Annotated in this window: 53 protein-coding genes (2 of these 53 running past the window's edge); 29 read left to right on the plus strand and 24 right to left on the minus strand. The window is 69.8% G+C overall.

What is annotated here, in order from left to right; translation table 11 throughout:
* From ACWDAG_RS28500 to ACWDAG_RS28520, 5 genes are all read left to right on the plus strand, one after another.
* Positions 1-594 carry the 3' portion of an ABC transporter ATP-binding protein gene (locus ACWDAG_RS28500; RefSeq protein WP_450698401.1) on the plus strand. The gene continues 405 nt to the left of window position 1, outside the view, so only the last 594 of its 999 coding nucleotides appear in the window; its start codon lies off the left edge, out of view; the stop codon is at positions 592-594.
* A gap of 41 nt (positions 595-635) precedes the next feature.
* A complete protein-coding gene (locus ACWDAG_RS28505) occupies positions 636-992 on the plus strand; it encodes a hypothetical protein (protein ID WP_450698402.1) in 357 nt (118 codons plus the stop codon).
* A gap of 198 nt (positions 993-1190) precedes the next feature.
* Entirely contained in the window at positions 1191-1709 is a 519-nt protein-coding gene (locus ACWDAG_RS28510) for a SigE family RNA polymerase sigma factor (protein WP_450698403.1), read from the plus strand.
* Positions 1702-2406, plus strand: coding sequence for a hypothetical protein (locus ACWDAG_RS28515; RefSeq protein ID WP_450698404.1), 705 nt, complete (start codon positions 1702-1704; stop codon positions 2404-2406). Before ACWDAG_RS28510 ends, ACWDAG_RS28515 begins: the two co-directional genes overlap by 8 nt.
* A 596-nt stretch (positions 2407-3002) precedes the next feature.
* A complete protein-coding gene (locus ACWDAG_RS28520; RefSeq protein WP_450698405.1) occupies positions 3003-3542 on the plus strand; it encodes a hypothetical protein in 540 nt (179 codons plus the stop codon).
* A gap of 94 nt (positions 3543-3636) precedes the next feature.
* Here ACWDAG_RS28520 and ACWDAG_RS28525 read toward each other — a convergent pair whose 3' ends face one another.
* The 8 genes from ACWDAG_RS28525 to ACWDAG_RS28560 form a co-directional block, all read right to left on the minus strand.
* A complete protein-coding gene (locus ACWDAG_RS28525; RefSeq protein ID WP_450698406.1) occupies positions 3637-4779 on the minus strand; it encodes an ABC transporter ATP-binding protein in 1143 nt (380 codons plus the stop codon).
* Positions 4772-5824 (minus strand): ABC transporter ATP-binding protein, encoded by a 1053-nt coding sequence (locus ACWDAG_RS28530; protein ID WP_450698407.1) that lies wholly within the window; start codon positions 5822-5824, stop codon positions 4772-4774. The genes ACWDAG_RS28525 and ACWDAG_RS28530 overlap by 8 nt, the downstream gene beginning before the upstream one ends.
* Before the next feature lie 14 nt (positions 5825-5838).
* Entirely contained in the window at positions 5839-6774 is a 936-nt protein-coding gene (locus tag ACWDAG_RS28535; protein WP_450698408.1) for an ABC transporter permease, read from the minus strand.
* Positions 6767-7690 carry an ABC transporter permease gene (locus ACWDAG_RS28540; RefSeq protein ID WP_450698409.1) on the minus strand — a complete coding sequence of 308 codons (924 nt, stop codon included), beginning with the start codon at positions 7688-7690 and terminating at the stop codon, positions 6767-6769. The genes ACWDAG_RS28535 and ACWDAG_RS28540 overlap by 8 nt, the downstream gene beginning before the upstream one ends.
* Before the next feature lie 167 nt (positions 7691-7857).
* Positions 7858-9480 (minus strand): peptide ABC transporter substrate-binding protein, encoded by a 1623-nt coding sequence (locus tag ACWDAG_RS28545; RefSeq protein ID WP_450698410.1) that lies wholly within the window; start codon positions 9478-9480, stop codon positions 7858-7860.
* Positions 9481-10063: 583 nt separating this feature from the next.
* The gene (gene typA / locus ACWDAG_RS28550; protein ID WP_450698411.1) at positions 10064-11971 is read right to left on the minus strand and encodes a translational GTPase TypA; all 1908 of its coding nucleotides are present in this window, start codon (positions 11969-11971) and stop codon (positions 10064-10066) included.
* Between the two features lie 134 nt (positions 11972-12105).
* The gene (locus ACWDAG_RS28555; protein ID WP_450698412.1) at positions 12106-12786 is read right to left on the minus strand and encodes a hypothetical protein; all 681 of its coding nucleotides are present in this window, start codon (positions 12784-12786) and stop codon (positions 12106-12108) included.
* A 126-nt stretch (positions 12787-12912) separates the two neighbouring features.
* Entirely contained in the window at positions 12913-15063 is a 2151-nt protein-coding gene (locus ACWDAG_RS28560) for an ABC transporter family substrate-binding protein (RefSeq protein ID WP_450698413.1), read from the minus strand.
* A 332-nt stretch (positions 15064-15395) separates the two neighbouring features.
* On the opposite strand from ACWDAG_RS28560, the gene ACWDAG_RS28565 reads away from it, so the two are divergent.
* Genes ACWDAG_RS28565 through ACWDAG_RS28580 form a run of 4 tightly spaced genes read left to right on the plus strand, consistent with a single transcriptional unit; the run spans position 15396 to position 19254 of the window.
* Positions 15396-15686, plus strand: a complete 291-nt coding sequence (locus tag ACWDAG_RS28565; protein ID WP_099931100.1) for a hypothetical protein — start codon at positions 15396-15398, stop codon at positions 15684-15686.
* A gap of 19 nt (positions 15687-15705) precedes the next feature.
* Positions 15706-16527 (plus strand): hypothetical protein, encoded by an 822-nt coding sequence (locus ACWDAG_RS28570; protein WP_450698414.1) that lies wholly within the window; start codon positions 15706-15708, stop codon positions 16525-16527.
* Between the two features lie 16 nt (positions 16528-16543).
* Positions 16544-18487 carry a fumarate reductase/succinate dehydrogenase flavoprotein subunit gene (locus ACWDAG_RS28575; protein WP_450698415.1) on the plus strand — a complete coding sequence of 648 codons (1944 nt, stop codon included), beginning with the start codon at positions 16544-16546 and terminating at the stop codon, positions 18485-18487.
* A complete protein-coding gene (locus tag ACWDAG_RS28580) occupies positions 18484-19254 on the plus strand; it encodes a succinate dehydrogenase/fumarate reductase iron-sulfur subunit (RefSeq protein ID WP_450698416.1) in 771 nt (256 codons plus the stop codon). Before ACWDAG_RS28575 ends, ACWDAG_RS28580 begins: the two co-directional genes overlap by 4 nt.
* Positions 19255-19275: 21 nt before the next feature.
* Here the strand turns inward: ACWDAG_RS28580 and ACWDAG_RS28585 are convergent, their stop codons facing one another.
* Positions 19276-20433, minus strand: coding sequence for a hypothetical protein (locus ACWDAG_RS28585; protein ID WP_450698417.1), 1158 nt, complete (start codon positions 20431-20433; stop codon positions 19276-19278).
* 218 nt (positions 20434-20651) lie between these two features.
* Between ACWDAG_RS28585 and ACWDAG_RS28590 the strand changes: the two genes are divergently transcribed.
* Positions 20652-22106, plus strand: a complete 1455-nt coding sequence (locus ACWDAG_RS28590; protein ID WP_450698496.1) for a hypothetical protein — start codon at positions 20652-20654, stop codon at positions 22104-22106.
* A gap of 152 nt (positions 22107-22258) precedes the next feature.
* Here the strand turns inward: ACWDAG_RS28590 and ACWDAG_RS28595 are convergent, their stop codons facing one another.
* From ACWDAG_RS28595 to ACWDAG_RS28625, 7 genes are all read right to left on the minus strand, one after another.
* Positions 22259-24952 carry a SpoIIE family protein phosphatase gene (locus ACWDAG_RS28595; RefSeq protein ID WP_450698418.1) on the minus strand — a complete coding sequence of 898 codons (2694 nt, stop codon included), beginning with the start codon at positions 24950-24952 and terminating at the stop codon, positions 22259-22261.
* Positions 24953-25225: 273 nt separating this feature from the next.
* Complete coding sequence (locus ACWDAG_RS28600) at positions 25226-25657, minus strand: ATP-binding protein (RefSeq protein WP_450698419.1); 432 nt, start codon at positions 25655-25657, stop codon at positions 25226-25228.
* A gap of 226 nt (positions 25658-25883) precedes the next feature.
* A complete protein-coding gene (locus ACWDAG_RS28605; RefSeq protein WP_450698420.1) occupies positions 25884-26282 on the minus strand; it encodes a (deoxy)nucleoside triphosphate pyrophosphohydrolase in 399 nt (132 codons plus the stop codon).
* Between the two features lie 19 nt (positions 26283-26301).
* Positions 26302-26502: an SPOR domain-containing protein gene (locus tag ACWDAG_RS28610; protein WP_450698421.1), complete on the minus strand. Its 201-nt coding sequence runs from the start codon at positions 26500-26502 to the stop codon at positions 26302-26304.
* 352 nt (positions 26503-26854) lie between these two features.
* Complete coding sequence (locus tag ACWDAG_RS28615) at positions 26855-27607, minus strand: GntR family transcriptional regulator (protein WP_351462160.1); 753 nt, start codon at positions 27605-27607, stop codon at positions 26855-26857.
* 147 nt (positions 27608-27754) lie between these two features.
* A complete protein-coding gene (locus ACWDAG_RS28620; RefSeq protein ID WP_450698422.1) occupies positions 27755-28942 on the minus strand; it encodes a DUF4190 domain-containing protein in 1188 nt (395 codons plus the stop codon).
* Positions 28943-29068: 126 nt separating this feature from the next.
* Positions 29069-29515 carry a MarR family winged helix-turn-helix transcriptional regulator gene (locus ACWDAG_RS28625; RefSeq protein ID WP_450698423.1) on the minus strand — a complete coding sequence of 149 codons (447 nt, stop codon included), beginning with the start codon at positions 29513-29515 and terminating at the stop codon, positions 29069-29071.
* A 137-nt stretch (positions 29516-29652) separates the two neighbouring features.
* Between ACWDAG_RS28625 and ACWDAG_RS28630 the strand changes: the two genes are divergently transcribed.
* The gene (locus ACWDAG_RS28630) at positions 29653-30633 is read left to right on the plus strand and encodes an SMP-30/gluconolactonase/LRE family protein (RefSeq protein ID WP_450698424.1); all 981 of its coding nucleotides are present in this window, start codon (positions 29653-29655) and stop codon (positions 30631-30633) included.
* A gap of 15 nt (positions 30634-30648) precedes the next feature.
* On the opposite strand, the gene ACWDAG_RS28635 is transcribed toward ACWDAG_RS28630, so the two are convergent.
* Positions 30649-31473 (minus strand): SDR family NAD(P)-dependent oxidoreductase, encoded by an 825-nt coding sequence (locus ACWDAG_RS28635; protein WP_450698425.1) that lies wholly within the window; start codon positions 31471-31473, stop codon positions 30649-30651.
* A gap of 111 nt (positions 31474-31584) precedes the next feature.
* Between ACWDAG_RS28635 and ACWDAG_RS28640 the strand changes: the two genes are divergently transcribed.
* Positions 31585-32505: a LysR family transcriptional regulator gene (locus ACWDAG_RS28640; protein WP_450698497.1), complete on the plus strand. Its 921-nt coding sequence runs from the start codon at positions 31585-31587 to the stop codon at positions 32503-32505.
* 111 nt (positions 32506-32616) lie between these two features.
* Positions 32617-33198 (plus strand): Uma2 family endonuclease, encoded by a 582-nt coding sequence (locus ACWDAG_RS28645; protein ID WP_450698426.1) that lies wholly within the window; start codon positions 32617-32619, stop codon positions 33196-33198.
* 70 nt (positions 33199-33268) lie between these two features.
* On the opposite strand, the gene ychF is transcribed toward ACWDAG_RS28645, so the two are convergent.
* Positions 33269-34357 (minus strand): redox-regulated ATPase YchF, encoded by a 1089-nt coding sequence (gene ychF / locus ACWDAG_RS28650; RefSeq protein ID WP_450698427.1) that lies wholly within the window; start codon positions 34355-34357, stop codon positions 33269-33271.
* Positions 34358-34557: 200 nt separating this feature from the next.
* Here ychF and ACWDAG_RS28655 point away from each other — a divergent pair, with 200 nt between their 5' ends.
* Positions 34558-35148: a DUF6542 domain-containing protein gene (locus ACWDAG_RS28655; RefSeq protein WP_450698428.1), complete on the plus strand. Its 591-nt coding sequence runs from the start codon at positions 34558-34560 to the stop codon at positions 35146-35148.
* A 166-nt stretch (positions 35149-35314) separates the two neighbouring features.
* Here ACWDAG_RS28655 and ppgK read toward each other — a convergent pair whose 3' ends face one another.
* Positions 35315-36058, minus strand: a complete 744-nt coding sequence (ppgK, locus tag ACWDAG_RS28660; protein ID WP_450698429.1) for a polyphosphate--glucose phosphotransferase — start codon at positions 36056-36058, stop codon at positions 35315-35317.
* Between the two features lie 29 nt (positions 36059-36087).
* Complete coding sequence (locus tag ACWDAG_RS28665; RefSeq protein ID WP_450698430.1) at positions 36088-37098, minus strand: 4-hydroxy-3-methylbut-2-enyl diphosphate reductase; 1011 nt, start codon at positions 37096-37098, stop codon at positions 36088-36090.
* Between the two features lie 183 nt (positions 37099-37281).
* Here ACWDAG_RS28665 and xseA point away from each other — a divergent pair, with 183 nt between their 5' ends.
* The 3 genes from xseA to ACWDAG_RS28680 all read left to right on the plus strand — a co-directional run bounded on the left by xseA (position 37282) and on the right by ACWDAG_RS28680 (position 39548).
* On the plus strand, positions 37282-38490 hold the full coding sequence (gene xseA, locus ACWDAG_RS28670) for an exodeoxyribonuclease VII large subunit (protein WP_450698431.1): 1209 nt from the start codon (positions 37282-37284) through the stop codon (positions 38488-38490).
* Between the two features lie 76 nt (positions 38491-38566).
* Positions 38567-38797: an exodeoxyribonuclease VII small subunit gene (locus tag ACWDAG_RS28675; RefSeq protein ID WP_266959600.1), complete on the plus strand. Its 231-nt coding sequence runs from the start codon at positions 38567-38569 to the stop codon at positions 38795-38797.
* A 160-nt stretch (positions 38798-38957) separates the two neighbouring features.
* Positions 38958-39548 (plus strand): malonic semialdehyde reductase, encoded by a 591-nt coding sequence (locus tag ACWDAG_RS28680; protein WP_450698432.1) that lies wholly within the window; start codon positions 38958-38960, stop codon positions 39546-39548.
* A 96-nt stretch (positions 39549-39644) separates the two neighbouring features.
* Here ACWDAG_RS28680 and ACWDAG_RS28685 read toward each other — a convergent pair whose 3' ends face one another.
* Positions 39645-40166 (minus strand): DUF4245 domain-containing protein, encoded by a 522-nt coding sequence (locus tag ACWDAG_RS28685; protein WP_450698433.1) that lies wholly within the window; start codon positions 40164-40166, stop codon positions 39645-39647.
* Positions 40167-40293: 127 nt separating this feature from the next.
* Here ACWDAG_RS28685 and glpX point away from each other — a divergent pair, with 127 nt between their 5' ends.
* Positions 40294-41328: a class II fructose-bisphosphatase gene (gene glpX, locus ACWDAG_RS28690; RefSeq protein ID WP_450698434.1), complete on the plus strand. Its 1035-nt coding sequence runs from the start codon at positions 40294-40296 to the stop codon at positions 41326-41328.
* A 211-nt stretch (positions 41329-41539) separates the two neighbouring features.
* Here the strand turns inward: glpX and ACWDAG_RS28695 are convergent, their stop codons facing one another.
* Both ACWDAG_RS28695 and ACWDAG_RS28700 read right to left on the minus strand, forming a co-directional pair.
* A complete protein-coding gene (locus ACWDAG_RS28695) occupies positions 41540-41917 on the minus strand; it encodes a WhiB family transcriptional regulator (RefSeq protein WP_450698435.1) in 378 nt (125 codons plus the stop codon).
* Positions 41918-42091: 174 nt separating this feature from the next.
* Positions 42092-42793, minus strand: coding sequence for a DUF1707 SHOCT-like domain-containing protein (locus ACWDAG_RS28700; RefSeq protein ID WP_450698436.1), 702 nt, complete (start codon positions 42791-42793; stop codon positions 42092-42094).
* A 178-nt stretch (positions 42794-42971) separates the two neighbouring features.
* On the opposite strand from ACWDAG_RS28700, the gene ACWDAG_RS28705 reads away from it, so the two are divergent.
* From ACWDAG_RS28705 to ACWDAG_RS28730, 6 genes are all read left to right on the plus strand, one after another.
* Positions 42972-44639 carry a fumarate hydratase gene (locus tag ACWDAG_RS28705; protein ID WP_450698437.1) on the plus strand — a complete coding sequence of 556 codons (1668 nt, stop codon included), beginning with the start codon at positions 42972-42974 and terminating at the stop codon, positions 44637-44639.
* A gap of 584 nt (positions 44640-45223) precedes the next feature.
* The gene (locus tag ACWDAG_RS28710) at positions 45224-45742 is read left to right on the plus strand and encodes an SH3 domain-containing protein (protein ID WP_450698438.1); all 519 of its coding nucleotides are present in this window, start codon (positions 45224-45226) and stop codon (positions 45740-45742) included.
* A 233-nt stretch (positions 45743-45975) separates the two neighbouring features.
* Complete coding sequence (locus ACWDAG_RS28715; protein WP_450698439.1) at positions 45976-46776, plus strand: DUF2690 domain-containing protein; 801 nt, start codon at positions 45976-45978, stop codon at positions 46774-46776.
* A gap of 81 nt (positions 46777-46857) precedes the next feature.
* Complete coding sequence (locus ACWDAG_RS28720) at positions 46858-48243, plus strand: class II fumarate hydratase (protein WP_450698440.1); 1386 nt, start codon at positions 46858-46860, stop codon at positions 48241-48243.
* Between the two features lie 72 nt (positions 48244-48315).
* Positions 48316-49017 (plus strand): cytidylyl-2-hydroxypropylphosphonate hydrolase, encoded by a 702-nt coding sequence (gene fomD / locus ACWDAG_RS28725; protein ID WP_450698441.1) that lies wholly within the window; start codon positions 48316-48318, stop codon positions 49015-49017.
* Between the two features lie 310 nt (positions 49018-49327).
* The gene (locus ACWDAG_RS28730) at positions 49328-51424 is read left to right on the plus strand and encodes a SpoIIE family protein phosphatase (protein ID WP_450698442.1); all 2097 of its coding nucleotides are present in this window, start codon (positions 49328-49330) and stop codon (positions 51422-51424) included.
* Between the two features lie 57 nt (positions 51425-51481).
* On the opposite strand, the gene ACWDAG_RS28735 is transcribed toward ACWDAG_RS28730, so the two are convergent.
* Complete coding sequence (locus ACWDAG_RS28735) at positions 51482-53860, minus strand: transglycosylase domain-containing protein (RefSeq protein ID WP_450698443.1); 2379 nt, start codon at positions 53858-53860, stop codon at positions 51482-51484.
* A 273-nt stretch (positions 53861-54133) separates the two neighbouring features.
* Between ACWDAG_RS28735 and ACWDAG_RS28740 the strand changes: the two genes are divergently transcribed.
* From ACWDAG_RS28740 to ACWDAG_RS28760, 5 genes are all read left to right on the plus strand, one after another.
* Positions 54134-55051: an SPFH domain-containing protein gene (locus tag ACWDAG_RS28740; protein ID WP_450698444.1), complete on the plus strand. Its 918-nt coding sequence runs from the start codon at positions 54134-54136 to the stop codon at positions 55049-55051.
* Entirely contained in the window at positions 55048-55305 is a 258-nt protein-coding gene (locus tag ACWDAG_RS28745; protein WP_450698445.1) for a hypothetical protein, read from the plus strand. Before ACWDAG_RS28740 ends, ACWDAG_RS28745 begins: the two co-directional genes overlap by 4 nt.
* Before the next feature lie 230 nt (positions 55306-55535).
* The gene (locus ACWDAG_RS28750) at positions 55536-56060 is read left to right on the plus strand and encodes a PadR family transcriptional regulator (RefSeq protein WP_450698446.1); all 525 of its coding nucleotides are present in this window, start codon (positions 55536-55538) and stop codon (positions 56058-56060) included.
* Positions 56057-56743: an ABC transporter ATP-binding protein gene (locus ACWDAG_RS28755; RefSeq protein ID WP_450698447.1), complete on the plus strand. Its 687-nt coding sequence runs from the start codon at positions 56057-56059 to the stop codon at positions 56741-56743. Before ACWDAG_RS28750 ends, ACWDAG_RS28755 begins: the two co-directional genes overlap by 4 nt.
* Positions 56740-56961, plus strand: partial view of an ABC transporter permease gene (locus ACWDAG_RS28760; RefSeq protein WP_450698448.1) — the 5' end (the start) only. It continues 2112 nt past the right edge of the window; 222 of the gene's 2334 nt are visible here — the first part of the coding sequence; it begins with the start codon at positions 56740-56742; its stop codon lies beyond the right edge, outside the window. The genes ACWDAG_RS28755 and ACWDAG_RS28760 overlap by 4 nt, the downstream gene beginning before the upstream one ends.

Genomic DNA, 56961 nt, shown 5'->3' on the forward strand with positions numbered 1-56961 from the left:
CTCGCCCACGCGGGGCTACGACCGCCCGAGCGCTTCTTCCTCCGCTACCCGCACGAACTGTCCGGCGGCCAGCGCCAGCGCGTCGTCATCGCGGGCGCACTTGTCCTCGAACCCGAACTCATCGTCGCCGACGAGCCGGTCGCCTCCCTCGACGCCTCCGTACGCGGCGAGATCCTCGCCCTCCTGCTGCGCCTGCGCACCGAACTGGGCCTGTCCGCCCTGGTGGTCACCCACGACCTGGGCCTGGCCTGGAACATCGCCGACCGGGTCGCGGTGATGTACCTGGGCCGGATCGTGGAGACGGGCGAGGTGGAGCAGGTCCTGACGGCTCCTCGCCACCCGTACACCCAGGCGCTGCTGTCGGTGCTGCCGGAGGCCGGGGGCGACCCGGTGGTACTGACCGGCGAGCCGCCGGATCCGTCCCGCATTCCGTCCGGGTGCCGGTTCCATGCTCGCTGTCAGGTGCTGGCGAGCGGGGAGGCGGAACGGGCGGGGGTGGCGGACGCCTGCCGGAACCAGGATCTGGAGGTGCTGGGCGGGGGTGGCGGGGGCCAGGTGGCTTGTCATTGGGCGCGGGCGCGGACTGCTGTCTGACCACGGCCGGCTCGCTACGCTCGGGTAGGGACTACGCGAAGATGCGCGCGATCGCCGAGGAGCTCACCGCATACGCCGAGCGCCTTGAAGGGGCGTGGAATGTCGAGATCGGCCCTTCCGGACCGTTCCTCGCGATGATGAGTCCCTCGAAACGCCATGCGGGCACAGTCCGCCGCATCCGGAACCAGCTCAACGCCCAGCTTCCCGCCACCCACCCCGGCTACATCTGCGAGAACGGCCCCGAGATCGAGCACCCGGCAATCGGACGCATGCGGCGACCCGACGCCGTGGTGATCCCCGAGGACGTACTCGACGAAGAGGGCCTTGCGGTCGATGCCACCCAGGTCCTGGCGGTCATCGACGGCTGGACCGTTCCGTTCCCAGATCACCTCCCATAGGCCGGCGGCCTTGACCACTACTCCGCATACCCGGAGCAAAAGGATGGGTTCGAGGCGGAGCTGGTCGCAGCGCCCCCGTGAGTCGAACTCGGACTCAGATACGTGCGGATTCCGCGTAACATCCCACCGGCCCCGAGCGTGTTCAAGACAGAAGCAGGCAGGCAGCACGGGTACGTGCTCGACAGACGGGGGACGGGGATGCCGGCGCAGCCGGAGGAATTCGACGCCTTCTACTCCGCCACCGCCAAACGCATGGTCGCCGTGGTCTATGCGATCACCGGCGACCTGGCTGAGGCTGAGGACGCGGTGCAGGAGGCATACGTACGCGCATGGCAACGCTGGGCGAAGCTCACGCGTGAGGGTGATCCACTGCCGTGGGTGCGCACGGTGGCGATGAGACTCGCGATCAGCACCTGGCGGCGGACCAAGGGGCGGCTGCTGGCTCACTTCCGGCATGGCCCGCAGCCGGATGTGCCCGAACTCTCCGGCGACCGTGTGGCGTTGGTGGCCGCAATGCGCGAACTGACCCCCGACCAGCGGCAGGCAGTCGTCCTGCACCATCTCCTGGACCTGCCGGTGGAGCAGGTCGCGCGGGAGACCGGCGCCTCCAACGGTGCCGTACGCACCCGGCTCAGCCGGGCCCGCAAGATCCTCGGCGAGCGGCTCGCCGAGAGCGATTCCACTTTCATCGCCGAGGGGGTGGCCAGTCATGGCTGAGGTCGAGGAACTGCTGGACGAGGTCGCGTTGCACATGCCCTCCGCGGCTGAGCTGCGCGCTAGGGGTGACCGGCGGCTCGCCCGCCGGCGGTCCGGCGCCGTGGCCGCAGCCGTTGTCGCGGTGGCGGGGGCGGTGACCTTGGCCGTCCTGCCGGGAAGCGGTACGCACGAGACGCGCCCGGCGAAGGCACCGACCGCCTCGCAGTCGGCCCCCTCTCAGTCGACCCCGGGGGGAAGCACGACGTATCAGAAGGACGGGATGGTGTGGCTGAAGGCGCCCAAGGCGCTGCCGTTGTACGGGCAGTGGCACTGGCGGGCGACCGAGGAGGGCAGCGATGGCTTGACCCTCGGATCGGTGGGAGAGTGCTTGGCGGTGGAACAGGTCCTGCAGAAGTCGAGCGGCCAATGGATCTACCGCAGGTCCTACCTGGGAGACCGGGGGGCCAAGGCGCGTCACAGCTACACCGAATACACCGACAACGACGCCCAGCGTGAACTCAACACCGCCCTGTCCGGGCTGCACGAGGCGCTCTCCGGCTGTGGCCTGACGTCACAGGGTGCGGCCACGGGCCCCGAGGGCCAAACCGTCGACACGTACACGGGCACCATCGACCACCGCCAGGCGCGGATCGTCGTCGAGCACGGCACCCGATGGCTCTCGGTACTGCGGGAATCCGGTGGGACGCAGGGGAACTGACCTGGCCTGAGCGGTTCCGGTGAAGCTGAATGTCCGTGCTCATCGTCTTCCGGACTACGCGTTGATCGATGCACTGGTCACCATGAGGGCCGACCGCACGCGAGTCCGGTGGGCCGAGAGGCGGGGCGGGCGAGGATGGCGGAGGTGCGCCGGAGGGAGGACCTGCCGACTCCGGGGCCGGGGGCGGAGGCAGAGATGGCATGCCATTGCGCCCGGGCAGAGGTCGGCGCCTGACTCCGCGGCCTCCCTGCCCCCGTGACGGGCCCTCGCCCAAGTCCCGCAGCCCGTGAAACGCCCCCAGCAGGCCGTCGTCCACGATGACACGCCCCGAAAGCGCTTGCGGTGGACGCGACTTGCACGGCTCACGATGATTCAGCCGATTCGGCACCCGGAGTCCGGCCAGGCCTCATCCGACCCGAAGCGTGAACCCTCACTGACGATCCACCTTTCTCTATCGCGCTTTCGCCTATCGCGCTTTCGCCTATCGCAGCGGAATCCTCCGCACGGAACGTCACCTACCAAAGACAACTTGATGCCTGAAAGGCATTCAAGTGGCAAGTGCACCTAAGAAAACCTACTCGAAGGAAATAGTTCACATGAACCACGCAATCGCCGCCGGACTCACATCCGCCCTTCTGGTCGGCGGCCTGGCAGCCGGGACCTCTTCCGCGTCCGCCGCTCCCATGGGGTGCTCGGACGCGGGCCACAAGGGCTACACGATCAGCAACAAGTCCACGGTGTACCCGGGGACCAACCTCGCCAGCGACTGGGTCCCCGACACCCGCGCCGACATCAGCTACGACCAGCACGCAACGGGAACCTGGACTGCCAGTGGCACCGCGGGCGTCGAGGCCGAGGCCGGGGCGATCTTCGCAAAGGCCAGTACGTCGTTCAGCGTGACCGTGGGCAAGAGTTGGTCGCACTCCGAGGGCTGGACCTACACGCTGCACCCCAAGGACAAGGCGGGCAAGACCCTGGTCCGCATGCGTCTGTTCCACGAGGCCAAGAAGTTCAAGGCCCAGAAGTGGATAGTCGTCAACCAGAGCGGGGCCTGCAAGACCCAGACGGTGTGGACCAAGTGGTTCACGGCCCCGGTGACGAAGAACAGCAACGTCTGGGGCCTCGAATACAAGTAGGGCCCTGCAAATAGGCCTACGCGTGAGGGCCTACGAAAAGGCCGCTTCCCGCGCCCAGTAAGGGCGCGGGAGGCGGCCGAGTCGTGAAAAGGCGTCAGACAGCGCCCACGACGTCCTTCTCCTCCGCGAAGTGGCAGGCCGACTCGTGGGCCGCCGGGGAGTCCGAGGCCTTGAAGCGCTCGGGAACCGCGAGCAGCGGGACCTCCTCGGCGCACTTGTCCTCGGCCTTCCAGCAGCGGGTGCGGAAGCGGCAGCCCGAGGGCGGGTTGGCCGGAGAGGGCACGTCGCCGGTGAGGATGATCCGCTCGCGGTGCTCGCGGGCCTCCGGGTCCGGCACCGGAACCGCCGACAGCAGCGCCTGGGTGTAGGGGTGCGTCGGGTGCTCGTAGATCTGCTCGTCGGTGCCGATCTCGGCCATCTTGCCGAGGTACATCACACCGACCCGGTCCGAGATGTGCCGCACGATGGACAGGTCGTGCGCGATGAAGATGTAGGAGAGGTTGAACTCGTCCTGCAGCCCCTCCATCAGGTTGATGACCTGCGCCTGGACGGACACGTCCAGTGCCGACACCGGCTCGTCGCAGATGATGATCTCCGGGTTGAGCGCGAGGCCGCGGGCGATGCCGATGCGCTGGCGCTGACCGCCGGAGAACTGGTGCGGATAGCGGTTGATGTGCTCCGGGTTGAGACCGACGACCTCCAGCAGCTCCTGCACCTTGCGGCGCCGGTCGCCCTTCGGGGCCACGTCGGGGTGGATCTCGAAGGGTTCGCCGATGATGTCGCCGACCGTCATGCGCGGGTTGAGCGAGGTGTACGGGTCCTGGAACACCATCTGGATGTTCCGGCGCACCGCCTTCAGGGCGCGGCCGGACAGTTTGGTGATGTCCTGGCCCTTGTAGAACACCTCACCGGCGGTGACCCGTTCGAGGTTCATCAGCAGCTTGGCGACGGTGGACTTGCCACAGCCGGACTCGCCGACGATGCCCAGGGTCTCGCCCTGGTAGAGGTCGAAGGAGACACCGTCGACCGCTTTGACCGCGCCGATCTGACGCTTGAACAGGATGCCCTGGGTGAGCGGGAAGTGCTTCACCAGGTTGCGCACCTGAAGGATCGGCTCACCGCGCTCCACCGGGGCCTCGATGGCGGCGATGGCGGCCTCCTCGGTGGCTGCCTCGACCTTGTCCACCGGGGCGGTGTTCGGGGTCTTGGCCGCGTCCGGAGCCGTGGGCTCAGCCATTGAGGGTCTCCTTCCAGAAGTGGCACGCGCTGCCGCGGCCGACCAGTTCCCGGCCCTCGTCACCGGTGAGCTGGGCGAGCTTCGGGATGTCCGTGCGGCACACGTCCTGCGCCTTGGGGCAGCGCGGGTTGAAGGCGCAGCCGTCCGGGATCCGCAGCAGGTTGGGCGGCAGGCCCTTGATCGCGTACAGCTCCTGGCCCTTCTGGTCCAGGCGCGGGATGGAGTCGAGCAGACCCCGGGTGTAGGGGTGGGCGGGCTTCTTGTAGAGCTCGTGCACCGGGGCGGTCTCGACGATCCGGCCCGCGTACATCACCGCGATCTTGTCCGCGACGTCGGCGACCACGCCGAGGTCGTGGGTGATCAGGATCAGGCCCATGTTGAACTCGGCCTTGAGCTCCGCGAGCAGGTCCATGACCTGGGCCTGGACCGTCACGTCGAGCGCGGTGGTCGGCTCGTCGGCGATGATCAGGTCGGGCTCCAGGGCGAGCGCCATGGCGATCATGATGCGCTGGCGCATACCGCCCGAGAACTGGTGCGGGTAGTCGTTCACCCGCGCCGCCGCGGCCGGGATCTTCACCCGGTCCATCAGCTCGATCGCCTTGGCCTTGGCCTCCTTGCGGGACATGCCCCGGTGCACCCGGAACATCTCGCCGAGCTGGTAGCCCACGGTCAGCACCGGGTTGAGCGAGGAGAGCGCGTCCTGGAAGATCATGGCGATCTCGGCGCCGCGGATCTTCCTCCGCTCCTCACCGGACATCTTCAGCATGTCCTTGCCGCGGAAGAGGATCTCGCCCTGCGGGATGCGGGCAGGCGGCATGTCCAGGATGCCCATGATCGCCTGTGCGGTGACCGACTTGCCGGATCCGGACTCGCCGAGCACGGCGAGCGTCTCGCCCGGCCGGACGGTGTAGTTGACGCCGTTGACCGCCTTGGCCACACCCTCCCGGGTGTGGAACTCGACGTGCAGGTCGCGCACTTCGAGCAGGGGCGTCTGGTCGTCGCCGGCGCCGCGGGCAGCGGGGACGGCGTCCTCGATGATGGTCATGAGTTACGCCCTCCTCAGCGCAGCTTGGGGTCGAAGGCGTCGCGGACCACGTCGCCGAGCATGATGAACGCGAGCACACACAGGCTCAGCGCGCCGGCCGGGAACAGCAGGGCGTGCGGCGAGGTGAGCCAGCGGTCCTGGGCGTCATTGATCATCAGGCCCCAGGAGATGCTCGGGGACTGCACGCCGATGCCCAGGTAGGACAGCGCCGCCTCGGTGGCGATGTAGACACCCAGGTTCATCGTGGAGATGACCACGATCGGGGCGAGCGTGTTGGGCAGGATGTGCCGGAAGGCGATCCGCAGGGGGCCCGCGCCGAGCGCCCGGGCGGCGGCGACGTAGTCGTTGTACTTGTTGCCGATGACCTCGCCGCGCATGATCCGGAAGACCTGCGGCCAGCCGAGGACCGACAGCACCAGGGAGACGGTCCACACGTTGCTGCTGCCGACCATCGACATGATCAGCAGACCGCCGATGAGGATCGGCAGCGCGTAGAAGACCTCCGCGAAGCGGGAGACCAGCGAGTCGATCCAGCCGCCCGTCAGGCCGGCCAGGATGCCGATGACGCCGCCGAGCAGCGTTGTCAGAATGGTGGAGACCACGCCGACGATGATCGAGTTGCGGGTGCCCCACACCGTACGGGTGTAGATGTCGCAGCCCTGGACGTCGTAGCCGAACCAGTGGCCGCTGCCCGGACCGGTCATCGAGTTCGTGAGGTCGCAGAAGCCGTCGCTGAACGGCGAGCGTGCGGTGAACAGGCCGGGCACGACGGCCAGCACCAGCAGGCCCACGATGATGAAGGCCGAGATGAGGAACATCGGCCGCTTGCGCAGGTCCATCCAGCCGTCGCGCCACAGGCTGGCGACGCGCTCCGGCTTGCCGTCCGGATCCGGCGCCTTGGCCGTGGGGCCGTCGGCGGGCACGGGCCGTTCGATGATCTGTTCACTCATAGCGGATCCTCGGGTCGAGCACGGCGTAGAGGACGTCGACGACGAGGTTGGCCACCAGGTAGATCAGGATGAGCATGGTGACCAGACCCACGACGACGGGCCCCTCGCGCAGGGAGACGGACTGGGCCAACTGACCGCCGATGCCGGGGAGGTTGAAGACCCGCTCCGTGATGATGGCACCACCCATCAGCGAACCGAGGTCCATGCCGAGGAAGGTGACAACGGGGATGAGGGAGTTGCGCAGCGCGTGGACGCCGATGACACGGCGGCGCGGCAGGCCCTTGGCGATGGCCGTACGGACGTAGTCCGAGCGGACCGACTCGATCATGCTGGTCCGGGTCAGCCGGGCGATGTACGCCATCGACGTGGCCGCCAGCACCAGGCCGGGCAGCACATAGCTGGCGGGCCAGCCGTCCTCGATGCCCGCGACCGGCGTCAGCTTGAACTTGACGCCCAGTTCGAGCTGGAGGACGTTGCCGAGCACGAACACCGGGATCGAGATCAGGAACAGCGTGGCGATGAAGACCACGTTGTCCAGGAACTTCCCACGCTTCAGCGCCGAGAGGATACCGGCCAGGATGCCGATGACCGCCTCGAAGCCGAACGCCGTCAGCGACAGCTTCAGCGTGATCGGGAAGCGCTGGGCGACGATGTCGCTGATCGACCGGCCGGTGTAGGTGGTGCCCAGGTCGCCTTGGAAGACGCCGCTGATGTAGTGCCAGTACTGCAGCACCAGCGGGTCGTCGAGGTGGTACCGCGCGCGCAGCACCAAAGCCAGGTGGGGGTCCTGCTTCTCGCCCATCAGGGCCCGGATCGGATCGCCCGGCAGCAGGAAGACCAGGCAGTAGATGAGGAACGTGACGCCTATCAGTACAGGGATCGCCTGCAGCACACGGCGCACGACGAATCGGCCCATTGGTTCTCCAAGGAATGCTGGCCCGCTCCGGCGCCCTGGGGGAGGGCACTCGCCGGGCGGACCCAACGGCGAAGAGGGTGGGTGGGGAAGCCGTCTTGCTCCGGCGGCTCCCCCTGCCCACCCCGTGGTCCGCTACTTCACGTCGCGGACGCGGTTCTCTGCCTCGCTCAGGCGAGCTTGACGCTCGTCCAGTCGATCTGGTGAGCGATGAGGTTCATCGAGCTGATCTTGTTGCTGAAGCCCGAGTTCAGTCGGTAGAAGTACACCGGGATGTACGGCAGGTCCTTCAGCAGGACGTCGTCCGCGGCCTGGTACTTCTTGATGGCGTCGGCCTGGCTGGTCGCCTGGTCGCCCGCGCTCAGCAGCTTCTCGAACTCCGGGTTGGTGTAGCCCGCGTAGTTCGAGCCGTTCTCGATGGCGTCCTTGGAGAAGATCGGACGGAGGAAGTCCTCCATGTTCGGGTAGTCCATCTGCCAGCCCATACGGAAGGCGCCCTGGTACTTCTTGGCGTCCAGGTCGTTCAGGATGGACTGGAACTGCTCGAACGGCTTGGCCGTCACCTTGACGCCCAGGGCCTTCTGGATCTGGTTGGCCACGGCCTCGACCCAGACCTTGTGGTCGCCGTCCGCGTTGTAGCCGATCTCAAGGGAGTTGCCGGGCAGACCGCCGGCCTGCTTGAAGAGCTGCTTCGCCTTGGTCGGGTTGTAGGTGCAGGCCTCGCCACAGGCGCCCTTGCGGTAGCCGTCGATCAGCGGCGGGTAGTAGTCGTCGGCCGCGGTGCGGGCACCGAGGAACACCTTCGAGGAGATGATGTCCCGGTCGATGGACATGGAGATGGCCTTGCGGATCTCCGGCTTCGCGAAGGCCTTGTTGTACTTGAGCGGGAAGCCGATGTAACCGGTCGCGCCCTCGGGGACGTCGATGGTGTGGCCCGGCAGGTCCTTCTTGTACGTGGCCAGACCCGAGGTGGGGATCACCGGCAGGACGTCGAGGTTGCCCGCGACCAGGTCCTTGTAGGCGGTGTCCTGGTTCGAGTAGACCTTGAAGTTGATGCCCTTGACCTTGTACGCGGAAGCGTCGGGGAACTTGGCGTACTTGGTCAGGCTGATGCCCTCGTTGTCGACGAAGGACGTCTTCGCCTCGTAGGGACCGTTACCGATCGGCTTCTTGCCGAAGCCCTTCGGGTCCTTGAAGAACGCCTTCGGCAGCGGCACGAAGCCGGTGAACGACAGCTGGGTCGGGAAGGCCGAGAACGGGGCCGTCAGCGTGACCTGCAGCGTGTTGGCGTCGACCGCCTTCAGGCCGGACATCGTGTGGACCTTGACGGTCTTCTTCGCGCCCGGGTTGAGGTCCGAGTAGCCCTGGATGTGGCTGAACAGAGCGTTGGTCTGCTGGGCGTTGGTCTGGTCGGCGCCGTAGTTCCAGGCGTCGACGTAGGACTGCGCGGTGACCTGCTCGCCGTTGTGGAAGGTGTACCCCGGCTTCAGCTTGATCGTCCAGACCTTGTTGTCCTTCGTGGTGATGGACTGGGCCTCGTCGTTGACGATCTTGTTGCTCGGGTCGATCTTCGTCAGACCGGCGAACAGGGCGTGGATGACCTGGCCACCCTCGGTCTCGTACGTGTTCGACGGGACCAGCGTGTTCTGGGGCTGTCCGATCTCGACCGAGACGACACCGTCGCCCTTGCCCTTGCCCGAGTTGCCGGTGTCCCCGCCACCGCCACAGGCCGTCGCACCCAGCGCCACAACGGCGGCTATTGCAACCCACTTGGCGCTCTTGGCACCACGCATGGGGCTCCTCCTCATGAGTCCATTGGTTCACCACATGGAGGGGCACATGACACGTCACCGTCACCGGTGCCTGAAACGGTCAGATGCCCCCGCGCTCGTGAGTCGACGCCGCCTGCAGCGTGTTGACCCGTTGATTCGAGCTCTACGCGCCTAACTATCTGCCATGTCCCATGGCCGAACCACACTCAAAAGGTCTCGGTTCGATCACACCTAGCGCGTACATCTTCCAAAATCCGGACAAAGGGTTTGCCGAAAGATCCCTGCGAAACGGACTTGTTACACATCTATCGGACCCGCATGTCCGTATACCGAACGCCCGGGGCATGAAAAATCGTTTGCGGATCCGCTGCCACTGTGCATGGGGCGTCTTTCGGCCAACGGGCCAGCGCCTCAAGGCCGTTCGCCGGCTCGCACAGGAGTCGGAAAGGAGTCGGAAAGGACTCACGCTGGCGGAAGCCTAGTGGGGCCCGAGCGGCCTTTGCCGATCCGGAACGAGAACTAGGGTTTTCCCTACCCTCGTCTCAACACGGACCCGGGCACCCCGCATTGCGGGGTGCCCGGGTCATTCGGGGAACGGCGTGGGTCAGCCGTGCTTGGCCCGGCTGGCCGCACGCGCGCGCTCGCGGGCGTCCAGGTTCACCTTGCGGATGCGGACCGCCTCCGGGGTCACCTCCACGCACTCGTCGTCGCGGCAGAACTCCAGCGACTGCTCCAGGGAGAGCTTGCGCGGCGGGACGATCGCCTCGAACGTGTCGGCCGAGGACGACCGCATGTTGGTGAGCTTCTTCTCCTTGGTGATGTTCACGTCCATGTCGTCGGAGCGCGAGTTCTCGCCGACGATCATGCCCTCGTACACCTCGGTGCCCGGCTCGACGAAGAGCACGCCGCGCTCCTGAAGGTTCGTCATCGCGAAGGCGGTGACGGCACCGGCGCGGTCGGCGACGAGGGAGCCGTTGTTGCGGGTCGTCAGCGTGCCGAACCACGGCTCGTGGCCCTCGTGGATGGAGTGGCCGATGCCCGTGCCGCGGGTCTGGGTCAGGAACTCGGTACGGAAGCCGATGAGACCGCGGGACGGGACCACGAACTCCATGCGGACCCAGCCCGAGCCGTGGTTGGACATGTTGTCCATGCGGCCCTTGCGGACGCCCATGAGCTGGGTGACGGCGCCCATGTGCTCCTCGGGCACGTCGATCGTCATGCGCTCGACCGGCTCGTAGACCTTGCCGTCGACGTCCTTCGTGACGACCTGCGGCTTGCCGATGGTCAGCTCGAAGCCCTCGCGGCGCATCTGCTCGACCAGGATGGCGAGCGCCAGCTCACCACGGCCCTGGACCTCCCAGGCGTCGGGACGCTCGGTGTCGAGCACGCGGAGGGAGACGTTACCGATCAGCTCGCGGTCGAGGCGGTCCTTGACCTGACGGGCGGTGACCTTGCGGTCCTTGACCGCGGCCTTGTTGTCGGCGCCCTTGCCGGTACCGCCACGGCCGACCAGCGGCGAGGTGTTCGTACCGATGGTCATCGAGATCGCCGGCTCGTCGACCGTGATCAGCGGCAGCGGGATCGGGTTCTCGGGGTCGGCGAGGGTCTCGCCGATCATGATGTCCGAGATACCGGCGACGGCACAGATGTCGCCCGGGCCGGCCACCTCGGCGGGCTTGCGGGTGAGCGCCTCGGTCATCAGCAGCTCGGTGATGCGCACGTTGGACATCGTGCCGTCACGCTTGATCCACGTGACGGTCTGGCCCTTGCGCAGCTCGCCCTGCTCGACGCGGAGCAGCGCGATGCGGCCGAGGAAGTTGTCGGCGTCCAGGTTGGTGACGTGCGCCTGGAGCGGGGCCGTCTCGTCGTACTCCGGAGCCGGGACGTGCGACAGGATCGTGGAGAAGAACGGCTCCAGGTTGGTGCTGTCGGCCGGGACGGTGCCGTCCTCCGGCTTGGTCAGCGAGGCGACACCGTCACGCGCACACGCGTACACGATGGGGAACTCGATCTGGTCCTCGTCCGCGTCCAGGTCGAGGAAGAGGTCGTAGGTCTCGTTGACGACCTCGTCGATCCGGGAGTCCGGGCGGTCCGTCTTGTTGATGCACAGGATGACGGGCAGGCGCTGCTGGAGCGCCTTGCGCAGCACGAAGCGGGTCTGCGGCAGCGGGCCCTCGGACGCGTCGACCAGCAGGACCACCGCGTCCACCATCGACAGACCGCGCTCGACCTCGCCACCGAAGTCGGCGTGGCCCGGGGTGTCGATGATGTTGATGGTGATGACGTCGCCGCCATCCTTGGGGTGGTACTTCACGGCCGTGTTCTTGGCCAGGATCGTGATGCCCTTCTCACGCTCCAGGTCGTTCGAGTCCATCATTCGGTCGTCGAGCGACTCGGCGGCGTGCGCTGCGAAGGCACCGGCCTGCTTCAGCATGGCGTCGACGAGGGTCGTCTTGCCGTGGTCGACGTGGGCGACGATGGCGACGTTGCGGATGTCGTGGCGCGTGGCCATGAAGGCGTACTCCTGGAGTGTGAGGAAGGCCGACGCGTACGTCTGTGTTACGCGGACCCTGCCGGGCTGAACACGCCACGGCCTTACACCATGGTACGGGGCGGCCGCGGCGGCGGCTCGCCGGGCGGCCGGGGTCAGGCGTTCCGGGTGGCCGGCGAGCCGGGTTCGCAGGAGTGCCGGGCGGCCTCACGCGCGATGCCCGAGTGGCCGACACTCTCCTGGCAGTCCAGGACGCCGGTGATGTCCTCCTGCCAGCTCCGTGCATGCCCCTTGGTTGTCGTACCGCCCGGGCACGTGTAGGTGAAGTCACCCGTGACCTCGCGCACCCCCTTGTACTTCACGGTCTCCCCGGCCCCCTCGACCGTGGTGCTGTCCCCGTCGAGGGACGGGGCCTTGGCGTGCACGTCGGTGAAGCCCGATGCGTCGCCGCCCTCCTCCGCCAGGGTGGGGGCGTCCGACTCGATCACGCCGGCCTTCTTGCCCAGCGAGAAGAGGACCTCCGCCGAGGAGACGGCCGGCCCTGAGACCTTCACCGATACCCGCGGGGTGTACACCCGCGTGAGCGGACCCGACAGCGGGCCGCCGCCCTTGCCCAACGTCTGCACCCCGGAGAAACCGGTCAGCTTCTCCGTCTTCTTGACGCCGGACCAGGTGAAGGTGCCGCCCGCGCAGGCCTTCGCCACGGCCGGGGCGCTGGTCTTGACGGCCGCCGCCTTGCCGTCGCCGTCTCCGCCCCCACTGCACCCCGTGAGCCCCGCCATCAGTGCCACTACGGCCAGTCCGGCCGCCCAGGTCTCCCGCGTGCTGCCGCGCATCCGACGTCCCCGTTCCCCCGCGCACGGACGCCCGGCGCCCGCCGCATGATCAATGGTCGGTTCATGCTGCGGTCGCCGGGCGGACCCGGACAAGAGATTTGAGCGATCCCAGAGCTACGGCACCGGTCAGCCGTCCGATGCAGGACTCCCCGACGGCTTCGCCCCCTTCTTCAGGAAGCCCATGTCCTCGTAGACCGGGGTCTGGAAACCGAAGGCCCCGGCGTTCACCAGGTTCTTGCTCGCGGCCGTCAGCTGGGGGCGCTGGTACAGCGGGATGGAGCCGGCGGCGGCCCAGATTCGGGAGTCGGCCTTGCGGATCAGGGAGAGGTTCTCGTCGGTGTCGAGGGTGGCGGCCGCCTGGTCGAAGAGGTGGTCGACCTGGTCGGTGCCGACGCGGGTGTAGTTCTGCTCGACGTCGAGGGAGCCGTCGGCGGCCGGGACCGGCTTGGCGTAGACGGGCCGGGCGTCGGTGGCCGGGAAGGCGGACGCGGGCCAGGAGTACAGGGCGAGGTCGAACTCCCCGGACGCGATGTGGTCCTTGAAGTAGCTCTCGTCGGAGACCTTGGTGATCCGGGTGCCGATGCCGACCCGCTGCAGCATGGTGCCGATCCGGTCGGCCACGGTCCGCAGGACCTGCGAGCCGGGTCCCGACGGCAGCACGAAACGCAGGGTGAGCGGCTTGCCGTCCTTGGCCAGCATCCCGGCGGCGGCACCGGCCGGGGCCGCGGTGCCCTTGGGCGCGTAGGCGCCGGGCGCGCCGCCGTGCCGGGGGTGTTGTCCGGCGTACTTGCCGTCGGCGAGGTGCCGGCCGGCGTGCTCGCCGCCCTTGGCCTTCTCGTCCTTCTTGCTGTGGCCCTTGGGGTCCTTGTGGTGGGCGCTCTTGTTGTCGCCGCCGTTGTCGTCCTCGCCGACGATGTACGTCCCGTCGTCGCCGTCCTCGGACTCGTCGGCCTTCCGGCCCTGGGCCCCGGCGGCCTTCTCACCCTTCTGCTTCTTCTTCTCCTCCCTGACCGGACCGCCGCGCACCCACCCGGCGTCCGCGAGCAGCGCCTGCGCCTCCCCGGTGTCCTGGCCGCCGAGCGCGCCGCTGTTGTCGGCGTAGGCGGCCTGCCCGGACAGCGCGAGATGGCTGCCGACGGGCACTGCGGGCAGCCCGAGCGGTTTGAGGACGGCCTCGGCGAGCGCCTTGCGGTCGAGGGCGCGGGCCACCGCGCGGCGGACGCGCTCGTCCGCGAGGGGGCCCTCGGCGCCGTTGAGGGCGAGCTGGGTGTAGACCGGCTCCAGCGACTTGCGGACCTCGAAACCGCTCAGGTCCTCGGCGTCGGCGGGCAGGGCCTTGGCGGCGGCCCGCCGGGCGCCCGGACCCTGCAGCGGGGTGGAGCCCTTGGCCTTGCCGGCCGGGTCGAGGCGCTGGGCGGCGGACGGGTCGATCTCGGCCAGGTCGATCTTCCCGGCGGCCAGCGCGGCGGGCCGCTCGTCGAGCGGTACGGCCATCAGGTCGATCTCGGAGAGCTTGGCGGGCCGGCCCCACCAGCGCGGGTTGCGGACCAGGCTGACCTGGCTGTTCCTGTGGTCGACCGCCTTCAGGGCGAAGGGCCCGGCGGTGACCTTGAGGGTCCTGCGCGCCCCGTCGTTGAAGGAGTCCGGCGTCCCCATGACGTCCTTGGGGTACAGCGGCGAGAACAGGGACTGCCAGTCGGCGTACGGCCGTGCGAAGGTGACCTTGACCTCGAGGTCGTTCGCGCCGCGCTCGATCTTCTCGATGCGGTCGTAGCCGGCGTTGCGGGCGGTCCAGTACGCGGTGTCCTTGCCGGACAGGGCGCGCCACTGGGCGGCGAAGTCGGCGGCGCCGATCTCGCGGCCGTCGCTCCAGACGGCCTGCTGGGCGAGCTTGTAGAGCACGACCTGCTTGGGCTCGGTCTGGACGATCTTGGCGGACTCCAGGTAGTCGGAGTTGCGCTGCGGCCGCCCGTTCGGGTCCAGCCGGTACATGGACGGGAGGACGGCCTGCGCGACGCGGTTCGTGACCGCGTCGGCGTCCGACTGGAACGTGTTCAGGGTCTCCGGTACGTCGTCCACGGCCCAGCGCAGGGTGCCGCCGTCGGCCACCAGGTCCCGGCCGGCGGGCGCGATGTCCGGCCCGGCAAGGGGCTTGCCCGCCGCGTCCTCGGAGGCACAGCCCGCGAGCACGGGCACCACGAGCACGCCCGCAGCGAGGAAGCCGACCGAACGCGCGACCGCGCCGGGCCTGGTCCTCAGTCTCCCGTGGTGGGACATCTTCGCTACCTCCGAGGCCGCTCCAGCCGGTGACACGGGTGGGGGTCTGTTCACATTTGGGCGTATTTTGGAGTTGATCAGATGTACGGCCCCACTGAAGAGGAAAGGGTTCGCCCACCGGGGGTGACACGGCGGCACAGCCGGGCAACCCCACTCGTACGGCCCAATGTGCGCCCCCGGCGCACACAGAGCGCTTGCAGGCGTGCACTGGAGGCGTGCAATCCGCCAATCGCTGCACATCCCTTCCCACCGGCAGGTGTGACGCGCAACACTCGCAGGCGCATGAACGTTGCCACCTGGGGCCTGACGGCCCATGGAAGTGAGGTCACGTCATGTCCGTGCAAGACGACCTGACGACAATGCAGCGCTGCCTGGACGACCTGTCCCGGTCGGTCGGCCGCCTGGAGAAGCAGTTGGGCAGCGGCGGCCTCGACATGCGCCGCGTCCGCGCCGACGCCGATCACCTGCGGGAGAGCGTCGCGCTCCTGCGCGAGGCGGCGTCGAGTCCGAGCGCACCGCGCAAGCCGGAACTCGTCACCATTCCCGACACCCCGTACGACCCCTCGCTGTGGATCGACACGGACGACGAAGGACTCGGCGCCCGCGACCGCCACGCCCCCTGAACCCGACCGGAGTCATGAGTTGGCCACTGGTACGGAACCACATCTGAACAGCGGCGGTGTACGCACCGGTACGCGCGCCGCGATCGACGCCCCGCATCTGCGGACCGACCGCTGGTGGCTGGCTCCGGCCGCCACCGCGGCCGGGTTGCTGGCCTTCATCGTGTACTCGACGTGGCGGGCCTTCGCGAACGCGGACTACTACTCGGCGCCGTATGTCTCCCCGTTCTACTCGCCGTGTCTTGCGGAGAACTGCAAGAACATGCCGTCGGGCCCGAACGCCGACCTCTTCGGAAGCTGGTGGGGCATCTCCCCCGCCATCATCATCCTGATCTTCCCGCTCGGCTTCCGCCTGACCTGCTACTACTACCGCAAGGCCTACTACCGGGGCTTCTGGGCCTCGCCCCCGGCCTGCGCGGTGGCCGAGCCGCACAAGAAGTACACCGGTGAGACCCGCTTCCCGCTGATCCTGCAGAACATCCACCGGTACTTCTTCTACGCCGCGATCCTGGTCGCGGGCGTGCTGACGTACGACACGGTGCTGTCCTTCCGCGACACGGACGAGAACTGGGGCCACATGGGCCTCGGCACCGTGGTGTTCCTGGTCAACATCACGCTGATCTGGGCGTACACGATCTCCTGCCACTCGTGCCGGCACATCGTCGGCGGCAAGCTCAAACACTTCTCCAAGCATCCCGTGCGCTACCGGGCGTGGCAGTTCGTGGGGAAGCTGAACGCCCGTCACATGCTGCTCGCCTGGGCGTCGTTGGTGAGCGTGGCGCTCGCCGACTTCTACGTCTACCTGGTGGCGTCCGGCGCCTTCGACGATCCGCGATTCTTCTGATGAGGGGTGCCTTCTGATGTCCGTGGTCGACCGCCAGGAGTGGGACGTGGTCGTGGTCGGCGCCGGAGGCGCCGGACTGCGTGCCGCCATCGAGGCGCGCGAGCGAGGCGCACGTACGGCAGTCATCTGCAAGTCGCTGTTCGGCAAGGCGCACACGGTGATGGCCGAGGGCGGCATCGCGGCGGCGATGGCCAATGTCAACGAGCACGACAACTGGCAGGTCCACTTCCGCGACACCATGCGCGGCGGCAAGTTCCTCAACCAGTGGCGGATGGCCGAGCTGCACGCGCAGGAGGCCCCGGACCGGGTGTGGGAGCTGGAGACCTGGGGCGCCCTCTTCGACCGTACGAAGGAAGGGAAGATCTCCCAGCGCAACTTCGGCGGCCACGAGTACCCGCGCCTCGCGCACGTCGGCGACCGTACGGGGCTCGAACTCATCCGCACGCTCCAGCAGAAGATCGTCTCCCTCCAGCAGGAGGACCATCGCGAGACAGGTGACTACGAGTCCCGTCTGAAGGTCTTCCAGGAGTGCACGGTCACGAGGGTGCTGAAAGACGGCAGCCGGGTCTCCGGAGTCTTCGCCTACGAGCGTGAGACCGGCCGTTTCTTCGTCCTGGAAGCCCCTGCCGTGGTGATCGCGACGGGCGGCATCGGCAAGTCCTTCAAGGTGACGTCGAACTCGTGGGAGTACACGGGCGACGGGCACGCGCTCGCGCTGCTGGCCGGGGCGCCGCTGCTGAACATGGAGTTCGTGCAGTTCCATCCGACCGGGATGGTCTGGCCGCCTTCGGTGAAAGGCATCCTCGTCACCGAGTCGGTCCGCGGCGACGGCGGGGTGCTCAGGAACTCCGAGGGCAAGCGGTTCATGTTCGACTACATCCCCGACGTCTTCAAGGAGAAGTACGCGCAGTCGGAGGAGGAGGGCGACCGCTGGTACGAGGACCCGGACAACAACCGGCGCCCCCCGGAGCTGCTCCCCCGTGACGAGGTCGCCCGCGCGATCAACTCCGAGGTGAAGGCGGGCCGCGGCTCCCCGCACGGCGGTGTCTTCCTGGACGTCTCGACGCGTATGCCCGCCGAGGTCATCCGGCGCCGACTGCCATCCATGTACCACCAGTTCAAGGAGCTGGCGGACGTCGACATCACCGCGGAGGCGATGGAGGTCGGACCGACCTGTCACTACGTGATGGGCGGTGTCGCGGTCGAGTCCGACACCGCCGCCGCACGCGGGGTGCCGGGCCTGTTCGCGGCCGGTGAGGTCGCGGGCGGGATGCACGGCTCCAACCGCCTCGGCGGCAACTCCCTCTCCGACCTGCTGGTGTTCGGACGCCGGGCGGGCTGGCACGCGGCCGAGTACTCGGCGGCCCTGGCCTTCGAACGCCCCGCCGTCGACGACGTCCAGGTCGACACCGCGGCCGCGGAGGCACTGCGCCCCTTCTCCGCCGAGGGTCCGGCGCCCGGCGCGGACGACGGCCGCCCGCCGGAGAACCCGTACACCCTGCACCAGGAACTCCAGCAGACCATGAACGACCTCGTGGGCATCATCCGCCGCGAGGGCGAGATGGAACAGGCACTGGAGAAGCTGGCGGATCTGCGGGTACGGGCCCGCCGGGCCGGTGTCGAGGGGCACCGCCAGTTCAACCCCGGCTGGCATCTCGCGCTGGACCTGCGGAACATGCTGCTGGTCAGCGAGTGTGTGGCCCGGGCGGCCCTGGAGCGCTCGGAGTCGCGCGGCGGCCACACCCGCGAGGACCATCCGACGATGGACCGCAAGTGGCGCAACATCAACCTGCTGTGCCAACTGATCGACCCCACGGGCGGGCTGGCGGCGACGGACCCCGTGCAGGGCCAGATCGCCCTCTCCCGTGAGACCACCGAACCCATCCGCGCCGACCTGCTCGCCCTCTTCGACAAGGAGGAGCTGGTCAAGTACCTCGCCGAAGAGGAGCTCTACGAGTGAGCAGCTACGAGGCCCGCTTCAAGGTCTGGCGGGGCGATGTCAAGAGCGGCGGCCTGGAGGGCTTCAAGGTCGAAGTCAACGAGGGCGAGGTGGTCCTGGACATCATCCACCGCCTCCAGGCCACCCAGGCCCCTGATCTGGCCGTCCGCTGGAACTGCAAGGCGGGCAAGTGCGGTTCGTGCTCCGCCGAGATCAACGGGCGGCCGCGGCTGATGTGCATGACGCGGATGTCGGTGTTCACGAAGGAGGAGACGATCACGGTCACGCCCCTGCGTGCCTTCCCTGTCGTACGGGATCTCGTCACCGACGTCGGGTTCAACTACACCAAGGCGCGCGAGGTCCCGGCGTTCGTGCCGCCGGAGGGTGTGGGGCCCGGCGAGTACCGGATGATGCAGGAGGACGTGGACCGCTCGCAGGAGTTCCGCAAGTGCATCGAGTGCTTCCTGTGCCAGGACACCTGCCATGTCGTGCGGGACCACGAGGAGAACAAGACGGCGTTCGCGGGGCCCCGCTTCCTGATGCGGGTGGCGGAGCTGGACATGCATCCGCTGGACGCCGCCGCCGAGGGCGGACTCGACCGCAAGAAGACCGCTCAGGACGAACACGGCCTCGGCTACTGCAACATCACCAAGTGCTGCACCGAGGTCTGCCCCGAGGGCATCAAGATCACGGACAATGCGCTGATCCCCTTGAAGGAACGGGCGGTCGACCGCAAGTACGACCCGTTGGTGTGGCTGGGGTCGAAGATCAGGCGGCGGACGTCGTAGACCGCGGTGGGACGGCCGGGTTCAGCGAACCCAGCCGTCCCGGTACGCCCTCCAGTCCGCCTCCGTGGCCGCGAAGTCGACGTAGAGCGCGACGCCGAAGCGGGATCGGTCCGCGTCCGTGCGGGACAGGCCGAGACGGACGCCACGGACAGCAGCCGGGACGGTCTCGGCATGGTTCCAGTGGCCGAACCGGTTCTCGTGGTAGAAGGGCAGGCCCATCAGCAGGTCGGTGGAGGGCGGGGTGACCTCCAGGGCGAGCGAGGTCTGCTGGGCGACATAGCCGCCGTACAGGCTCTGCAGCGGCTGCATGGTGTCGTACGACATCACGGCGATCTGGTCGACCCTGCGTGCGACCTGCCCGAAGAACCTCTGCGACCACCACTTCGGGTGTCCGGCGACCGTGCCCCAGAAGGCGTGGAAGCCGGGGAGCGGGTCGATCTGGTGCGCGGCGACGGACAGCAGGGCGTGGTGCGCGCGGGTGACGGAGCGGAGGGAGTCGAGGAGGGTCAGGTAGTCGCGGTCGCCGGAGTGGAGGGGTTCCAGGTCGAAGTGGACGCCGTCGAAGCCCGTCGCCAGGATCTCGCGGGTGGAGGCGACGACGGCCGCGCGGGTCGCCGGCCGCTCCAGACGCATCCCCGTCGGGCCCTCGGTCGCCAGTACGTCGCCCAGCCAGGCCTGGACGCGGAGCCGCGGCGCTCGGCCGTGCAGGACGTTTATGAGCCAACTCGCCTTGGGGTACGCGGACTTGGGGAGGGTGCCGTTGTGTTCCAGGGGGCCCGCGTGGACGTACAGGTCGTGGATGCCGGTGGCTTTCAGGCGGTCGGCGAGGGCTGTGACGTCGGCGTCGGTCTTGCGACCGTCGACCCAGGCGTGGCCCAGCCAGATGGCGTCGCGGTTCCTGGTGTACGTGCCCTTCTCGGGGTCGCCGGTGTAGTTCAGGCGGAGGGCGGATTCGGCGGCGAGGAGGGGGACGAGGAGGGCCAGGACCACGGCGAGGGTCAGACGTCGCCATCGGCGGGACGGCGGCTTTGCCGCCCCGGCTTCGTCAGGTGGCCCCAGTGGGGCGTCCTCGCCGTCGGCGGCTGCGGGGGTGTGCGTGGTCGCCGGCGGGTCCGCCAGGGTGGTTTCCTCCGTGCCGCTGCCCTTGTGGGCCCCCGTCCCGTTTCCCGCGCGCTCCATCCCCGCTCCCCCTCGTCGATCCGGTCCCATCGCGCCCCACCTCCCCCACCCCTGCCCCACCCCGCTCGCGCGGCCGCATTCCTACTCATACGCTCCGAAATGTGACGTCACCTTTGATCCGGGGCCGGCCGCGGCGCGCCACCGCTCACATATCCGTGCGAGTGCTGCACACCGTGGTGGGTGGGCTGGCCGCGGTGGTGTGGCTGGTGTTGCCATGGATGACGATCAGCAGTGATGTGGCGGTTCCGGCCGCCCCCGCGCACCCGGCCGCCGCGAGCGCCGCCGCGCCGGAGCAGGACGAGACGTCGGCCGCCGACCTGGTGCTGCCGCTGGTCGCGGTGGGCGCGGTGGTCGTGGTCGCGGGGTACGGCTATGTACGGCGCAAACGGCGCGCCCGGACACGTACGACACCCGGTGGTGGCCCGGCCCCCGCCGGACCCGCCGCACCGCCGCTCTCCGAACTCGACGAACGGGTACGGGCCTTGCTGGTCGAGGCCGACGACTGGGTGCGCACCAGCCTGGAGGAACTCGCATTCGCCGAGGCGCGGTCCGGGGCGGACTCGGTGGCGCCGTTCGTACGGGCCGTGCGGGACGCCGAGGCCGAGCTGTCCGCCGCCTTTCGGATGCGGCAGCAGTACGACGACGGTGTTCCGGAGGACGAGACGTCCCGGCGGCATGCGCTCGCCGGGATGATCGGGCGGTGCCAGGAGGCGGGGCGGCGGCTGGACGCGGAAGCCGCGGGGTTCGACCTGCTGCGCGCGCTGGAGAGCGCGGACGGTCTGGGCGAGGCGCTGGAGGTCGCGGAGGACCGGTTCCGTGCGCTGGCCGCGCGTACGGGCGGCGCAGGGGCGACACTGGCCGCTCTCGCCGGGCGGTACGGGTCCGCCGCGGTCGACGCCGTCACCGGGCATGCCGAACAGGCCAAGGACCGCCTGGTGTTCGCCACGACCCGGCTGAACCAGGCTCGCCAGGCGGCCGACCTGGGGGAGGCAGCGGATGCGGCACGTCATCTGCGGGCCGCCGAGGGCGCGACAGCCCAGGCCGAGGTGTTCGTGGCCGGCATCGAGCGGCTCGCCGCCGATCTGGCCTCGGCCGCGGGGTTGGTGCCGGCCGCCCTCACCGGGGCGGAGGCGGAGCTCGCGGGCGCGCGGACAGGCGCGGGGGACCTCCCCGCCGGTGAGCTGCACGCCCGCGCCGCGCACGCCGACCTCGTCCTGACGGCCGTACGAGAAGAGCTGACGTCAGGGCCGTACGACCCGCTCGACGCCCTCCGGCTGCTCGTGCGGGGGCTTGCGCCGGTGGGTGTGGGCCGGGCCGGCGTGCTGTCGGTCGCCGCGTCGCTGGTCGCGCGCAGTGCCGTGGCCGCCGCCGACGCCTTCGTCACCACACACCGGAGAGCCGTCGGGAGCACGGCGCGCACCCGGCTGGCGGAGGCGGAGCGACTGCTCACCGAGGAGCCCTCGGACCTGCTCACCGCCGACGCCCTGGCCCGCCGGGCACGCGAACTCGCCGAACGGGACGTACGGGTGCACGGCAGCCCGACGGCCGGGGCTGCCGAGCACGAGACCGGCGCCGCGGGGGCGATCCTCGGTGGGGTGCTGCTGAGCGATGGCTCACCATCAAGCTTCGGCGGACCCCGCACTCAGGCCCGCCGGGCCGCGACCCCGCCCTGAAGGGGCGCGGGGCTGTGTCGACATGCGGCTCCGCCGCGCGGACGCGACCAGTGGACCGCGCCCCAAAGGGGCGGGGGGAACTGCGCGACCAGCCACAACACACCTGCAGTCGCCCGACAACAGAAACCCCACACCCAATAGGCGCCCCCGGCTCAAAACAGACTCAGCAACGCCTCCGCCGGATCCGCCAGCCCCGTCTCCCCGTCCGGCAACGGCAGTTCGAACCACACGGTCTTGCCGCGAGGCGTCCGCCGGGAGCCCCACGCCGCGCTCAGGAGGCCGACGAGCTGCAGGCCCCGGCCGCCCTCGTCGGTGTCGCGGGCCCGGCGGCGGCGGGGCTGGACGAGTCCCGAGTCCCAGACCTCGCAGACCAGCGTGCGGTCCAGCAGGAGCCGCAGTCTTATCTCGCCCTCGCCGTACCGCAGGGCGTTGGTGACCAGCTCGCTGACCAGCAACTCCGTTGTGTCGACGAGGGGTTCGAGGTCCCAGGACAGCAGCTGGCCGCGGGCGTACTCGCGGGCCCTGCCCACGCTGCGCGGCTCGCGGGGCAGAGTCCAGTCGCCGACGGAATCGACGGGCAGGCCCTGGACGCGGGCCATCAGCAGGGCGATGTCGTCCTCACCGTGGTGGGTGTCGAGGGTGTTGAGGACCTGGTCGCAGACGTCCTCCAGGGGTGCGGAGGGGTCCGTGAGCGCGCCGACGAACGCCTGGAGGCCCTCGTCCAGCGGATGGTCGCGCGATTCGACCAGTCCATCCGTGTAGAGCGCCAACAGTGCACCTTCGGGTAGTTCGACCTCGACCTCCTCGAAGGGCTCCCCGCCGACACCGAGCGGCATGCCCGGCGGCACGTCGAGCATCAGCGCGTCCTCGCCGGGTTCGACCAGCACGGGCGGCAGATGGCCCGCGTTGGCGAAGGTGCAGCGGCGGGTGACGGAGTCGTAGACCGCGTAGACGCAGGTGGCGAGGTACACCTCGGATAGGTCCGCCTCGCGGGGGCGGCGGGCCGCGCGGGTGGCCTGCTGGACGCCGCCGGGTGCGCCGAGGCCCCGGGCGATCTCGTCCAACGCGCTCAGCACTTCCGCCGGTTCCAGGTCGAGGAGGGCGAGGGTCCGGACCGCCGAACGGAGTTCGCCCATCGCCACGGCCGCGCGCAGGCCGCGGCCCATGACGTCCCCGACGACCAACGCCGTGCGGTGGCCGGGCAGTTCGATCACGTCGAACCAGTCGCCGCCGACCTCGCTGGGGCGGTCGGCGGAGGAGTTGCCCGGCAGATAGCGGCAGGCGATGTCCAGGCCGGAGGCGACCGGGTCGCCCGGCGGGAGCAGCGAGCGCTGCAGTATCAGGGCGCGTTCGTGCTCACGGCGGTACAGGCGCGCGTTGTCGATACAGACGGCGGCGCGCGCCGCGAGCTCCACCGCCAGATCCCGGTCCCGGTCCCCGAACGGCTCGCTGCCCTTCGTACGGGCGAACTGGGCGAGTCCTACGACGGTGTCGTGGGCGACCATCGGCACGGCCAGCGTGGACTGGACGAGGCCGCCCTCCTCGGCGGGGACGAGCTGGGTGCGGGCGGTGCGCAGGGCGTCCGCACAGGGGGAGTTGAAGGGGTAGTGGTGGACCGCGCCGACGGCTACCGGTGCGCCACCCCCGACGAACGGTGCGTCGGAGACCGCACTCGCGAAGGCGACCCGGCGCAGTTCCGCGCTGCCGTCGGCGAGGCCCGGCGGGGTCTCGTCACCCGCCAGCAGGCCCTGGTAGAGGTCGACCGTGGCGAGGTCGCAGAAGCCGGGAACGACGACGTCGAGGAGTTCCCGAGCCGTTGTCTCCAGGTCGAGGGAGTTGCCGATACGAGCGCCTGCCTCGTTGAGGAGGGCGAGATTGCGCCGCGCGGCAGCGGCCTCGCGGGCCGCGGCGCGGCGGGAGGTGATGTCGGTTCCGAGCCATGCGACGCCGATGGGGCGGCCGGAGCCGCTGTGCACGCGGTACAGGTTGATGGACCAGTGCCGGCGGTCCTCGGAACCCGGCACAAAGCCCGTGACGTGCATGTCCGTGATGGAGTTGCCGGTCTCCAGGACCCGGCGCAGGGTCGCCGCGACCCGCTCGGCCTCGGGCCGCTGCAGATAGTCGTGGACACCGCGGCCGCGGTGGTCGTCGGGCGTGCCGCCGAAGGTGTTCGCAAACTGCTCGTTGACGCGGCGGACCCGCAGGTCGGGGTCGATCAGCAGGAAGCCGAAAGGAGATTGACCGAAAATCGACTGCGAGGCGGCAAGGTCGGTCTCGATGCTGCGCAGGGTGCGTACGTCGACGACGATGCAGACGGCGGCCTTCTCGCCCTCCTCGGTCCGCGTCGGCATCACATAGACCTCGGCGAGCCCCTCCCGTCCGCTCTCCCCCGGTGCCGCGCCGGGCTGCCGGAAGGGGACCACTCCGGTCCACTCCCGCCCGTCGAGAATCTCGGCCATCTTGCGCTGCCCCTGCTCCCGCAGGTCGGGGTCGATGAACGCCTCGATGGGGTCCATGCCGACCGCGCGCTCGGCGGGGATCCCGAAGAGCTGCTCGGCGCGCAGGCTCCACTGGTCGACGAGCCCGTCCGGGCCGATGGAGAAGGACGCGACCTTGATGTAGTCGTAGATGGAGCCGGGCGGACTGCTCTGCCACATGGCGTCACCGTGAGGTGTTCCGTCGGTCCCGTGGGATCCGTCGGATCCGTCGGATCCATGGAAGGAGGACAGGCCCGTCCCGCCCGCCGTCCCGCTCGTCACATCGGCCGCGGCATCACCCGCGGCCTCCGCCCTCGCGCCGTCCGACGGGTCCTCGGACTCCGTGGCCCTCGCTGGTATCTCGCTCACGCGAACCGTCCCCTCCAGCTCACCGCGCCCGGCACCGGTCACCGGGAGCGGCTGCCCGCAGTATCCAGCACTACGGCGCCGCACAACACGGTGTTCACGATCACAGCACGGTCCCGACGGTTTTCGGTCCCGGCTGCGACAACACTTCCAGTCTTCTAACCAGCCAACACCTCCTCGAATCACGCGCGCCGGACACTGCCACCGGCCTGAACCAGACGGTCTACAGGGCGGGTGTTCGCGTACAGCGCCCGAAGGGGCCGTCCGGGAACCGGCTCAGCCGGGCAGGGCGAGTTCGAACCACACCGTCTTGCCCGCCTCGCCGGGCCGGGTGCCCCAGCGGCGCGAGGAGTGGGCCACGAGTTGCAGCCCGCGGCCGCTCTCGTCCTCGGGGCGGGCGACGCGTTCGCGCGGCGGGTCGGGGAGCGGGTCGGAGACCTCCACCAGCAGGACGTCCTCGAGGCCTGCGGGCCGTACGAGGCGGACGCCGATGGGTCCGGTGGCGTGCCGCAGGGAGTTGGTCACCAGCTCGCTGACCAGCAGGGCCGTGAGATCACCGAGGGCGTCGAGCTCCCAGGTGCGCAGCTGGCCGCGGACGGCGGTGCGGGCGCTGCGGACGGCTCCCGGTTCCGCGGGGAAGCTCCACTCGGCGCAGTCGCCTTCTGTGTCGATCACGCCGATCACTTCCCAGGCCAGAAGCCCACCCATGTCCGGTTTCGTGGGGTTAATGGGCACATACCCGATATCCAGCGTGCAGTACCGCCTGCGGCGGGAGCTTGCTCCGCTGGGGCGCCCTCCGCTGGGGGCGCCGAGCGCCTATGAGCTCGGGGGTGCGGGTTGCCTGGCGGCTGCGGGTGGGTCGTGGCTGGTCGCGCCCACGCGGCGGAGCCGCATATCAATACAGCCCCGCGCCCCTGGGGGTGGGGGTTCGCCCCTACCCCTCAGAGGCAGCCAACTCTTGGACCGCCGGGATGTCCTGGTCCAGCCATGGCACATCCCACAGCTCGTCCGGTGTGAGCCAGCGCAGTTCGTCGTGGTCCTGAAGCGGCTTGGGGTCCGGGGAGCCCGGGCGCAGGCGGGCCGTCCACACCTGGAGGACGTACGGCGGCTTCAGCGGCCACTCGCCCGGTACGCGCGCCACGGCCTCGGCGTCCACGCCGAGTTCTTCGTGCAGTTCGCGCACGAGGGCGGCGTCGGGGGTCTCGCCCGGTTCGACCTTGCCGCCGGGGAGTTCCCAGCGGCCGGCGAGTTCGGGAGGCGCGCTGCGGCGCGCCGCGAGCAGGCGGTCACCGTCGTACAGGGCGGCGCCCACCACCACGATCCGTTCCGTCATGCGCGGGAGCCTACGGGAGTCAGTTGGCCGTGACTGTTCCGCTCTGCCCGTTCTGACCTATGCGCTCGACCCAGTACAGCTGCTTGTGTCCGCGGTCGTCGAGGCTGTCCGCGATCCTCTGGGCCTCGGCCCGGGTCGCGTACCGGCCCACGCGGTATTGATTGCCGTTGTCGTCCTGCCGAATGACGAGCCAGGGAAGCGTGATCGTGCTGTCGTTCATCGCGCCCCACCGCTCCTTCCCACCGCGGCCCGACCGCTCCTCGCCCGCGGTTGGCGCCGTGCCCCACCCTCTAAGGAAACCGCAATCCGCATATGCCCGAGCCTACGCCTTACCTTTACGCAGCGAACACGGCTTTTCACAAAGAGGTACGCAACCGGCCAGGGCGAGGGGGGCGCACGGACCCGAATGCGCCGCGCGCGGGCGTCGACGCATCCGGTCAGCGGCATACCGGGCACGCATGGGGCGACCTGCGAGAACGGCCAGATTCCACCGGCGGACGGGTGGGCTCCGAGGCCGCGCGGAGAAGGCCGTGAGGAGAGGGCGGCGGAGTCAACTGCCGTAAGGGTGTGCGCTACTTCACTGGGAGGTGGTACGCCACGCGGTAGCGATCGGCCGGGATGACCACGTCGGCCGTCTCCACGGGGCGGCCCGAGGCGAAGAAGGTGCGCTGGATGACCAGGACGACATGACCCGGGACGCCGCCGAGGGTCACCAGTTCCTCGGCGAGGCCGGGGCGGGCGCCGACCTCCTCAGTGACGTTGTCCACGATCACGTCGATCGCCGCCATGCGCTCGACGACTCCCATGCCGCCGAGCGGGCCCTCCTCGGGGAGCATCACGGGGGTGCGGCCGGTGACCGCGAGGGGCTCCCAGGAGGTGGAGAGCATCATCGCCTCGCCGGCCTCGCGGAAGACGTACCTCGTGCACATCACGCGGTCGCCGGGCTTGATGTCGAGCCGCTCCGCGACGGAGCTGCTCGCCTCGGCCTGGGCGCTGCTGGACTCCCAGGTGCCGCGCCCCTCGCCGTCGGCCTGCTCCTGGCGGAAGGGGGTCGCCCCGCCGGCCGGGCGGAACCCGGAGCGAGCCACACTGCGGGGTACCGGGCGCTCGCGGACGTATGTCCCCGATCCGGAGCGGCCCTCGACCAGGCCCTCCGCCATCAGCACCTTGCGCGCCTCCAGCGCGACGGTGTCCGAGACGCCGTACTCCTCGCGGATCCTGGCCTGTGAGGGCAGTCGGGTGTGCGGTGGCAGCGAACCGTTGACGATCTTCTTGCGGAGATCACCCGCGACACGCAGGTACGCCGGCTGCTCACCGAAAGTCACTGGCCGCTCCCATCAGGTTGTACAGACAGCAACAGCGTGGCAACCGTAGGTTGTGCCGTGCAAGCAAAGGCCAGAGAATCACTCGATGTGATGACATGTGCCCCCGGAGGGCTTTACGCAGGCACTTTCTCCCCGCTATAGCCGCGGTCACACCTCGAACTCGGAGCTGCCTCCGGTGCCGTCCCCGCCGTCGTCGCCGTCCCGGGTCTCGGGCGGGGTGGCGGCCAGGCCCAGAGCCTTGCGGGCGGTCACGGCGCGGTCGGGTGTCGAGAGCGCCATGACGAGGTCGTAGTGCTCGTAGAAGCTGTTCGCGTCAGCGGCCTTGGCGGCGCGCGCCCATTCCTCCTGTCGCGCCGCAACCTCCTTGGCGACCTTCGCGACCGGCGTCCTGGCGCCGGCCGGCCACGGGTGCTCGCGCAGCATCCGGGCCTCCTCGGTGAGCGCGGCCGACATCTGTCCGGCCCACTGGCGACTGGCCCGCAGATCGTCGTCGGGGCTGTCCGGGGGCTGCCGGTCCAGGGCGGCGTTCTCGACGTCGACGGCCTGGAGATAGGCGGCCTGGTCGGTGTCCAGGGTCTGCCTGTCGTTGCGCAGTGAGCCCTTCAGGCCGGCCTTCTCGTCGGTGTTGCCGAACAGACAGGTGACCTCGCGGTCGCCGTACCGCCAGCTCTGCCGGCTCGGCGTCAGGTAGTACACGTCGACGTCGTCGGGCACGGCCCAGACGTCCATGGCGTAGCCGTAGCGCAGTGCGTAGCACCTGGTGTCGGCGGCGTCCGTGACCTCGCCGTCGCCGGGGTACTCGGCGCCGCCCGGCATCCGGAAGGAGGCGAAGACCTCGGCGTCGTGCAGATCGGCGCAGGGCACCTTGTCGACGTCGTAGGCCATGCCGTCCAGGGATCCGCTCGGGGAGTCGAAGCACTCGCCCTTGGTGAGGGAGTAGGCGCTCCCGTGGTCGCGTGCGGTGTCCTTCACCCAGCCGTCGAAGGCGGCACCGCCGACCGGCACAGCCACCCACAGCACGAGCCCGAGGCCGGAGAGCACCGCACCGGTGACGGCCATCGCCCTGCCCCGCTCGCCACTCCTCCTGATCTGGCGCAGCGCGACCAGCCCCAGCAGCAGCCCGAGGGCCGGAACGAAGCAGAGGATGCCGAGGATCAGGGCGGCGATCGCGACCCCGTTGACCGGGGCGGGAGTGTTGTACGGACGGTAGCCCTGCCCCCAGGGCTGGTACGGGTACGGCCCGGGAGCCGCGTAGGGCCCCTGGGCGTACTGGCCCGGCGGGTACGGCCCTTGGGGTTCCTGGGGCCCAGGCCCGGGAGGCGGGGGTGTGGACACGGCTGCCGTGCTCCTGCTTCGGAAGACTGACGCACAGGCCTGACGCACAGAACTGGCGTACAGAACTGACGTACGACTGGGCGCATGGTAAGCGTGCGGTGAGGAAAAGAGGACCCCAGACCTCCGTTATGCCCGCCCGCGCTCCGTCTCCAGCAGTTCCACGCACCGCCCCAGCAGCCCGACCAGTGCCGCGCGTTCCTCGTCCGTGAACTCGGCGGCCAGGGCCCGTTCGACGCGTACGGCGCGGGCGTCCGCGTCGGCCATGACGGCGCGGCCCTCGTCGGTGAGGCGGGTCTCCAGGACGTTCCTGTGCCACTCATGGGGGGTGCGTTCGATCAGGGCGCGGTCCTGGAGGTTGTTCAGGACCGTGTTCATCGTCGGCGGGGTGACTCCGCACAGGCGGGCCAGGGCCGCGGCCGAGATGCCGGGGTTCTCGGAGAGGTGGAGCAGCGCCGAGTACTGCGCCACCGTCACACCGGCCGGTTTGAGGACGGCGGCCTTGGTCGCGCTGAGAGCCTGTTCGGCCCGCTTGAGATGGGAGCCGAGGCGCTCGGACACGGGCATGGACGTCATCTCCGCATGGTAGCGGCCTCTTTCGACGATCAACATGCACCCGTCAGTTAATGCATTGACGAGCATTAGAGTTCTAATCTACGTTCAGATGCGCAAGTGAGTGAGTACCGAACCGACCCGAAACGAGAGGCACCGACGTGTCCCGTTCGATCCACCGCCGTACCTTCCTGACCACCGCCGCCGCGCTGGCCGGCGCCGTGGCGCTGCCCGCGACGGCCGCCCGTGCCGCCGCCGCACCCCGCATCAGCACCGCCTTCACGCTCCCCGAGGACCGCGCCTACCCCGAAGGCATCGCGCTCGACGCACGCACCGGGGACGCCTATGTCGGCTCGTACACGACGGGTGCGGTGTACCGGGCCGTGCGCGGCAGCCGTGCGGCCGAGGTCTTCCTGCCGGCCGGCACCGACGGCCGTACCACCGCCAACGGCCTGAAGGCCGACCGGGCCGGGCGGCTGTGGGTCATCGACTCCACCGCCGGGGTGGACGTCTACGACCTGCGCACCCGTGCCCTGCTCGCACGCTTCACCGTCCCCGGCAGCAGCCCCTCCTTCGTCAACGACCTGGCGCTGGGGCCGGACGGCGCGGCCTACCTCACCGACAGCTCCCGCCCGGTGGTCTACCGCGTCACCCCGGCCGACCTGGCCCGCGCCCGCGGCGGCAGCGCGACGCTCGACGCCGCCTACGACCTGAGCGCCGTGGCCCCCTCCGAGGGGCTCCTCCTCAACGGCATAGTCGCCGACCCGTCGGGGCGGTACCTGCTCGCCGTCGACATGACGGGCGGCGGCCTGTACCGGGTGGGCACAGCCACCGGATCCGTACGCCAAGTCGCTCTGGACGGCGGCGACTTGAAGCACGGCGACGGCCTGGAGCTGGCGCACGGCACGCTGTGGGCCGCGCACAACGCCACCAACACCCTCAGCCGCTGGCGGCTGTCCCCGGACGGCATCTCGGCCCACCTGGAGCGGCAGTTCACCGACCCCGCGCTGCAGATCCCGACCACCCTCGCCCGCACCCACGGGCGGCTGCTGGTCGTCCGCTCGCAGTTCGACAAGGGCGGGCCGATGGGGCCGGGGGTGCCCGAGGAGCCGTTCACCGTGGCGTGGGTGGACGGGATCTGAGGGCCGGTCGGGCGGTCAGTCGCGGAAGCCCGTGCGGCGGGTGCGCTTCTCCCAGGCGAGGACGTCGTCGCGCACCTGGTCGAGGTGGTCGAGGACCGCACTCACGCCGTCGTCGCCGAGCGGCAGGCGCAGCGGGGTCTGTCCCGCCTCCAGCGCGGCCAGGATGAGCGCCGCCGCCTTGGCCGGGTCGCCGGCCCGGTCGTCGAAGCCGGCGTCGACCATCGCGCGCGTGCCGCCCACGGTGGCGTACGCCCCGCCGTCGGCGCTGGCCTGCGTCCCCTCGTACAGCGACGTACGGAAGGCGCCCGGTTCGACGACGAGGACCTTGATGCCGTACTCGGCGACCTCGCCCGCGAGCGCCTCGGACATGCCCTCCAGGGCGAACTTCGTTCCGCTGTACGCCGAGAAGCCGGGATAGGACGTCTGCCCGCCCATGCTGCTCATCTGCACGATGGCGCCCGAGCGCCGGGAGCGCATGTACGGCAGTACGGCGCGCACCAGGGCGGCGGGGCCGAAGACGTGCACGTCGAACAGGGCGCGCAGTTCGTCGTCGGTGGTCTCCTCGAAGGCGCCGACATGGCCGCGGCCTGCGTTGTTGACCAGGACGTCGATGCGTCCGTGCCGCGCCACCACGTCCCGTACGGCAGGTTCGGCGGCCGTCGTGTCCGCGACATCGAGCCGCAGCGCCTCGACCTGGTCGGGATGGTCGTCCACGAGGTCGTCCAGCCCCTCGGGCCGCCGCGCGGCGCCCACCACGACGTCGCCGTCGGCGACGGCGGCCTCGGCGACGGCCCGTCCGAGTCCGCTGCTGGCACCGGTGATCAGCCACACCTTGTTCACGAGAACCCACCCTCTCCGAGCAACGCTCCGAGTGCCTCCCTGAGCACTCCTGAACCAGGCTGCTCCTGTGGCGAGTTGCCCGTCCAAGACCTACGGTGACAACCGATGGTTATGACGGCGGACGTTCATGTGCGGGACCTGCGGTACTTCGTCACGGTCGCCGAGGAGCTGCACTTCACGCGCGCGGCCGAGCGGTTGTACGTCTCGCAGCCCGCGCTGAGCAAGCAGATCCGGGCGCTGGAGCGGCAGTTGGGGGTGGAGCTGCTGCGGCGCGACCGGCACGGCGTGGCGCTCACCGCGGCGGGCGCGGCGCTGCTGCCGCACGCCCGGCGGGTGCTGGACGCATGGGCACAGGGCGCGTCCGTGGTTGCCGAGGCGCGGGCCGAGCAGCGCAGCACGCTGGTGGTGGGCATGAGCACCAGCCCCGGCCGCGGCGGTCTGCTGCCCGCGATCCGCTCCCGCTTCACGGCCGCGCATCCCGAGGCCGCCGTCCGCCTGCGCCAGGTGAGCTGGGACGACCCGACCGCGGGTCTGGCGGACGCCGAAACGGACATGGCCTTCGTCTGGCTGCCCCTGCCCGGCCAGGACCGCTACGCCTGGACGGTCGTCGCCGAGGAACCCCGCCTGGTCGCCCTCCCCGACACCCACCCGCTCGCCTCCCGCCCCGAGATCGACTTCACGGACCTGGCCGAGGAGCCCTTCCTGGCCCTCCCGAAGAGCGCGGGCCCCCTACGGGACTACTGGCTGGCGGCCGAGGAACGCGAGGGGCGACTCCCCCGCATCGGCGCGGAGATCGCCAGCACGGAGGAGACCTACGAGGCCCTGGTCGCGGGCCTCGGCGTCTGCCTGGTGGCGGCGGGCAACGTCCCGCTGATCACGCTGGGCGGCGTGGTGACCCGCCCGGTGCGCGGACTTGCGCCCAGCCGGTACGTGCTGGCCTGGCGCAAGGGGGACCGCAGACCGCTGGTACGGGCGTATGCGGAGGCTTGCCGACAGGTGACGGAGCGGACCGGCGGCAATGAGACCGCGTGAGCGCCTGGACCCTCCGTATGCACACAGGGTCGCTGCCCCGTGGCAGGTCCGGGGCGGTCACCCGTTGATGATCTCGTGGCCCGGGCCTCGCCGAGCGGCTACCGTTTAGCCATGACCGCACTGCCCGACTGGATGCGCCCGCCGCGCGAGGAAGGCTGGTTCGCGGAGGACCTGGACCGCCTCCCCGAGGCACCCCGCCACACCGAGCTGATCGACGGAGCGCTTGTCTTCATGATGTCTCCCCAGCGGTCCTGGCACGGCCGCCTTGTCACCTCCCTCACCACCACACTCATGGCCGTGGCGCCCGCCGGTTTCGAGGTCGAACGGGAGATGACGATCCGTCTGGACGAGCGAAACCGGCCGGAGCCGGATCTGCTCGTGACGACCGCACCCTACGACCCGGACCGGACGTGGTACGCGCCGGAAGAGGTCCGGCTCGTCATCGAGGTCGTCTCACCGGAATCCGCCCACCGTGACCGCACGGTGAAGCTGCACAAATACGCAGAAGCCAAGATCCCGCACTATTGGCACATCGAGGAAGAGGACGACGCTCCTGTCGTCCACGTCTACGAACTCGACGAACCGACCGGCGTCTACGCGCCCGCCGGCATCTTCCGGGGCACCCTGAAGCGGCCTGTGCCCTTCGAGATCAGCCTGGATCTCGACCAGCTCACCCCGCCGAAGCGCAGGTAGCAGCCGGCTCCAGATCGGCACGGGAAGACGGAAGGGGCCGGGCTCACGGAGCCCGGCCCCTTCCGACCGCTCACACGTTGAACCGGAACTCCACCACGTCCCCGTCCTGCATCACGTAGTCCTTGCCCTCCATCCGCGCCTTGCCCTTCGCGCGGGCCTCCGCGACCGAGCCCGTCTCCACCAGGTCCGCGAAGGAGATGACCTCCGCCTTGATGAAGCCCTTCTGGAAGTCGGTGTGGATGACGCCGGCGGCCTCGGGGGCGGTGGCGCCCTTCTTGATGGTCCAGGCGCGGGATTCCTTGGGGCCGGCCGTGAGGTAGGTCTGCAGGCCCAGGGTGTCGAAGCCCACGCGGGCGAGGGTGGTGAGGCCCGGCTCCTCGGCGCCGACGGACTCCAGGAGCTCCATGGCGTCCTCCTCGTCGAGCTCGGCGAGGTCCGCCTCCAGCTTGGCGTTGAGGAAGATCGCCTCGGCGGGGGCGACCAGGGCGCGCTGCTCGGCCTTGAAGTCCTCGTCGACCAGCTCGTCCTCGTCGACGTTGAAGACGTAGAGGAAGGGCTTCGTGGTCAGCAGGTGCAGGTCGTGGAGGAGCTCCTCGTTGCCGGAGCCCTGGACGATGCCCGCCGAGAACAGCGTGTCGCCCTTCTCCAGGATCTCCTTCGCCGCCTCGACCGCCGCCACCTTCGGAGCCACGTCCTTCTTGATGCGCGACTCCTTCTGGAGGCGCGGCAGGACCTTCTCGATGGTCTGGAGGTCGGCGAGGATCAGCTCGGTGTTGATCGTCTCGATGTCGTCCTTCGGCGAGACCTTGCCGTCGACGTGCACGACGTTCTCGTCCTTGAAGGCGCGGATGACCTGGCAGATCGCGTCGGACTCACGGATGTTCGCGAGGAACTTGTTGCCCAGGCCCTCGCCCTCGGACGCGCCCTTCACGATGCCCGCGATGTCGACGAAGTCGACGGTCGCCGGGAGGATGCGCTGCGAACCGAAGATTTCGGCCAGTTTCGTCAGCCGAGCGTCAGGGACGCCGACGACGCCCACGTTGGGCTCGATCGTGGCGAACGGGTAGTTGGCCGCGAGCACGTCGTTCTTGGTCAGGGCGTTGAACAGGGTCGACTTGCCGACATTCGGCAGACCGACGATTCCGATCGTGAGCGACACGTTGCGACTTCCCGTACGTGAGAGACATCAGGGGACTGGGGGCTGCGGGCCCGGTCCTTCTTCGGTGCACGGGCGGGCCGATCCACCAGTCTACGGCGTACCGGTCCTCGCCCCGGCGCCCCGTCGAACGCATGGCCTGGCTCCGCCCCTCGGCGTGTCTGAGGGGCGATTGCACACATAAACCGACCTAAGTTGGTCCGGTGGAGCAACACGGGTCGGGACCACCGCACAACGGCACGCGACGGGGCACGCCCCCGCTGCCCCCGCAGGCGAAGCGCGGCGGAAGCGGTGGGGGTGCGGGTGGTGGTGCGCGACCTGCCGGACAGCGCCGCCCCGCGCCCCGCCCGGCGGCGCGGCAGCCCGGTCCGCCGCTGGTGGAGGCCGTACGGCGGCTGCCCAATCCGCGGCTGACCGGGCTGGGCAGCGGTCTGTTCTGCGGGACGCTGATGTTCGCGCTCGGCTGTCTCGACCAGCTGCTGTTCGGGTCGTCGCTGACGCTGTACGGCGTGCTGTTCCTGCCGGTGTGCCTGCTGACCGCGGCCTGGGTGCGCAAGAGCGACCTGGCGACCGCACCCGTCGTCGTGCCGATCGCCTTCGCGGCGGGCCTGCTCCCGGTGGCCGACAGCAGCGGCGGGCTGCTCGGCCGGCTGATGGGCCTGGTGACGGCACTGGCCACCCAGGCCGGGTGGCTGTACGGGGGAACCCTCGTCGCGGGCCTGATCGTCACGGGCCGGAAGGCCGCCCTGATGCGACGCCATCGCACCGGCGACCGCCGTCCGCCCCGGTACTAGCGCCTGTCCGGCGGATTCAGGTCGGCCACAAGGTGCGGCGCGTCTGGCGATCCTGAGCGGGGGCATGGGGGTCCCCTGTGCCCTTGAGGCAGTGGGGAGCGCGTGCCGGACCCCGCGACGCCGAGGTGATCCGCCGGGCAGGCCTGGGCCTGGCCGAAGCCCGGTCCTAACTCTCCGCGGCGTGCATCGCCGCGCCGACGATGCCTGCGTTGTTCTGCAGCTGCGCCGGGACGATCTCCGCCTTGATGCCCTCGATGAAGGGCAGGAACTTCTGGGACTTACGGCTGACGCCGCCGCCGATGACGATCAGTTCGGGTGAGAACAGCATCTCGACGTGCGCGAGGTACTTCTGCACGCGGTGCGCCCAGTGCTCCCAGGTCAGCTCGCCGTCCTCCTTGGCCTTGCTGGAGGCGCGCTTCTCCGCGTCGTGGCCGTGCAGCTCCAGGTGGCCCAGCTCGGTGTTGGGCACCAGGGTGCCGTCGACGAACAGGGCACTGCCGATGCCGGTGCCGAAGGTCAGCAGGATGACCGTGCCCCGGCGGTCCCGGCCCGCGCCGAAGTGCATCTCGGCGACGCCCGCCGCGTCCGCGTCGTTGACCACCGTCACCGGCAGGCCGCCCAGGCGGTCGCTGAACAACGCGCGCGCGTCGGTGTCGATCCAGCTCTTGTCGACGTTGGCCGCCGTACGGATGGTGGATCCGCCGGTGACCACGCCGGGGAAGGTGAGACCGACCGGGCCGGTCCAGCCGAAGTGCTCGACGACCTGCTTCACGCCGTCCGCCACGCCGTCGGGCGTCGCCGGGTGCGGAGTGAGCACTTTGCAGCGCTCCTCCGCCAGGTCGCCCTTGTCCAGGTCCACAGGGGCGCCCTTGATCCCGGATCCACCGATGTCCACACCGAAGATCTGCATGGCTCTACGTTACGACGGACGACTGACAGTCACTCCGGCGAGGTGCCGGTTCGCTCCGCGATCAGCGCCGCCGCCTCGTCGCGCAGGTCCCGGCGGAGCTCCTTGGGCAGCGAGAACGTGATGGACTCCTCGGCCGCCTTGACGATCTCGACGTCCTCGAAGCCACGCTGCGCGAGCCACTCCAGGACCTGCTCCACCAGGACCTCGGGGACGGAGGCGCCGGAGGTGACCCCGACCGTGGACACGCCCTCCAGCCAGGCCTCGTCGATCTCGTCGGCGAAGTCCACGAGGTACGCCTCGCGCGAGCCCGCGAGCTTGGCGACCTCGACGAGCCGCTTGGAGTTGGAGGAGTTGCGGGAGCCGACGACGATCACCAGCTCGGCCTCGGCGCCCATCTGCTTCACAGCGAGCTGGCGGTTCTGCGTGGCGTAGCAGATGTCGTCGCTGGGCGGGGAGATGAGCTGCGGGAACTTCTCCTTCAGGGCGTCGACGGTCTCCATGGTCTCGTCGACGGAGAGCGTGGTCTGGGAGAGCCAGACGACCTTCGACTCGTCGCGGACCTCGACCTTGGCGACGTCCTCAGGGCCGTCGACCAGCGTGATGTGGTCGGGGGCCTCGCCGGAGGTGCCGATGACCTCCTCGTGGCCCTCGTGCCCGATCAGGAGGATGTCGTAGTCCTCGTTCGCGAAGCGGACGGCTTCCTTGTGGACCTTGGTGACGAGCGGGCAGGTGGCGTCGATGGTGGCGAGCTTGCCGCGGGCGGCCTCCTCGTGGACGACGGGGGCCACACCGTGCGCGGAGAACATCACGATGTTCCCCTCGGGGACCTCCTCCGTCCGCTCGACGAAGATGGCGCCCTTCTTCTCCAGGGTCTGCACGACGTACTTGTTGTGCACGATCTCGTGCCGGACGTAGATCGGAGCCCCGTACTGCTCCAGGGCTTTCTCGACGGCGATCACGGCGCGGTCCACACCCGCGCAGTAGCCACGGGGGGCGGCGAGCAGGACACGGCGGCCAGGCGAAGCAGTCATGCGGTCCATCGTAAGGCCGCGTTCGCCGCGTCGAAGATCGCGTGCTTCTCGCCCCCGCCGCCCTTGCCCGTCCCGTCCCTGGGGCTGCGCCCCCAGACCCCCCTTTTCGGCCTGAACGGCCTCGTCCTCAAACGCCGGGCGGGCTGAAGGACGCAGCCCGGAGTTGTCAGTCTTGGCCGTTACGCTCGCCGCATGGCTCTCAACACGTCCGCAGAAGCGCCCCTGCCCGTCGGTGAGGTGTCGCGGCTCATCGGTGGGTGGATCGACCGGCTGGGGGCCGTCTGGGTCGAGGGGCAGATCACTCAGCTCTCGCGGCGGCCCGGCGCCGGGGTCGTGTTTCTGACCCTGCGGGATCCCTCGTACGACATCTCGGTCAGCGTCACCTGCTACCGGCAGGTCTTCGACGCCGTCGCCGATGTGGTGAGCGAGGGTGCGCGGGTCGTCGTACTCGCGAAGCCGGAGTGGTATGCGCCGCGGGGGCAGCTGTCCCTGCGGGCCGCCGAGATACGGCCCGTGGGGGTCGGTGAACTCCTCGCGCGGCTGGAGCAGTTGAAGAAGTCCCTCGCCGCCGAGGGGCTGTTCGCGCCCGAGCGGAAGAAGGCCCTGCCCTTCCTGCCGCAGCTCATCGGGCTGGTCTGCGGCCGTGCCTCCGCCGCCGAGCGGGACGTCCTGGAGAACGCCCGGCACCGCTGGCCCGCTGTCCGCTTCGAGGTGCGCAACGTCGCCGTGCAGGGCGTGCACGCCGTCCCGCAGGTCGTGCAGGCCGTCAAGGAGCTCGACGAGGCCGGCGAGGTGGACGTCATCATCGTCGCGCGCGGGGGCGGGAGCGTGGAGGACCTCCTCCCGTTCTCCGACGAGCAGCTCGTGCGTGCCGTCGCCGAATGCCGTACGCCGGTCGTGTCCGCGATCGGGCACGAGCCGGACAATCCGCTCCTCGACTACGTCGCCGACCTGCGCGCCTCCACCCCCACCGACGCCGCCAAGAAGGTCGTGCCGGATGTCGGGGAGGAGTACGAGCGCGTGCAGCAGTTGCGGAACCGGGCCCGGCGGTGCGTCGAGGCGCTCGTCGAGCGGGAGGAGCGCGGGCTCGCCCAGGCGCTCGCCCGGCCCTCGATAGAGGATCCGCACCGGATGATCGACGAGCGAGCCGATCATGTCGTCTCGCTGGTCGATCGTTCGCGGCGCACGCTCGGGCATCTCCTCGACCGCGCCGCCTCCGAGCTGACGCACACGCACGCGCGCGTGGTGGCCCTCTCCCCCGCCGCCACCCTGAAGCGCGGTTACGCCGTGCTGCAGAAGGCCGACGGGCATGTCGTCCGCGCCCCGGACGAGGTGGGGGCGGACGAGACGCTGCGGGCGCGGGTGGCCGAGGGCGAGTTCACGGTGGTCCGGGCCGAATGAGAACACTGAGCGCACTGAGAAGGCCTGAGAACACCGAGAAGGCGGCACGGTTCGAGTCGATGCATAGGGTGGGCGGATGACCAGCAAGGTGGATGAGGCGCTCGGCTACGAGCAGGCACGGGACGAGCTGATCGAGGTCGTACGACGGCTTGAGGCAGGCGGTACGACGCTGGAGGAGTCCCTGGCGCTCTGGGAGCGGGGCGAGGAGCTGGCCAAGGTGTGCCGTCGCTGGCTGGACGGGGCGCGCGCCCGGCTGGATGCGGCACTCGCGGAGGAAGAGGCCGCGGAAGAGGCCGACGGCGAGTAGCGCACGACAAGGAGCGGTGGCGGCGGTCCGCTGTGAAGCGGATCACCACGCGCCGTTTATTGTTGAACCTTGAACGTTCCTTCGCGTACCGTCGGTCTCGTCAGTCGATCCGGACCGCGGTCCGGATCGGATCCCGGCGCCACCCCGAGGAAGTTCCCGCATGTCTCTCGTTCTTGACCCCGCCGCCCAGGACCTGCTCTTCCGTGAGGCCCGCACCGCGAACACCTTCACCGACGAGCCGGTGACCGACGAGCAGGTCCAGGCGATCTACGACCTGGTCAAGTACGGCCCGACCGCCTTCAACCAGACTCCGCTGCGCATCACCCTGGTCCGCTCCGCCGAGGCCCGGGAGCGCCTGGTCAAGCACATGGCCGAGGGCAACCAGCCCAAGACCGCCACGGCCCCGCTGGTCGCGATCCTCTCCGCGGACAACGAGTTCCACGAGGAGCTGCCGACCCTCTTCCCGCACTTCCCGGCCGCCAAGGACGTCTTCTTCTCCGAGCGCCCGGCCCGTGAGGGTGCCGCCACGCTGAACGCCGCACTGCAGGCCGCGTACTTCATCATCGGCGTCCGTGCCGCCGGTCTCGCCGCCGGCCCGATGACCGGCCTCGACTTCGCGGGCGTCCAGAAGGAGTTCCTGGACGACGACCACACCCCGCTGATGGTCATCAACATCGGCAAGCCGGGCGAGGACGCCTGGTTCCCGCGCTCCCCGCGTCTGGACTACGAGCAGGTCGTCACGACGGTCTGAGCGACCCCGCACGACGAAGGCCCCCGGCGACGAAGCCGGGGGCCTTTCCGTGCGCGTCCGCGTCTCGTGTCTCGTAGGGGTCTCGTACGCGGAGGTCTACGCCAGCTTCAGCGCCTGTGCCATCTCCGTCAGCTGCTGGAACGAGCCCGTGCCCGCGACCACCGTCGTCGAACCCTTGCCCGGGAGCACAAGGGCGTCGTAGCGGCCGCCGGTGTAGCGGGTCCAGGTACGGCCGCCGATCTCCTCCGTGGCCTTCGTCGCGTCCGCCCCCTGGGTGGCCTGGTCGATGAACGTCGACGGCTTCTGAGTCGACTGCTCGATCTGCACGTACTGGCCGTCGGGCGTGTGGAAGCCCAGGTGCCAGGCGTCGAACTGGTCGCCCTGGAAGCGGACCGAGGTCGCCTTCCAGTCCTTGGACAGGCCCTCGGGCGCGGCCACCGGGTACGCAGCGGCGCGGCGCGCCGTGAGCAGTTCGACGCGGTAGTCGACCCGCGGAACGTCCGGAGGCGAGTCGTCGTGCGGAATGAAAACGTAGATGAGTGCCGCCGCGATCCCGATGAGGCCCAGGGAGAGGATCATGTCCCGGACCGTCTTCTGCTTGCCGTTCGAACCTGCCACGCCCCCTATCGTCGCAGGTGCCCGGCTCGCTCATCCGTGGGGCCCCCTGCTCATTTTGTCGGACTGACGATAGAGTCGAGGGTCGAACCCTCATCCGGCCGTCGTCGTATCAGAAAGGTGCGCCTCGATGACCGAGCATCATCACTTGCCGTCCGAGCTCGAAGTCCCCAGCGAAGCTCCCGACCGCAACCTCGCCCTCGAACTCGTCCGGGTGACCGAAGCCGCCGCGATGGCCGCGGGCCGCTGGGTCGGGCGGGGCGACAAGAACGGCGCCGACGGTGCCGCGGTGCGCGCCATGCGGACTCTCGTCTCCACCGTGTCGATGAACGGCGTTGTCGTCATCGGCGAGGGCGAGAAGGACGAGGCCCCGATGCTCTTCAACGGCGAGCGCGTCGGTGACGGGACCGGGCCCGAGTGCGACATCGCCGTCGATCCGATCGACGGCACCACCCTGACGGCCAAGGGCATGCCGAACGCGATCGCCGTGCTGGCGGCCGCGGACCGCGGGTCGATGTTCGACCCGTCCGCCGTCTTCTACATGGACAAGCTGGTCACGGGGCCCGAGGCGGCGGACTTCGTCGACATCAACGCGCCCGTGTCGGTGAACATCCGGCGAGTCGCCAAGGCGAAGCGGTCCACGCCGGAGGACGTGACCGTGGTCATCCTCGACCGGCCTCGCCACGAAGGGATCATCAAGGAGATCCGGGAGGCCGGTGCGCGCATCAAGCTGATCTCGGACGGTGACGTGGCGGGTTCCATCTACGCGCTGCGCGAGGGCACCGGCGTCGACATGCTGCTGGGTATCGGCGGTACGCCGGAGGGGATCATCTCGGCCTGTGCGGTGAAGTGCCTCGGCGGCACGATCCAGGGGAAGCTGTGGCCGAAGGACGACGAGGAGCGGGCGCGCGCGATCGACGCCGGGCACGATCTCGACCGGGTGCTGATGACCGACGACCTCGTCGCCGGCGACAACGTGTTCTTCGTCGCCACCGGCATCACGGACGGTGAACTGCTGCGGGGTGTTCGGTACCGGTCCGAGACCGCGACCACCGAGTCGATCGTCATGCGGTCGAAGTCCGGGACGGTGCGGCAGATCAACTCCGAGCACCGGCTCAGCAAGCTGCGGGCCTATAGCGCGATTGACTTTGATCGCGCCAAATAGCCGCCACATGGCTCGAAGGGCCGGGCGCGTTGGCGGGTTCGGGTCCGTTGTGGCTTGTCGCACCCACGCGGCGGAGCCGCACATCGGTACAGCCCCGCGCCCCTGAGGGCGTTGCAGTGCCGCTCAGCCAAGAAGCGCACGGCAGCAATGACAGCGATGGGGCGCCCCCGGTGCGGTGGGGGCGCCCCATCGGCGTGTGTGCGTGGGGCGGTCAACCCGCTGCCGCTATGCGGCCCTGGGCCTGTGCCGCCTTCTTCAGTTCCATGTCTCGGCGGCGGCGCCTGGCGAGGACCACGCGGCGTTCGGCGGCGGTGAGGCCGCCCCAGACGCCGTAGGGCTCCGGTTGCAGCAGCGCGTGCTCGCGGCACTCGACCATGACGGGACAGCGGGCGCAGACGCGCTTGGCCGCCTCCTCGCGGGAGAGCCGGGCGGCGGTGGGTTCCTTGGAAGGTGCGAAGAACAGGCCGGCCTCGTCGCGCCGGCACACCGCCTCGGTGTGCCATGGAGCGTCTTGGTCCCTGTCCCGCACTGGCACCCGCTGGGCCGGAACGGCAGCTACCTGCAGGGACGAATGCGGCGGTTGCAGCACGGTCTACTCCTGACGACGGCTTCGCGAGCGAGCGACGATGCAGCAAGGCCTACCCGCTGTGCGCGAGCCTATGCACTGAGTTCCGAACCGCTGGATTTCGCGTGCTCGTCAGCGCCTCGGGCGCGCGACCACGGGTGGACCAATTCCTTGCGGGCGCGCCCGAATTCGCAACCGTCAACGATTCAGGTGTTTGCGCAAACTCTTGTCGACCTTGTGCTGGACGCGGTCGAGTATGTCCGCGACGAGCTTGCCCCGCTTCGGCCGCGCCTCGACGCTGCCCATCACGGCCCAGCCGTCGACATAGACCACCGGGGCGTTCGGGTCGGTCGAGTCGAGATTGTCCACCTCGAAGCTGCCGAGCACACCGCCGCCGGTGCCGCGCAGCGACACGTTCTCCGGGACGCGGACCTCGACGCTGCCGCAGAGCGAGAACGTCTTGATCGCGACCTGCTGATACTCGAAGAGGGCCTCGCTGAGGTCTATCTCCACGCTGCCGAAGATCGCGTACGCATGGATACGGCGTCCCGCGCGCCAGCGGCCCTTGCGGACGGCACTGCTGAACACCGCCACCACGTTGTCGTCCGGGTCGGCCGGGATGGCGCCCAGCGTGGGGCGGCTCGGGGCGGCGGCGAAGGCGGGGGCCGCGCGGTGCTGGTGGGCCACGGGCAGGTCCCGTATGAAGACGTCCAGTTCGCCGACCGTCTTGGCGGCCAGCACGCCCTCGACGCGCTCGGCGTGCTCGTCGGCCGTCAGACGCCCCTCGGCGAGGGCGTCGCGCAGGATGTCGGCGATGCGGTCACGGTCGGCGTCCGAGGCTCGCAGTTCGGAGGCGCGCGGTGCCGTGTCCTGGTGTCGGTCGCTCTTCTGAAGGTCCACGACAGCAGCGTACCGAAACGCGATAGATCGCGACTACCCCTCATCGGGACCTGTGGAAACCCATGCGGTTCTCGAACTGAGCCTTACCTCACAGGTCCGGTGTCAGCGGCAGGTTCTACGCTGGTGAGCGCCCGCCAATGACGGCGGGCGCCGTCTGTCGAGTGAGGAATGGGCTGAGATGCCTGAGTTCGCGTACACCGATCTGCTCCCCATGGGAGAGGACACCACCCCGTACCGGCTGGTGACCTCCGAGGGTGTGTCCACCTTCGAGGCCGACGGGCGGACGTTCCTCAAGGTGGAGCCGGAGGCGCTGCGCAAGCTCGCGGAGGAGGCCATCCACGACATCCAGCACTACCTGCGGCCCGCGCACCTGGCTCAGCTGCGGCGCATCATCGACGACCCCGAGGCGTCGAGCAACGACAAGTTCGTGGCGCTGGACCTGCTGAAGAACGCGAACATCGCGGCCGCGGGCGTGCTCCCCATGTGCCAGGACACCGGCACGGCGATCGTCATGGGCAAGCGCGGACAGAACGTCCTCACCGAGGGCGGTGACGAGGCGGCGCTGTCCCGGGGCGTCTACGAGGCGTACAAGAACCTCAACCTGCGCTACTCGCAGATGGCTCCGCTCACCATGTGGGACGAGAAGAACACCGGCTCCAACCTGCCGGCCCAGATCGAGCTGTACGCCACCGACGGCGGCGCGTACAAGTTCCTGTTCATGGCGAAGGGCGGCGGCTCCGCCAACAAGTCCTTCCTGTACCAGGAGACGAAGGCCGTTCTGAACGAGGCCTCCATGATGAAGTTCCTGGAGGAGAAGATCCGTTCGCTGGGTACGGCCGCCTGCCCGCCGTACCACCTGGCGATCGTCGTCGGCGGTACGTCCGCCGAGTACGCGCTCAAGACCGCCAAGTACGCCTCCGCGCACTACCTGGACGAGATCCCGGCCGAGGGCTCGGAGCTCGGTCACGGCTTCCGCGACAAGGACCTGGAGCAGAAGGTCTTCGAGCTGACGCAGAAGATCGGGATCGGTGCGCAGTTCGGCGGCAAGTACTTCTGCCACGACGTGCGTGTGGTGCGGCTGCCGCGGCACGGTGCGTCCTGCCCCGTCGCGATCGCCGTGTCCTGCTCGGCCGACCGGCAGGCCGTCGCGAAGATCACCGCTGAGGGTGTCTTCCTGGAGCAGCTGGAGACCGACCCGGCACGGTTCCTGCCGGAGACGACCGACGAGCACTTGGACGAGTCGTCGGACGTCGTCAAGATCGACCTGAACCAGCCGATGGACGACATCCTCGCCGAGCTCACCAAGTACCCGGTGAAGACCCGCCTTTCGCTCACCGGCCCCCTTGTCGTGGCCCGCGACATCGCGCACGCCAAGATCAAGGAGCGGCTCGACGCGGGTGAGGAGATGCCGCAGTACCTGAAGGACCACCCGGTGTACTACGCGGGCCCGGCGAAGACGCCGGAGGGTTACGCGTCCGGTTCCTTCGGTCCGACCACGGCCGGGCGCATGGACAGCTACGTCGAGCAGTTCCAGGCCGCGGGCGGCTCCAAGGTGATGCTCGCCAAGGGCAACCGCTCCAAGCAGGTCACTGACGCGTGCGACGCGCACGGCGGCTTCTACCTCGGCTCCATCGGCGGCCCGGCCGCCCGGCTCGCCCAGGACTGCATCAAGAAGGTCGAGGTCGTCGAGTACGAGGAGCTCGGCATGGAGGCGGTCTGGAAGATCGAGGTGGAGGACTTCCCGGCGTTCATCGTGGTGGACGACAAGGGCAACGACTTCTTCCAGGATCCCGCCCCGGCTCCGACGTTCACCTCGATTCCCGTACGGGGCCCCGGGCTGGCGTAGTGCCTCTGGTGCGGCGGGGGACGGATCTCGCCCCCGCCGCCCCTACCCGTCCCATCCCCAGGGGCTGCCGCCCCTTCGACCCCGCCAGGGGCTCCGCCCCTGCACCCCGGCGGGGACCGCGTCCCCCGCACCCCCCGCGGAGCTCCGCCTCCGCACCCCGTTCCGGGGCTCCGCCCCGGACCCCGATCGGCCTGAACGGCCTCGTCCTCAAACGCCGGACGGGCTGAAAAGACTCAAACGCCGCACGCGCCGAAAGACTCAAACACCGGACGGGGCGGAAGACCCCGCCGGACTGGGTGCAAGGCCCCGCCGGACGAGGTGCAAGGCCCCGTCAGACGGAGTGGAAGACCCCACCGGGCGGGGTGCAAGGCCCGCCCGGTGGGGAGTGCAAGGCCCGCCGGGTGGGCTGGAAGACACAGTCCCGGGACGGCGTCGGTATGTCGTGCTGCTGCGGTAACGCCTGGGTGTCGTCCCAGTTCGTCCCAGGAACGCGCGGGACGGCATCTTTGTGAGCTTCGCCGGAAACGCTCCGTGCTGACCGGGTCACAGCCCGTGATCCGCTGGTCATCTCGGAGGGACAACCCATGATTCGACGCACACTGCGCAACGGCCTTGTGGCCGCGTTCGCGGTCGTCGCCGTCTTCCCGGTGGCGGCCGTCGCCTCCGCCGGGCCGGCCGCGCAGGCCCATGCCCTGAACTCCACTCCCCCGCAGATCTCCGTGCCGGCGTGGCAGTCGGCCCCCGCGCCGTCCACGCTGCCCGCCAGGCCGAAGACGCCGAAGTGCCACCACGCGAAGGGCCGTGCCACCCGCCACCACCGGCAGATCCGGCACATCCGGCACATCCACGGCATCCGGCACATCGTCAGGAGCCACAGCTGGGGGTACGTCGCCACCCACCGCCTGCCGCTGAACGTCCGGTCCGGGCCGGGCACCCGGTACCGCGTCGTCGGTGCGCAGCCGGTGGGCTCCAGCGTGGCGATCACCTGCAAGGTGCGGGGCTCCGGCGTCCGCGGCAACCACCGTTGGTACCGGCTCGCCCACCACAGGGGCTACGTCTCCGCCCGCTACGTGCAGAACCTCGGCACCGTCCGCTGGTGCTGACGGTCCCCCGACCGCACCGGTCCTGATCCCCCGTAGCTCCCGGCAGGCCGCACCAGCCTGCCGGGAGATGCCGTCAGGTAATCGTCCGATCACACCCACGGTCGGCGTAATCGCAGGTCAACTCAGTCAACTCCCCTTCATATTCCGGTGATCGCGGTATGGCCGGGCGCCGCCGCCGGGAACACATCAAGGCGGTCACCCCGGCATGGCGAGGGAGCGAGATGGAGAGCCACGTGACGGTCCAGAGGCAGCCGATGCCCGACGCGTCGCAGGACGACGGGCGGCTCCTGACGGAGCGGCTGCGTGCCCTCAAGCAGCGGACGGGGCTGAGCCTGGCCGCACTGGCCGGTGTCACCCCGTTCAGCAAGTCGACCTGGCACCGCTATCTGAACGGCGACCAGTTCCCGCCCCGGGCGGCGGTCGTGGCGCTCGTGCGGCTCGCCGACGCCGACCCCGGCCCGCTGCTCGCCCTCTGGGACTCCGCCGCACGGGCGCAAGCCGACGGGGCGACCGTCGCGAAGCGGCAGCCCGTCCCGTCCGTGCCGCCCGCCGCCGTGCGGCGCCGCCGCATCCCGCGGCCGAGTCGCGCCGTCGTCGCCCTCGCCACCATGGCCGCCACCGTGGCGGTCACCGCGGGCGCCACGGACGTCCTGGACCCCGGCCACACGGCGGCGCCCAGAACGGCCGCCTCCTGCCACGGCAGCGACTGCCAGGGGGAACTTCCCACCTCCGAGACCTGTGCCCGGGACGCACGCACCGAGAGCAGGGTCGCCAGGGGCACCGAGGTGGTGCTGCTGAGGTTCTCACCGTCCTGCGCCACGGTCTGGTCCGAGCTGCGCACCCGGACGGGCGGCGCGCGGGAGATCTCGATCAGGTCGGGCGAGGACGAGTTGTCCGCGGAGTACCAGGGCGACAAGTCGGACGGCTACAGCAGCCCGATGCTGGCCGCACCGGACCCGCGCGGGGCCCAGGCGTGCGCCGAGGTGGCCGAAAAGCCCGTGTGCACCGGCCGGTTCGGCACTCCGGGCCGCTGACGACGACCCCCACCCCTGCCGGCAGCCTCCGCGTGGCCCAAGGTCCGGAACATCCCCACCCTTCCGATCGCTATAGCTGACATGAGCGACTACCGCATCGAGCACGACTCCATGGGCGAGGTCCGCGTCCCCGCCGACGCCAAGTGGCGGGCCCAGACGCAGCGTGCCGTCGAGAACTTCCCGATCTCCGGCCAGCGCATCGAGCGCGCCCACATCGAGGCCCTGGCCCGGATCAAGGGCGCCGCGGCAAAGGTGAACGCGCGGCTGGGGGTGCTCGACAAGGACATCGCCGAGGCGATCCAGGAGGCGGCCGAGGAGGTCGCCCGGGGGGACTGGGACGAGCACTTCCCGATCGACGTCTTCCAGACCGGTTCCGGCACCTCGTCGAACATGAACACCAACGAGGTCATCGCCACCCTCGCGACCGAGCGGCTCGGCAGGGACGTACACCCCAACGACCATGTGAACGCCTCCCAGTCGTCCAACGACGTCTTCCCCTCCTCCATCCACATCGCCGCCACCGCCGCCGTCACCCGCGACCTGATCCCCGCCCTGGAACACCTCGCCGACGCCCTCACCCGCAAGTCCGAGGAGTTCGCCGATGTCGTGAAGTCCGGGCGGACGCATCTGATGGACGCCACGCCGGTGACGCTGGGGCAGGAGTTCGGCGGATACGCGGCCCAGATCCGGTACGGCGTCGAGCGGCTGTACGCCGCGCTCCCCCGGCTCGCCGAGCTGCCCCTCGGGGGGACGGCGGTCGGCACCGGCATCAACACCCCGCCCGGCTTCTCCGCCGCCGTCATCGAGGAGGTCGCCCGCGTCACGGGGCTCCCGCTCACCGAGGCGCGCAACCACTTCGAGGCGCAGGGGGCGCGGGACGGGATCGTCGAGACCAGCGGACAGCTGCGGACGGTCGCCGTCGGGCTGACCAAGATCGCCAACGATCTGCGGTGGGCCGCCTCCGGACCGCGCACCGGGCTCGCCGAGATCAACCTTCCCGATCTCCAGCCCGGTTCGTCGATCATGCCCGGCAAGGTCAACCCGGTCATCCCGGAGGCCGTGCTCATGGTCGCCGCGCAGGTCACCGGCAACGACGCCACCGTCGCCGCCGCCGGAGCCGCCGGCAACTTCGAGCTCAATGTGATGCTGCCGGTCATCGCCAGGAACGTCCTGGAGTCGGTGCGGCTGCTCGCCAACGTCTCGCGGCTGCTCGCGGACCGGACCGTGGACGGCATCACCGCGAACCGGGAGCGGGCCCGCGAGTACGCCGAGTCCTCACCCTCCGTGGTCACTCCGCTCAACAAGTACATCGGCTACGAGGAGGCCGCCAAGGTCGCCAAGAAGGCCCTCGCGGAGCGGAAGACGATCCGCCAAGTCGTCCTGGAGAGCGGGTACGTGGAGCGCGGCGACCTCACGGTGGAGCAGCTCGACGAGGCGCTGGATGTCCTGCGGATGACACATCCGTAACCATTCGTCGCACCGTCGCGAACCGTGACGCGCGCCGCAGCGTCGTATGCCCCGGGCACCTAATATCTGTTCATGGCAGAGGGTGGAGCGATGAGAGCGGAAGCGGACGCGGCTGCGGCGGTGCGGACGGGGTTCTGGACCCCCGGGACACAGGTCCTGTGGCGCTACCGGGAGAACGCGGGCGAGCGCTTCCACATCGCCCGCCCGGTCACCGTCGTCCGGGACGACGACGAACTGCTCGCCGTCTGGCTGGCACCCGGCACCGAGTGCGTGAAGCCCGTCCTCGCCGACGGCACCCCGGTGCACGTGGAGCCGCTCCAGTCCCGCTACACCAAGCCCCGTACCGTCCAGCTCGACCACTGGTTCGGCACCGGAGTGCTGAAGCTGGCCCGCCCCGGTGAGCCCTGGTCGGTGTGGCTGTTCTGGGAGCCGGGCTGGCAGTTCAAGAACTGGTATGTGAATCTCGAATCGCCGCTGGTGCGTTGGGACGGCGGGGTCGACTCCGAGGACCACTTCCTCGACATCTCCGTGCACCCGGATCGCAGTTGGCACTGGCGTGACGAGGACGAGTTCGCGCAGGCCCAGCAGGACGGGCTGATGGACGCGCCGGCCGCCGAACAGGTGCGCAGGGCGGGGCGGTCCGCGGTCGAGGTGATCCGCGCCTGGGGCCCGCCGTTCAGCGACGGCTGGCAGCACTGGCGCCCGGATCCGTCCTGGGCTGTACCGTCTTTGCCGGAGGACTGGGACCGTACGCCCGCGCACGTGTCCTCGTGAGACTCTTGATGCGCCCCCGGTACACAACCGTAGGATCGTCCTCCGCAAGGGTGGGCAGGCGCAACTGCCGGAGCATGCGCTGGGCTTGACCGATCGTCACCGAGGGGCGGCAGGACGTGAGCGAGGGGTACGAGGGCAACACCGGAACGGACCGTGAACGGTTCGCCGGTGGTACGACAACAGCCTCTGACCACGCGGGAATTCCGTTCCGGGGACACGTATTCCGGGTATCGGGATTCCTGCGGGACGAACTGCGCTCGCGATGCGCAGCCCCGGACGGACGGATTCGACACGCGTGACGGAGCACCCCATGTCCTTCGAGCGCCCGCAGCCGGGCGCCGACCCCGCGGACCCCCGCGGGGCGCTCCTGCACACCCAGACGCCCTCCCCCACGGCCGCTTTACCCGCACAGGCGCGCACCGGGGAGACGCCGTCGACGCCGGGTACGGCCACGCCGTGCAGCAAAGGAAGCCAGGGAAAGGACCCGGTCTCGCCCCCCTCCGACACCACCGGCCCGGAGCACTCGCAGCCGGCCGCCGCAGAAGCCGTGGAACCCGGCACGCACCGCCCGCGCCCCGTGCCCGAGACGATCCCGGACCAGCCGGGCGGCGAGCAGGACGGGACCCAGGGGGCCGGCGGCCCGGAGCGCCGTACCGGGCAGGGAACGACGACGCCCGGACAGCCCACGCCGATGCGGCGGGACGGCGACCGGCTGCGGTTCGTCGGCGCCGCGACCCGGCGGATCGCCCGCGGCATCGACCTCGACGAGATCGTCATGGGCCTGTGCCGGGCCACCGTGCCGACCTTCTCCGACGCGATCCTCGTCTATCTGCGCGATCCGCTGCCCGTCGGCGACGAGCGGCCCACCGGCCCGCTCCTGCTGCGTCTGCGGCGCACCGACCGGATCCCCGCGGAGCGGGACACCGAGGGCGGCTTCTCGCCCGCCCTGCAGCCGGAGCCGCCGGAGATGACGGGGTTCGACGCGGTCGGCGCCGAACTGTGCGAGGTACGGCCGGGCAGCGCCCTCGCCGAGGTGCTGCGCGGGGTCCGCCCGGTCTTCACGGACGCGCCCGCCGCACGCGCCGCCCTGCCCGAACTCCTGGGCGACGGCACCGAGTTCGCCGTACCCGGCGGACAGCGCGCGATCCTCGCCCCGCTGCGCGGCCGCCGCCGGGTGATCGGCGCCGCGCTCTTCCTGCGCCGCCCCGAGCGCATGGCCTTCGAGGCGGACGACCTCCTGGTCGCCGCCCAGCTCGCCACGCACAGCGCCCTCGGCATCGACAAGGCGGTGCTGTACGGCCGCGAGGCCTACATCGCCGACGAGCTGCAGCGCACCATGCTGCCGGAGACCCTCCCGCGGCCCACCGGCGTACGGCTGGCGTCCCGTTATCTGCCGGCCGCCGAGACCGCGCGGGTGGGCGGCGACTGGTACGACGCCATCCCGCTGCCCGGCAGCCGGGTCGCGCTGGTGGTGGGTGACGTGATGGGCCACTCCATGACGTCCGCGGCCATCATGGGCCAGCTGCGCACCACGGCCCAGACCCTGGCCGGTCTCGACCTGCCCCCGCAGGAGGTCCTGCACCACCTCGACGAACAGGCCCAGCGTCTGGGCACCGACCGCATGGCGACGTGCCTCTACGCCGTCTACGACCCGGTCTCGCACCGCATCACCATCGCCAACGCCGGCCATCCGCCGCCGGTCCTGCTGCACCTGGGCGGCCGCGCCGAGGTGCTGCGAGTGCCGCCGGGGGCGCCGATCGGTGTGGGCGGCGTCGACTTCGAGGCCGTGGAGCTGGACGCACCCGCCGGGGCGACGCTCCTCCTGTACACCGACGGCCTGGTCGAGTCCCGGCTGCGGGACGTGTGGACCGGCATAGAGCAGCTGCGCGAGAAGCTCGCCGCGACCGCACAGCTGACCGGCCCCGACCATCCGCCGCCGCTGGAAGCGCTCTGCGACGAGGTCCTGGACATGCTCGGCCCGGGCGACCGGGACGACGACATCGCGCTGCTCGCCGCCCGCTTCGACGGGATCGCGCCGAGCGACGTGGCGTACTGGTTCCTGGAGCCCGAGGACGCGGCACCCGGCCGCGCCCGGCGGCTGGCCCGGCGGGCACTGTCCCGCTGGGGCATGGAGGACCTCAGCGACTCCGTGGAGCTCCTCGTCAGCGAGGTCGTCACGAACGCCGTCCGCTACGCATCCCGCCCGGTCACGCTACGACTGCTGCGCACCGACGTACTGCGCTGCGAGGTCGGCGACGACGTACCGCAGTTGCCGCGGCTGCGGCAGGCACGGGCGACGGACGAGGGCGGTCGCGGGCTGTACCTGGTGAACAAGCTGGCCCGGCGGTGGGGGGCGACGCGGCTGAGCACCGGGAAGGTGGTCTGGTTCGAGCTGAACCAGAGCTGAGCGTGGCACGCAGAGGGCGCCCGGCGGTTGCCGGGCGCCCTCTGCTTTTGGCGGCTGCTACTGGTCGTTCGGGTTGAGCGGGTCCGCCGGGTTGGTCGGGGTCTGGGTCGGCGTCTGGGTGGGTGTTTGCGTCGGCGTCTGCGTGGGCGTCTGGGTCGGCGTCTGCGTCGGCGTCTTCGACGGTGTCGCAGACGGCTTCTGCGTGGTCGGTGACTGGCTGGGCGTCCGGCTCGGCGTCTGGCTGGGCGTCGGCGTCCAGGTCGGCTGGACGGCCGCGCCCTGCGTGGTGTTCAGGTCGAACTTCAAGCCCGTCTTGGAGACGCCGAACATGTACGCCGCCCAGATCTGCGCCGGGAACGTACCACCGTTGACGCGGGGCAGTCCGCCCGCGTGGTACATCGAGACCTGGGCACCCGTCTTCTTGGACTCGCCGAACAGGCCCACCGACGTGACCAGGTCGGGCGTGTAGCCGGTGAACCACGCAGAGCGGTTCTCGTCGGACGTACCCGTCTTGCCGGCGACCTTGCGGCCGTCACGGTTGGGGTTGGCCTCGACCGACGTCTTGGCCGTACCGTCGTCGACCACGCCGGTCAGCACCGAGGTGACCGTGTCGGCGGCCTCGGGGCTGATGACCTGGTCGCCGATCGGGTTCGGCAGGGTCACCGAATGCCTGCTGTTCTCCACGGACTTGATGATGCTCGGGGTGACCTGCTTGCCGTGGTTGTCGAGGGTCGCGTAGACCCCGGCCATCTGCAGCGGGCTCGCGCCCATGGTGCCGAGGGTCTGTGCAGACACCGGCTTGAGGTGGGCCGTGTCCATGCCCATCTGGCTCGCGACCTTGAGCACCTTGTCCATGCCGACGTCCTCGCCCATCTGCGCGAAGACGGAGTTGACGGACTGGTTCATCGCCGTCTGGACGGTGATGGGACCGTAGTTCTGGTCGTCCTCGTTCTCCGGGGCGAAACCCACCTTGTTGCCGTTGCTGTCCACGACCTGGCGCTTGCTGGTGCCGTCGTAGATCGTGTTCGCGCCGATGGCCTTGCCGCTCTGCGTCTCTGCGGCCGAGTCCAGGGCGGCGGCGAGGATGACCGGCTTGAAGGTCGAGGCGGGCTGGTAGTCCGTGCGGGTCGCGTTGTTGCGGAAGTGCTTGTAGTAGTCCTTGCCGCCGTACATCGCGACGACCGCGCCCGTCTTCGGGTCGACGGACACGGCACCTGCCTGAACGTCCGCGTCGACCGAGCGCTTCTTCGGGTCGAGTTTGCTGTTCAGCTGCGTCTTGGCGGCCTTCTCCAGTGCCGCCTGCTTCTTCTTGTCGATGTTGAGCGTGATGGTCCAGCCGCCGGCCTTGACCATGGTCATGGCGTCGTTGAAGTTGTCGGCGGTGCCCTGGGCCACCAGCCGCTTCGCCAGCTGGTTGTTGGCCGCGTCCACCAGGTAGCCGGTCTGCCCGCCCATGCCCGGCGCCGCCTTGGGCGCCAAGGGGGTCGGGAACGTCATCTCCGCGCGCTTGGTCTTGTCCAGCCAGTTCTTCTCGACCATGTTGTCGAGGACGTAGTTCCAGCGGGCCTGCACCATCCGCTTGCCGGTGGCGGACGCGATCGCCCAGTCGTACTGGTTCGGCGCCTGGAGGAGCGCGGCGAGGTACGCCCCCTGCTGGACCGAGAGCTTCTGGGCGTCGACGTGGTAGTAGGCCTGCGCGGCGGCCTGGATGCCGTACGCGCCGCGGCCGTAGTAGCTGGTGTTGATGTAGCCGGCGAGGATGAAGTCCTTGGTCTTCGTCCGGTCCAGCTTCAGCGAGATGACCAGTTCCTTCAGCTTGCGCGAGATGGTCTGGTTCTGCGTCAGGTAGTAGTTCTTGACGTACTGCTGGGTGATCGTCGAACCGCCCTGCGCGCCCTTGCCGGAGAGCGTGTTGAGGATGCCTCGGGCGGTGCCCCTGAGGTCGACGCCGTTGTCCTCGTAGAAGGTCTTGTTCTCGGCGGCGACGAAGGTGTGCTGGACGGGCTTGGGGACCTTGGACAGATCGACGATCTCGCGGTTCTTCTGGCCGTCTCGGGTCAGCAGCTTGCCGTCGCTGTACTTGTAGACATTGCTCTGCAGCGTCGCGTCGCCGTTGCCGTCTTCGGGGACCTTGATCATCATGTACAGCGCGACGAAGGCGCCCATGCCGAGCAGACAGAGCGCGAAGAAGGTCCCGACGATCTTCTTCCAGGTGAACAGCCGGCGTATGAAGCTCCTGCCGTCCTTGCCCGCCTTGCCCTTGCCCTTGCCCTTGCCCTTGCTCCTGCCCTTGCCCTGGGCCGCCCGGCGAGCCGCGGCCCGGCCGCCTATGACGGTGGGCTCGGCCTCGGAGGACTCCGTCCCCGACGAGCGCGTGGGGGGCGCCGCGCGGCGGCCACCACGCTGTCGCGCTCGTCTCTCTTCCGCTCGTCCCATGGGTCCGTTCCGCTCCGCTTCGGTCATGTGTGCTCATCTGCCACACAGGTTCACAGCACAGGTCAGCTCAGAAAGCTAACACCGGGAGATGTGACAAAGGTCGGTGGATCCGCTCTTTTGCGGACGTGACAATCAGCACCCGCTCCGATGGAACCGACGGCCGGGAAGGGTTCAGGGTTGCTCTGCGGGGTAATGTGATATCACTTAGATAGACGTTTGCTTTCGTTTGAGGGCATGCCGACCGGACCGCACCACGACAACGGGGGACCACCCATGGCCGTACACGACACCACTCCTGAAGCCGACATACCGGAGATGCCCGCGCCCCGCGTCCGGGAGTTCACCGCGCACAGCATCGGCGGCGCGCTCGCGCTGCTGCTCGGGTTGCTCGGACTCCTGGTCGCCGGCGCCCTGTTCGCGGCCGCGCAGGCGAATCCGGCCTTCGCGGCCGGCGGTGCCGTCGTCCTCGTCGCGGCGGTGATCTCGCTGCGCGGACTGAACACCGTGGCGCCGGGCGAGGCCCGGGTCGTCCAGCTCTTCGGGCGCTATCGGGGGACGATCCGGCAGGACGGCCTGCGCTGGGTGAACCCCTTCACCTCGCGCACGAAGATCTCCACGCGGGTGCGCAACCACGAGACCGCCGTCCTCAAGGTCAACGACGCCTACGGAAACCCCATCGAGCTCGCCGCGGTCGTGGTGTGGAAGGTGCGGGACACCGCGCAGGCCACCTTCGAGGTGGACAACTACCTCGAGTTCGTCGCCACCCAGACAGAGGCGGCCGTGCGCCACATCGCCATCGAGTACCCGTACGACGCCCACGACGAGGGCGGGCTCTCCCTGCGCGGCAACGCGGAGGAAATCACCGAGAAGCTCGCCGCCGAGCTGCACGCGCGCGTGGAGGCGGCCGGCGTGCAGATCATCGAGTCGCGCTTCACGCATCTCGCGTACGCTCCCGAGATCGCTTCGGCGATGCTTCAGCGGCAGCAGGCCGGGGCGGTCGTCGCGGCCCGGCGGCAGATCGTGGACGGGGCGGTGGGGATGGTCGAGGCCGCGCTCGCCCGGATCGCCGAGCAGGACATCGTGGAACTGGACGAGGAGCGGAAGGCGGCGATGGTGTCCAACCTGATGGTGGTGCTGTGCGGGGACCGCGCGCCGCAGCCGGTGCTCAACACCGGGACCCTCTACCAGTGACGGTTCCCTCCGGAGGGTCCGACCCTCAGCGTCGGCCGCAGCAGCGCAAGCAGGTGCTGCTGCGGTTGGACCCGTCCGTCTACGAGGCGCTTGCCCGGTGGGCGGGGGACGAACTGCGTTCCGCGAACGCCCAGATCGAGTTCTTGCTGCGGCGCGCTCTCGCGGAGGCGGGGCGCCTGCCCGGGGAGGCGGGGCCGATTCCCCGTCGCGGGCGGCCGCCCGGGGGCTCCGCCCCCAGACCCCCATCGACCTGAACGGCCTCGTCCTCAAACGCCGGACAGGCCGGACGGGCCGGACGGGCCGGACGGGCCGGACGGGCCGGACGGGCCGGACGGGCCGGACGGACAGCGTCAGCGGCGCAGTCGTTACGGAACCATGACAATCGCCCCCCACCTGCAAATCCGTGACCGAGCTCTACCCCCCGCCATGATCTAAACACTGGGCGTATACACAAGGCGTATACACCATGTGTAGAGTCGTGGACATGTCCATCGGTCACACCCTTCTGGGACTCCTGGAGTCCGGACCCCGCCACGGCTACGACCTGAAGCGGGCCTTCGACGAGAAGTTCGGTCACGACCGGCCGCTGCACTACGGCCAGGTCTATTCGACGATGTCCCGTCTGCTGAAGAGCGGGCTCGTCGAGGTCGACGGCATCGAGGCGGGCGGCGGGCCCGAGCGCAAGCGGTACGCCATCACCGACGCCGGGATCACCGACGTGGAGCGGTGGCTCGCGACGCCGGAGGCGCCCGAGCCGTATCTGCAGTCCACGCTGTACACCAAGGTCGTCCTCGCACTGCTCACCCACCGCAACGCGGCCGACATCCTCGACACGCAGCGCTCCGAGCACCTGCGGATGATGCGGATCCTCACCGACCGGAAGCGGAGGGGGGACCTGGCCGACCAGCTCATCTGCGATCACGCCCTGTTCCATCTCGAGGCCGACCTGCGCTGGCTGGAGCTCACCGCCGCGCGCCTCGACAAGCTCGCGGAGGCGGTGGCCAAGTGACTCCCGCAGGTTCTCTGCTCGTCGCCGACGAGCTGCGCAAGTCGTACGGACCGACCACCGCGCTGGACGGTGCCGAGTTCTCCATCCACCCCGGTGAGGTCGTCGCCGTGATGGGCCCCTCCGGGTCCGGCAAGTCGACGCTGCTGCACTGTCTCGCGGGGATCGTGACGCCCGATTCGGGGTCGATCATGTACGCCGGTCGCGAGATGGCGACCATGAGCGACGCCGAGCGCAGTGCGCTCAGGCGCTCCGAGTTCGGGTTCGTGTTCCAGTTCGGGCAGCTGGTGCCGGAGCTGACGTGCGTCGAGAACGTCGCCCTTCCGCTCCGCCTCAACGGCACCTCCCGCAAGGAGGCCGAGCGGGCCGCGCTGACCTGGATGGAGCGGCTGGAGGTCGACGACCTGAGGAAGAAGCGGCCCGGCGAGGTGTCCGGCGGCCAGGGGCAACGGGTCGCCGTGGCACGGGCGCTGGTCACCGACCCGCGTGTGCTGTTCGCCGACGAGCCCACCGGCGCCCTCGACTCGCTCAACGGCGAGCGCGTGATGGAGCTGCTCACGGACGCGGCCCGGTCCACCAACGCCGCCGTCGTCCTCGTCACGCACGAGGCACGGGTGGCCGCGTACTCGGACCGCGAGATCGTCGTACGGGACGGCAAGTCCCGGGACATGGAGCGGGCCGTATGACTCTGCGGGGGTGGGCCGGGGATCTGGCCATGGGGGTGCGGTTCGCCTTCGCGGGCGGGCGTGAGGGGTGGACGCGGGCCGTGCTGACGGCTGTGGGCGTCGGACTGGGGGTGGCGCTGCTGCTGATCACGACGGCGATCCCGAGCGCACTGTCCGCCCGGGACAAGCGGGGCACCGACCGGGACGACTTCACGTACAGCGCGAAGACGCTGCCGAAG

The organism is Streptomyces sp. NPDC001157, assembly GCF_053598255.1.

Coding starts and splice junctions, on each gene's coding strand:
- ACWDAG_RS28505 (WP_450698402.1), top strand. CDS start 636: ATGCGCGCGATCGCCGAGGAGCTCACCGCATACGCCGAGCGCCTTGAA.
- ACWDAG_RS28510 (WP_450698403.1), top strand. CDS start 1,191: ATGCCGGCGCAGCCGGAGGAATTCGACGCCTTCTACTCCGCCACCGCC.
- ACWDAG_RS28515 (WP_450698404.1), top strand. CDS start 1,702: ATGGCTGAGGTCGAGGAACTGCTGGACGAGGTCGCGTTGCACATGCCC.
- ACWDAG_RS28520 (WP_450698405.1), top strand. CDS start 3,003: ATGAACCACGCAATCGCCGCCGGACTCACATCCGCCCTTCTGGTCGGC.
- ACWDAG_RS28525 (WP_450698406.1), bottom strand. CDS start 4,779: ATGGCTGAGCCCACGGCTCCGGACGCGGCCAAGACCCCGAACACCGCC.
- ACWDAG_RS28530 (WP_450698407.1), bottom strand. CDS start 5,824: ATGACCATCATCGAGGACGCCGTCCCCGCTGCCCGCGGCGCCGGCGAC.
- ACWDAG_RS28535 (WP_450698408.1), bottom strand. CDS start 6,774: ATGAGTGAACAGATCATCGAACGGCCCGTGCCCGCCGACGGCCCCACG.
- ACWDAG_RS28540 (WP_450698409.1), bottom strand. CDS start 7,690: ATGGGCCGATTCGTCGTGCGCCGTGTGCTGCAGGCGATCCCTGTACTG.
- ACWDAG_RS28545 (WP_450698410.1), bottom strand. CDS start 9,480: ATGCGTGGTGCCAAGAGCGCCAAGTGGGTTGCAATAGCCGCCGTTGTG.
- typA (WP_450698411.1), bottom strand. CDS start 11,971: ATGGCCACGCGCCACGACATCCGCAACGTCGCCATCGTCGCCCACGTC.
- ACWDAG_RS28555 (WP_450698412.1), bottom strand. CDS start 12,786: ATGCGCGGCAGCACGCGGGAGACCTGGGCGGCCGGACTGGCCGTAGTG.
- ACWDAG_RS28560 (WP_450698413.1), bottom strand. CDS start 15,063: ATGTCCCACCACGGGAGACTGAGGACCAGGCCCGGCGCGGTCGCGCGT.
- ACWDAG_RS28565 (WP_099931100.1), top strand. CDS start 15,396: ATGTCCGTGCAAGACGACCTGACGACAATGCAGCGCTGCCTGGACGAC.
- ACWDAG_RS28575 (WP_450698415.1), top strand. CDS start 16,544: ATGTCCGTGGTCGACCGCCAGGAGTGGGACGTGGTCGTGGTCGGCGCC.
- ACWDAG_RS28585 (WP_450698417.1), bottom strand. CDS start 20,433: ATGGAGCGCGCGGGAAACGGGACGGGGGCCCACAAGGGCAGCGGCACG.
- ACWDAG_RS28590 (WP_450698496.1), top strand. CDS start 20,652: ATGACGATCAGCAGTGATGTGGCGGTTCCGGCCGCCCCCGCGCACCCG.
- ACWDAG_RS28600 (WP_450698419.1), bottom strand. CDS start 25,657: ATGGGTGGGCTTCTGGCCTGGGAAGTGATCGGCGTGATCGACACAGAA.
- ACWDAG_RS28605 (WP_450698420.1), bottom strand. CDS start 26,282: ATGACGGAACGGATCGTGGTGGTGGGCGCCGCCCTGTACGACGGTGAC.
- ACWDAG_RS28610 (WP_450698421.1), bottom strand. CDS start 26,502: ATGAACGACAGCACGATCACGCTTCCCTGGCTCGTCATTCGGCAGGAC.
- ACWDAG_RS28625 (WP_450698423.1), bottom strand. CDS start 29,515: ATGACGTCCATGCCCGTGTCCGAGCGCCTCGGCTCCCATCTCAAGCGG.
- ACWDAG_RS28640 (WP_450698497.1), top strand. CDS start 31,585: ATGACGGCGGACGTTCATGTGCGGGACCTGCGGTACTTCGTCACGGTC.
- ACWDAG_RS28645 (WP_450698426.1), top strand. CDS start 32,617: ATGACCGCACTGCCCGACTGGATGCGCCCGCCGCGCGAGGAAGGCTGG.
- ppgK (WP_450698429.1), bottom strand. CDS start 36,058: ATGCAGATCTTCGGTGTGGACATCGGTGGATCCGGGATCAAGGGCGCC.
- ACWDAG_RS28665 (WP_450698430.1), bottom strand. CDS start 37,098: ATGGACCGCATGACTGCTTCGCCTGGCCGCCGTGTCCTGCTCGCCGCC.
- xseA (WP_450698431.1), top strand. CDS start 37,282: ATGGCTCTCAACACGTCCGCAGAAGCGCCCCTGCCCGTCGGTGAGGTG.
- ACWDAG_RS28675 (WP_266959600.1), top strand. CDS start 38,567: ATGACCAGCAAGGTGGATGAGGCGCTCGGCTACGAGCAGGCACGGGAC.
- ACWDAG_RS28680 (WP_450698432.1), top strand. CDS start 38,958: ATGTCTCTCGTTCTTGACCCCGCCGCCCAGGACCTGCTCTTCCGTGAG.
- glpX (WP_450698434.1), top strand. CDS start 40,294: ATGACCGAGCATCATCACTTGCCGTCCGAGCTCGAAGTCCCCAGCGAA.
- ACWDAG_RS28705 (WP_450698437.1), top strand. CDS start 42,972: ATGCCTGAGTTCGCGTACACCGATCTGCTCCCCATGGGAGAGGACACC.
- ACWDAG_RS28710 (WP_450698438.1), top strand. CDS start 45,224: ATGATTCGACGCACACTGCGCAACGGCCTTGTGGCCGCGTTCGCGGTC.
- ACWDAG_RS28720 (WP_450698440.1), top strand. CDS start 46,858: ATGAGCGACTACCGCATCGAGCACGACTCCATGGGCGAGGTCCGCGTC.
- fomD (WP_450698441.1), top strand. CDS start 48,316: ATGGCAGAGGGTGGAGCGATGAGAGCGGAAGCGGACGCGGCTGCGGCG.
- ACWDAG_RS28730 (WP_450698442.1), top strand. CDS start 49,328: ATGTCCTTCGAGCGCCCGCAGCCGGGCGCCGACCCCGCGGACCCCCGC.
- ACWDAG_RS28735 (WP_450698443.1), bottom strand. CDS start 53,860: ATGGGACGAGCGGAAGAGAGACGAGCGCGACAGCGTGGTGGCCGCCGC.
- ACWDAG_RS28740 (WP_450698444.1), top strand. CDS start 54,134: ATGGCCGTACACGACACCACTCCTGAAGCCGACATACCGGAGATGCCC.
- ACWDAG_RS28750 (WP_450698446.1), top strand. CDS start 55,536: ATGTCCATCGGTCACACCCTTCTGGGACTCCTGGAGTCCGGACCCCGC.